The 56,177-nt window shown below is 58.8% G+C and carries 59 protein-coding genes (1 of these 59 running past the window's edge); 38 read left to right on the forward strand and 21 right to left on the reverse strand.

Annotated elements, in window-relative coordinates; genetic code table 11:
- Positions 1–60: 60 nt before the first annotated feature.
- The 3 genes from L3X40_RS02540 to L3X40_RS02550 all read right to left on the reverse strand — a co-directional run bounded on the left by L3X40_RS02540 (position 61) and on the right by L3X40_RS02550 (position 3,356).
- The gene (locus L3X40_RS02540) at positions 61–387 is read right to left on the reverse strand and encodes a hypothetical protein (protein ID WP_237364207.1); all 327 of its coding nucleotides are present in this window, start codon (positions 385–387) and stop codon (positions 61–63) included.
- Positions 388–672: 285 nt separating this feature from the next.
- A complete protein-coding gene (clpA, locus tag L3X40_RS02545; RefSeq protein WP_237364208.1) occupies positions 673–2,997 on the reverse strand; it encodes an ATP-dependent Clp protease ATP-binding subunit ClpA in 2,325 nt (774 codons plus the stop codon).
- Between the two features lie 161 nt (positions 2,998–3,158).
- On the reverse strand, positions 3,159–3,356 hold the full coding sequence (locus L3X40_RS02550; RefSeq protein ID WP_237364338.1) for a DUF1192 domain-containing protein: 198 nt from the start codon (positions 3,354–3,356) through the stop codon (positions 3,159–3,161).
- Between the two features lie 91 nt (positions 3,357–3,447).
- Here L3X40_RS02550 and L3X40_RS02555 point away from each other — a divergent pair, with 91 nt between their 5' ends.
- The 10 genes from L3X40_RS02555 to L3X40_RS02600 all read left to right on the forward strand — a co-directional run bounded on the left by L3X40_RS02555 (position 3,448) and on the right by L3X40_RS02600 (position 12,539).
- A complete protein-coding gene (locus L3X40_RS02555; protein ID WP_237364209.1) occupies positions 3,448–4,455 on the forward strand; it encodes an NAD(P)H-quinone oxidoreductase in 1,008 nt (335 codons plus the stop codon).
- Between the two features lie 58 nt (positions 4,456–4,513).
- Complete coding sequence (locus tag L3X40_RS02560) at positions 4,514–4,807, forward strand: GIY-YIG nuclease family protein (RefSeq protein WP_237364211.1); 294 nt, start codon at positions 4,514–4,516, stop codon at positions 4,805–4,807.
- Positions 4,808–4,953: 146 nt separating this feature from the next.
- Positions 4,954–5,829, forward strand: a complete 876-nt coding sequence (locus L3X40_RS02565; protein WP_237364213.1) for a UDP-2,3-diacylglucosamine diphosphatase — start codon at positions 4,954–4,956, stop codon at positions 5,827–5,829.
- Positions 5,826–6,854 (forward strand): glycosyltransferase family 4 protein, encoded by a 1,029-nt coding sequence (locus L3X40_RS02570; protein ID WP_237364215.1) that lies wholly within the window; start codon positions 5,826–5,828, stop codon positions 6,852–6,854. Before L3X40_RS02565 ends, L3X40_RS02570 begins: the two co-directional genes overlap by 4 nt.
- A gap of 150 nt (positions 6,855–7,004) precedes the next feature.
- Positions 7,005–7,682, forward strand: a complete 678-nt coding sequence (locus L3X40_RS02575; RefSeq protein ID WP_237364339.1) for a cell cycle transcriptional regulator TrcR — start codon at positions 7,005–7,007, stop codon at positions 7,680–7,682.
- Between the two features lie 59 nt (positions 7,683–7,741).
- Positions 7,742–9,421, forward strand: coding sequence for a long-chain-fatty-acid--CoA ligase (locus L3X40_RS02580; protein WP_237364217.1), 1,680 nt, complete (start codon positions 7,742–7,744; stop codon positions 9,419–9,421).
- A 66-nt stretch (positions 9,422–9,487) separates the two neighbouring features.
- Positions 9,488–10,021 carry a peptide-methionine (S)-S-oxide reductase MsrA gene (gene msrA, locus L3X40_RS02585; protein WP_237364218.1) on the forward strand — a complete coding sequence of 178 codons (534 nt, stop codon included), beginning with the start codon at positions 9,488–9,490 and terminating at the stop codon, positions 10,019–10,021.
- 54 nt (positions 10,022–10,075) lie between these two features.
- The gene (locus L3X40_RS02590) at positions 10,076–10,330 is read left to right on the forward strand and encodes a hypothetical protein (RefSeq protein WP_237364220.1); all 255 of its coding nucleotides are present in this window, start codon (positions 10,076–10,078) and stop codon (positions 10,328–10,330) included.
- Positions 10,331–10,411: 81 nt separating this feature from the next.
- Positions 10,412–11,758, forward strand: a complete 1,347-nt coding sequence (locus L3X40_RS02595; RefSeq protein WP_237364223.1) for a TldD/PmbA family protein — start codon at positions 10,412–10,414, stop codon at positions 11,756–11,758.
- Entirely contained in the window at positions 11,751–12,539 is a 789-nt protein-coding gene (locus L3X40_RS02600) for a 3'(2'),5'-bisphosphate nucleotidase CysQ (RefSeq protein ID WP_272907909.1), read from the forward strand. The genes L3X40_RS02595 and L3X40_RS02600 overlap by 8 nt, the downstream gene beginning before the upstream one ends.
- A gap of 5 nt (positions 12,540–12,544) precedes the next feature.
- On the opposite strand, the gene L3X40_RS02605 is transcribed toward L3X40_RS02600, so the two are convergent.
- From L3X40_RS02605 to crtY, 3 genes are read right to left on the reverse strand one after another with little or no spacing between them, the layout of a single operon-like run.
- Positions 12,545–13,459, reverse strand: a complete 915-nt coding sequence (locus L3X40_RS02605) for a phytoene/squalene synthase family protein (RefSeq protein ID WP_272907913.1) — start codon at positions 13,457–13,459, stop codon at positions 12,545–12,547.
- A 48-nt stretch (positions 13,460–13,507) separates the two neighbouring features.
- Positions 13,508–14,989 (reverse strand): phytoene desaturase, encoded by a 1,482-nt coding sequence (locus L3X40_RS02610; RefSeq protein ID WP_237364225.1) that lies wholly within the window; start codon positions 14,987–14,989, stop codon positions 13,508–13,510.
- Entirely contained in the window at positions 14,986–16,149 is a 1,164-nt protein-coding gene (gene crtY, locus L3X40_RS02615; protein ID WP_237364227.1) for a lycopene beta-cyclase CrtY, read from the reverse strand. The genes L3X40_RS02610 and crtY overlap by 4 nt, the downstream gene beginning before the upstream one ends.
- 123 nt (positions 16,150–16,272) lie before the next feature.
- Here crtY and L3X40_RS02620 point away from each other — a divergent pair, with 123 nt between their 5' ends.
- The 14 genes from L3X40_RS02620 to L3X40_RS02685 all read left to right on the forward strand — a co-directional run bounded on the left by L3X40_RS02620 (position 16,273) and on the right by L3X40_RS02685 (position 27,432).
- Positions 16,273–16,998, forward strand: coding sequence for a sterol desaturase family protein (locus tag L3X40_RS02620; protein ID WP_237364342.1), 726 nt, complete (start codon positions 16,273–16,275; stop codon positions 16,996–16,998).
- A gap of 32 nt (positions 16,999–17,030) precedes the next feature.
- On the forward strand, positions 17,031–17,435 hold the full coding sequence (locus L3X40_RS02625) for a DUF2141 domain-containing protein (RefSeq protein ID WP_237364229.1): 405 nt from the start codon (positions 17,031–17,033) through the stop codon (positions 17,433–17,435).
- 35 nt (positions 17,436–17,470) lie between these two features.
- The gene (locus L3X40_RS02630; RefSeq protein WP_237364230.1) at positions 17,471–18,331 is read left to right on the forward strand and encodes a MipA/OmpV family protein; all 861 of its coding nucleotides are present in this window, start codon (positions 17,471–17,473) and stop codon (positions 18,329–18,331) included.
- Positions 18,332–18,409: 78 nt separating this feature from the next.
- Positions 18,410–18,787, forward strand: coding sequence for a fluoride efflux transporter CrcB (gene crcB, locus L3X40_RS02635; protein WP_237364231.1), 378 nt, complete (start codon positions 18,410–18,412; stop codon positions 18,785–18,787).
- Positions 18,784–20,142: an RluA family pseudouridine synthase gene (locus tag L3X40_RS02640; RefSeq protein ID WP_237364232.1), complete on the forward strand. Its 1,359-nt coding sequence runs from the start codon at positions 18,784–18,786 to the stop codon at positions 20,140–20,142. Before crcB ends, L3X40_RS02640 begins: the two co-directional genes overlap by 4 nt.
- Positions 20,139–20,801 carry an HAD-IA family hydrolase gene (locus tag L3X40_RS02645; RefSeq protein ID WP_237364233.1) on the forward strand — a complete coding sequence of 221 codons (663 nt, stop codon included), beginning with the start codon at positions 20,139–20,141 and terminating at the stop codon, positions 20,799–20,801. The genes L3X40_RS02640 and L3X40_RS02645 overlap by 4 nt, the downstream gene beginning before the upstream one ends.
- Positions 20,794–21,039: a hypothetical protein gene (locus L3X40_RS02650; RefSeq protein ID WP_237364234.1), complete on the forward strand. Its 246-nt coding sequence runs from the start codon at positions 20,794–20,796 to the stop codon at positions 21,037–21,039. Before L3X40_RS02645 ends, L3X40_RS02650 begins: the two co-directional genes overlap by 8 nt.
- Positions 21,036–21,731: an ATP12 family chaperone protein gene (locus L3X40_RS02655; protein ID WP_237364235.1), complete on the forward strand. Its 696-nt coding sequence runs from the start codon at positions 21,036–21,038 to the stop codon at positions 21,729–21,731. The genes L3X40_RS02650 and L3X40_RS02655 overlap by 4 nt, the downstream gene beginning before the upstream one ends.
- 90 nt (positions 21,732–21,821) lie before the next feature.
- Positions 21,822–22,610 (forward strand): hypothetical protein, encoded by a 789-nt coding sequence (locus tag L3X40_RS02660; RefSeq protein WP_237364236.1) that lies wholly within the window; start codon positions 21,822–21,824, stop codon positions 22,608–22,610.
- A 184-nt stretch (positions 22,611–22,794) separates the two neighbouring features.
- On the forward strand, positions 22,795–23,859 hold the full coding sequence (locus tag L3X40_RS02665; RefSeq protein ID WP_237364237.1) for a Ppx/GppA phosphatase family protein: 1,065 nt from the start codon (positions 22,795–22,797) through the stop codon (positions 23,857–23,859).
- Between the two features lie 15 nt (positions 23,860–23,874).
- Positions 23,875–24,594, forward strand: a complete 720-nt coding sequence (locus L3X40_RS02670) for an RlmE family RNA methyltransferase (protein WP_237364238.1) — start codon at positions 23,875–23,877, stop codon at positions 24,592–24,594.
- A gap of 111 nt (positions 24,595–24,705) precedes the next feature.
- Complete coding sequence (locus L3X40_RS02675) at positions 24,706–25,896, forward strand: acyltransferase family protein (protein WP_237364239.1); 1,191 nt, start codon at positions 24,706–24,708, stop codon at positions 25,894–25,896.
- Between the two features lie 131 nt (positions 25,897–26,027).
- The gene (locus L3X40_RS02680; RefSeq protein ID WP_237364240.1) at positions 26,028–26,951 is read left to right on the forward strand and encodes a CHAD domain-containing protein; all 924 of its coding nucleotides are present in this window, start codon (positions 26,028–26,030) and stop codon (positions 26,949–26,951) included.
- A gap of 7 nt (positions 26,952–26,958) precedes the next feature.
- The gene (locus L3X40_RS02685; protein WP_237364241.1) at positions 26,959–27,432 is read left to right on the forward strand and encodes a CYTH domain-containing protein; all 474 of its coding nucleotides are present in this window, start codon (positions 26,959–26,961) and stop codon (positions 27,430–27,432) included.
- Here L3X40_RS02685 and L3X40_RS02690 read toward each other — a convergent pair.
- The 6 genes from L3X40_RS02690 to L3X40_RS02715 all read right to left on the reverse strand — a co-directional run bounded on the left by L3X40_RS02690 (position 27,384) and on the right by L3X40_RS02715 (position 32,487).
- The gene (locus tag L3X40_RS02690) at positions 27,384–28,622 is read right to left on the reverse strand and encodes a class I SAM-dependent methyltransferase (RefSeq protein ID WP_237364242.1); all 1,239 of its coding nucleotides are present in this window, start codon (positions 28,620–28,622) and stop codon (positions 27,384–27,386) included. The two genes, L3X40_RS02685 and L3X40_RS02690, sit on opposite strands and share 49 nt — an antisense overlap.
- A gap of 32 nt (positions 28,623–28,654) precedes the next feature.
- A complete protein-coding gene (locus L3X40_RS02695) occupies positions 28,655–29,416 on the reverse strand; it encodes a molybdopterin-dependent oxidoreductase (protein WP_237364243.1) in 762 nt (253 codons plus the stop codon).
- Complete coding sequence (locus tag L3X40_RS02700; RefSeq protein WP_237364244.1) at positions 29,413–30,147, reverse strand: cytochrome b/b6 domain-containing protein; 735 nt, start codon at positions 30,145–30,147, stop codon at positions 29,413–29,415. Before L3X40_RS02700 ends, L3X40_RS02695 begins: the two co-directional genes overlap by 4 nt.
- A 64-nt stretch (positions 30,148–30,211) precedes the next feature.
- On the reverse strand, positions 30,212–31,450 hold the full coding sequence (gene rlmN, locus L3X40_RS02705; protein ID WP_237364245.1) for a 23S rRNA (adenine(2503)-C(2))-methyltransferase RlmN: 1,239 nt from the start codon (positions 31,448–31,450) through the stop codon (positions 30,212–30,214).
- A 70-nt stretch (positions 31,451–31,520) separates the two neighbouring features.
- A complete protein-coding gene (locus L3X40_RS02710) occupies positions 31,521–31,991 on the reverse strand; it encodes a hypothetical protein (protein WP_237364246.1) in 471 nt (156 codons plus the stop codon).
- Complete coding sequence (locus tag L3X40_RS02715) at positions 31,981–32,487, reverse strand: hypothetical protein (RefSeq protein ID WP_237364247.1); 507 nt, start codon at positions 32,485–32,487, stop codon at positions 31,981–31,983. The genes L3X40_RS02710 and L3X40_RS02715 overlap by 11 nt, the downstream gene beginning before the upstream one ends.
- 168 nt (positions 32,488–32,655) lie before the next feature.
- Here L3X40_RS02715 and dnaN point away from each other — a divergent pair, with 168 nt between their 5' ends.
- The 6 genes from dnaN to lpdA all read left to right on the forward strand — a co-directional run bounded on the left by dnaN (position 32,656) and on the right by lpdA (position 41,737).
- Positions 32,656–33,768 (forward strand): DNA polymerase III subunit beta, encoded by a 1,113-nt coding sequence (gene dnaN, locus L3X40_RS02720; protein WP_237364248.1) that lies wholly within the window; start codon positions 32,656–32,658, stop codon positions 33,766–33,768.
- A gap of 222 nt (positions 33,769–33,990) precedes the next feature.
- Positions 33,991–34,953 carry a malate dehydrogenase gene (gene mdh / locus L3X40_RS02725; RefSeq protein WP_237364249.1) on the forward strand — a complete coding sequence of 321 codons (963 nt, stop codon included), beginning with the start codon at positions 33,991–33,993 and terminating at the stop codon, positions 34,951–34,953.
- 140 nt (positions 34,954–35,093) lie between these two features.
- On the forward strand, positions 35,094–35,987 hold the full coding sequence (gene sucD / locus L3X40_RS02730) for a succinate--CoA ligase subunit alpha (protein ID WP_237364250.1): 894 nt from the start codon (positions 35,094–35,096) through the stop codon (positions 35,985–35,987).
- A 169-nt stretch (positions 35,988–36,156) separates the two neighbouring features.
- Positions 36,157–39,072, forward strand: a complete 2,916-nt coding sequence (locus tag L3X40_RS02735) for a 2-oxoglutarate dehydrogenase E1 component (protein ID WP_237364251.1) — start codon at positions 36,157–36,159, stop codon at positions 39,070–39,072.
- Positions 39,073–39,081: 9 nt separating this feature from the next.
- Positions 39,082–40,311: a 2-oxoglutarate dehydrogenase complex dihydrolipoyllysine-residue succinyltransferase gene (odhB, locus tag L3X40_RS02740; protein WP_237364252.1), complete on the forward strand. Its 1,230-nt coding sequence runs from the start codon at positions 39,082–39,084 to the stop codon at positions 40,309–40,311.
- 31 nt (positions 40,312–40,342) lie between these two features.
- Positions 40,343–41,737, forward strand: a complete 1,395-nt coding sequence (lpdA, locus tag L3X40_RS02745; protein ID WP_237364253.1) for a dihydrolipoyl dehydrogenase — start codon at positions 40,343–40,345, stop codon at positions 41,735–41,737.
- Positions 41,738–41,809: 72 nt separating this feature from the next.
- Here the strand turns inward: lpdA and L3X40_RS02750 are convergent, their stop codons facing one another.
- Complete coding sequence (locus L3X40_RS02750) at positions 41,810–42,544, reverse strand: RcnB family protein (RefSeq protein ID WP_237364254.1); 735 nt, start codon at positions 42,542–42,544, stop codon at positions 41,810–41,812.
- A gap of 99 nt (positions 42,545–42,643) precedes the next feature.
- A complete protein-coding gene (locus L3X40_RS02755) occupies positions 42,644–43,189 on the reverse strand; it encodes a (2Fe-2S)-binding protein (protein ID WP_237364255.1) in 546 nt (181 codons plus the stop codon).
- Between the two features lie 308 nt (positions 43,190–43,497).
- On the opposite strand from L3X40_RS02755, the gene rpsU reads away from it, so the two are divergent.
- The 3 genes from rpsU (at position 43,498) to L3X40_RS02770 (ending at position 44,774) form a co-directional block, all read left to right on the forward strand.
- Positions 43,498–43,704 carry a 30S ribosomal protein S21 gene (gene rpsU / locus L3X40_RS02760; RefSeq protein WP_237364256.1) on the forward strand — a complete coding sequence of 69 codons (207 nt, stop codon included), beginning with the start codon at positions 43,498–43,500 and terminating at the stop codon, positions 43,702–43,704.
- A 44-nt stretch (positions 43,705–43,748) separates the two neighbouring features.
- Complete coding sequence (locus L3X40_RS02765; protein ID WP_237364257.1) at positions 43,749–44,321, forward strand: FKBP-type peptidyl-prolyl cis-trans isomerase; 573 nt, start codon at positions 43,749–43,751, stop codon at positions 44,319–44,321.
- 117 nt (positions 44,322–44,438) lie between these two features.
- Positions 44,439–44,774, forward strand: a complete 336-nt coding sequence (locus L3X40_RS02770) for a PilZ domain-containing protein (RefSeq protein ID WP_237364258.1) — start codon at positions 44,439–44,441, stop codon at positions 44,772–44,774.
- A gap of 382 nt (positions 44,775–45,156) precedes the next feature.
- Here L3X40_RS02770 and L3X40_RS02775 read toward each other — a convergent pair whose 3' ends face one another.
- Positions 45,157–46,020, reverse strand: coding sequence for a LysR family transcriptional regulator (locus L3X40_RS02775; RefSeq protein WP_237364259.1), 864 nt, complete (start codon positions 46,018–46,020; stop codon positions 45,157–45,159).
- A 101-nt stretch (positions 46,021–46,121) separates the two neighbouring features.
- Between L3X40_RS02775 and L3X40_RS02780 the strand changes: the two genes are divergently transcribed.
- Both L3X40_RS02780 and L3X40_RS02785 read left to right on the forward strand, forming a co-directional pair.
- Positions 46,122–47,267 (forward strand): isovaleryl-CoA dehydrogenase, encoded by a 1,146-nt coding sequence (locus L3X40_RS02780; RefSeq protein ID WP_272907914.1) that lies wholly within the window; start codon positions 46,122–46,124, stop codon positions 47,265–47,267.
- A complete protein-coding gene (locus L3X40_RS02785) occupies positions 47,264–48,865 on the forward strand; it encodes a carboxyl transferase domain-containing protein (RefSeq protein WP_237364261.1) in 1,602 nt (533 codons plus the stop codon). Before L3X40_RS02780 ends, L3X40_RS02785 begins: the two co-directional genes overlap by 4 nt.
- A 20-nt stretch (positions 48,866–48,885) precedes the next feature.
- On the opposite strand, the gene L3X40_RS02790 is transcribed toward L3X40_RS02785, so the two are convergent.
- Positions 48,886–49,323 (reverse strand): endonuclease domain-containing protein, encoded by a 438-nt coding sequence (locus L3X40_RS02790; RefSeq protein WP_338331121.1) that lies wholly within the window; start codon positions 49,321–49,323, stop codon positions 48,886–48,888.
- Between the two features lie 73 nt (positions 49,324–49,396).
- Here L3X40_RS02790 and L3X40_RS02795 point away from each other — a divergent pair, with 73 nt between their 5' ends.
- The 3 genes from L3X40_RS02795 to L3X40_RS02805 are packed head-to-tail and all read left to right on the forward strand — an operon-like array spanning position 49,397 to position 52,539.
- Entirely contained in the window at positions 49,397–51,241 is a 1,845-nt protein-coding gene (locus L3X40_RS02795) for an acetyl/propionyl/methylcrotonyl-CoA carboxylase subunit alpha (protein WP_237364262.1), read from the forward strand.
- Positions 51,242–51,694 carry a MaoC family dehydratase gene (locus tag L3X40_RS02800; RefSeq protein ID WP_237364263.1) on the forward strand — a complete coding sequence of 151 codons (453 nt, stop codon included), beginning with the start codon at positions 51,242–51,244 and terminating at the stop codon, positions 51,692–51,694.
- Entirely contained in the window at positions 51,691–52,539 is an 849-nt protein-coding gene (locus tag L3X40_RS02805) for an HpcH/HpaI aldolase/citrate lyase family protein (protein ID WP_237364264.1), read from the forward strand. Before L3X40_RS02800 ends, L3X40_RS02805 begins: the two co-directional genes overlap by 4 nt.
- On the opposite strand, the gene L3X40_RS02810 is transcribed toward L3X40_RS02805, so the two are convergent.
- The 5 genes in view from L3X40_RS02810 to pyrE are tightly spaced (at most 44 nt apart) and all read right to left on the reverse strand, a layout consistent with a single transcriptional unit that may run on beyond the window.
- A complete protein-coding gene (locus L3X40_RS02810) occupies positions 52,536–53,609 on the reverse strand; it encodes an AI-2E family transporter (protein ID WP_237364265.1) in 1,074 nt (357 codons plus the stop codon). The two genes, L3X40_RS02805 and L3X40_RS02810, sit on opposite strands and share 4 nt — an antisense overlap.
- Entirely contained in the window at positions 53,606–54,484 is an 879-nt protein-coding gene (gene lepB, locus L3X40_RS02815; protein WP_237364266.1) for a signal peptidase I, read from the reverse strand. The genes L3X40_RS02810 and lepB overlap by 4 nt, the downstream gene beginning before the upstream one ends.
- A 44-nt stretch (positions 54,485–54,528) precedes the next feature.
- On the reverse strand, positions 54,529–54,930 hold the full coding sequence (gene acpS / locus L3X40_RS02820) for a holo-ACP synthase (RefSeq protein WP_237364267.1): 402 nt from the start codon (positions 54,928–54,930) through the stop codon (positions 54,529–54,531).
- The gene (locus L3X40_RS02825; protein ID WP_237364268.1) at positions 54,927–55,658 is read right to left on the reverse strand and encodes a pyridoxine 5'-phosphate synthase; all 732 of its coding nucleotides are present in this window, start codon (positions 55,656–55,658) and stop codon (positions 54,927–54,929) included. The genes acpS and L3X40_RS02825 overlap by 4 nt, the downstream gene beginning before the upstream one ends.
- Before the next feature lie 5 nt (positions 55,659–55,663).
- Positions 55,664–56,177 carry the 3' portion of an orotate phosphoribosyltransferase gene (gene pyrE / locus L3X40_RS02830; protein ID WP_237364269.1) on the reverse strand. It continues 68 nt past the right edge of the window, so only the last 514 of its 582 coding nucleotides appear in the window; its start codon lies beyond the right edge, outside the window; the stop codon is at positions 55,664–55,666.

Raw genomic sequence — 56,177 nt, forward strand, 5'->3', positions numbered from 1 at the left:
GATCTGAGGCTTTTTGTTCAATCCAACTGGTACAGTTTTACACCGGAATCTTGCACAATTTTACCCCGACGTTGACAAATGGCAATGAGCGTATTGGTTTCGAATTTTCAGACAATGACGCATCGATCCAATTGCTTCGCCATAGTCATCGCCGAGCCCAACCTCTTTGTAGCGACGACGCATAAGATTATCAGCAATATCAATTCGCGCCGTTTCGCCCCTAATGCCAAACAAGGATTTGAAAGCAACATCGCGATCATCGCCAAGTGCAAACTGTAGTAGAAAGGCGATATCGAACTCCAGTTCGCCGTATCCACTCAGAATTCGTCCTAGAATTGCTGTTTCTTCTGGAAAATGACGCAAGTCAGTTGTGATTATTTTGGTCATGCTCCACCCTAGCTTCACAGCAACCACAAATCAGCCTTAATCTGGAGCGGCGGTAGAGGAAGACTGCGGCGCAAAAAACTGGTGGTCCGCTCCCCCCACTTCTCGGACATTGCCCTACCTCGCCGGTGATGGAAAGCGGACCGTCGGCTTTTAGGGGAATGCAAATCGTCGTCGAACGACCGCAAATGTTGCGCGAAGCTGACTGCTAATTTCCGTTCCACGAATGGCTGGCCTCCAGAAGGCAGCCATAGAAAAAGGGCGGTCCTTTCGAACCGCCCCTTCTTATTACTTCGCCTTGGCAGCGGCCGCTTTCTTTGTGCCGCCCTTTTTCGGGCGCTTGGGCGCGGCGGGCGTTATTTCGAAGACAAGGCCATTGTCCTTTAGCCGGACATGGACTTCGCCGCCGTGGACGAGTTTGCCGAACAGCAGTTCCTCTGCCAGCGGCTGCTTGATCTTCTCCTGAATGAGACGGCCCATCGGGCGCGCGCCATAGAGCTTGTCATAGCCGCGTTCGGTGAGCCATGCCTTCGCATCATCGTCCAGCGTGATATGCACGTCGCGGTCGGCCAACTGCAATTCCAGTTGCAGGATGAACTTTTCGACCACACGGGCCACCACTTCTGGCGGCAGGTAGCTGAAGGGCACGATGGCATCCAGACGGTTGCGGAATTCCGGCGTGAACAGCTTCTTGACCGCTTCCTCGCTGGCATCTTCCTTGCTGATGACATCGCCAAAGCCGATGCCTTCGCGCGCCATGTCGGATGCGCCCGCATTGGTCGTCATGATCAGGATGACATTGCGGAAATCCACCGTCTTGCCGTGATGATCGGTCAGCTTGCCATTATCCATCACCTGCAACAGGATGTTGAACAGGTCCGGGTGCGCCTTTTCGATTTCGTCGAGCAGCAGGACGCAATGCGGTTGCTGATCCACGGCATCGGTCAGCAGGCCGCCCTGGTCATAGCCGACATAGCCGGGAGGCGCGCCGATCAGACGGGATACGCTGTGGCGTTCCATATATTCCGACATGTCGAACCGCTGCAGCGGGATGCCGAGCAGGGTTGCAAGCTGACGGGCAACCTCTGTTTTGCCGACGCCTGTGGGGCCGGAGAACAGGTAGTTGCCAATCGGCTTGTCGGGATCGCGCAGGCCCGCACGGCTCAGCTTGATTGCGGAGCTGAGCAGCTCGATGGCCTGATTCTGCCCGAAGACGACGCGCTTCAGATCGGTGCTGAGCGTTTCCAGCGTTGCCTTGTCATCGCTCGACACCGATTTGGGCGGGATACGCGCCATGGTGGCGATGACCGCCTCGATCTCTTTCGAGGTGATGGTCTTGCGCCGCTTGGCAGGCGGCACCAGCATCTGCATCGCGCCGACCTCATCGATCACGTCGATGGCCTTGTCGGGCAGCTTGCGGTCATTGATGTAGCGGGCCGACAATTCGACCGCCGACTTGATCGCGTCGGGCGTGTATTTGACCTTGTGATGGCTTTCGAACGCACTGCGAAGCCCGGCGAGAATCTTGACCGTATCCTCGATGGTGGGTTCGTTGACGTCGATTTTCTGGAACCGGCGCAGCAGGGCGCGGTCCTTTTCGAAATGGTTGCGGAATTCCTTGTAGGTGGTCGAACCGATGCAACGGATCGTCCCGCCCGACAAAGCCGGTTTCAGCAGGTTCGAAGCATCCATCGCGCCGCCGCTCGTCGCGCCAGCACCGATTACCGTATGGATTTCGTCAATGAACAGGATGGCGTGGGGCAGCTTTTCCAGTTCGTTGACGACAGCTTTCAACCGTTCCTCAAAATCGCCGCGATAGCGCGTGCCGGCCAGCAGCGCGCCCATGTCGAGCGAATAGATGACGGCGGGCAGCAGCACTTCGGGCACATCGCCCTCAATGATCTTGCGTGCCAGACCCTCGGCGATGGCGGTTTTGCCAACGCCCGGATCGCCGACATAGAGCGGGTTGTTCTTTGACCGGCGGCACAGGATCTGGACGGTCCGATCCACCTCGGGACCGCGACCGATCAGCGGATCGACCTTTCCAACCTTGGCCTTTTCATTCAGGTTGACGGTGAACTGATCGAGCGCGCTTTCCTTCTTGCTCTTGGTTTCGGGCTTTTGCGCCTTTTCCTCTTCGGCGCCCTTCACTTCGTGCGTTTCGGGCGTAGAGAGGCCCTTGCCGACGCCGTGGCTGATATAGCTGACGGCATCCAGGCGGCTCATATCCTGCTGTTGCAGGAAATAGACGGCATAGCTTTCGCGTTCGGAAAAGAGTGCGACCAGCACGTTGGCGCCTGTCACTTCATCCTTGCCCGATGACTGGACATGCAGGATGGCCCGCTGGACCACGCGCTGAAAACCGCTGGTGGGCGAAGGATCGGTTGTCCCTTCGACTTTCAGTGAATCCAGCTCACTGTCCAGATAGACCGTTACAGCATCCTGAAGCTCGCCCAGCTCCACGCCGCATGCCTGCATCACCTTTGACGCATGTTCATCGTCGATCAGCGCGAGGAGCAGATGCTCCAGCGTCGCATATTCGTGACGACGTTCAGATGCGTGAGTGAGCGCATTGTGAAGCGTGGTTTCCAGCGCAGCAGCGAAAGACGGCATTTGACTTTACTCCTGTCGGGCCAAAGCGGCCCTGCCTGCCCCCGATATGAGGGCCTTGGACCTTATGTCGGGATTGTCGGCCCTGCTATCAAGAACGGCAGGACAGTCACCGGGTTGCGCTCTGGGTTTTGCCTCATGGGCGAAATCCGGCCCGCATAAGCTCATTTCCTGAATAACGCGTCGGCGCTTGCCTTATGGTTAACAGCATATTCTATTTTTTTCCGCGTTCGGGAAATCTCCGCTTCCAGTGCGGAAACCCTGTTCCGAAGTTCGTCAACGGAGAATGGATCAAGGTCCTGTCGCTGCAGGGCGGCAACAGGATCATCAGCCTTTCTGGGCAGGTTTTCGTCCATGTCCATACCCAAGAATGTTGACCGTCCATCGGCATCTGTCAATAAGGTCGCGTCGATTTGTGGGATCGGCGCCGTGGGATCTGGGAGAAATAACTTCATGCCGCAAAGATATTCCATTCCTGAACGCATGACGGCGGTCGGTTTCGATGCTCCCGGCCGGGCGGAAGTCTTGAAACCCGTTGATCGCACGGTGCCGCAACCGATGGAAAATGAAGTGCTGATCAAGGTCGCGGCTGCGGGTGTGAACCGGCCCGATATATTGCAAAGACGTGGCTTTTACGCGCCGCCGCCAGGGATTTCGGATATTCCGGGGCTGGAAGTGTCGGGTGAGGTCGTCGCGGTGGGTGCTGGTGTCGACGGTGCCATGATCGGGCAAAAGGTCTGCGCCCTGCTGGCGGGCGGCGGCTATGCCGAATATGCGGTTGCGCCGGTCGGACAATGCCTCGCCGTGCCCGCAGGATATGACATGGCAGAGGCTGCGGCGCTGCCCGAAACGCTGTTTACGGTATGGAGCAACCTGTTCGAGCGCGCTTATGTGGTCGAAGGCGATACGGTGCTGGTCCATGGCGGCACCAGCGGCATCGGCACCATGGCGATTTCGCTTTGCAGATTGTTTGGCATCAAGATCATCGTCACCTGCGGCAGCGACGACAAATGCGCGGCGGCGCTGAACCTTGGTGCGACCCATGCGATCAATTATGCGGCGAGTGATTTTGTCGAGGCCGTGCGCGATATTACGGATGGCAAGGGCGTGCAGGCGGTACTGGACATGGTCGGCGGCGATTATGTGCCGCGCAATCTGGCCTGCATGGCGGAGGATGGCCGCCATGTTTCCATTGCAACGCAGCGTGGCGTGAAGGCGGAAATATCGGTTCTCGATGTTATGCAAAGGCGGCTGACCCTGACGGGGTCGACATTGCGCCCCCGTCCGATTGTCTTCAAAACCTTGGTTGCAGAAGAATTGTCGCGGGTGGTGTGGCCATTTGTAACCGAAGGAAAATTGCGCCCGGTAATGGATCGCGCCTTTCCATTGGCAGAGGCCGCCGCCGCCCATGCCCGGATGGAGGCGGGAGAGCATGTGGGGAAGATCGTGTTGGTGACGTGATTCATTCCGTCGTCCCTGCCTTCGCAGGGACGACGGCATTAAAATGGTGATGAACTGAATGGATAAAGGCGGTTGGGTCTATATTCTTGCAAGCCGTTACCGGGGGACGCTTTATATCGGCGTTACGGCAAATCTGGCGCAGCGCATTTGGCAGCATCGCAATGGCATGGGTTCCGATCATGTGCGGAAATATGATGTGTTCAGGCTCGTCTATACCGAACCTCACACAATCATTCAGGAAGCCATCCAACGCGAAAAGCAGTTGAAGCGCTGGAAGCGGGATTGGAAGATCAGACTGGTTGAGGAACAGAATCCGGATTGGGTTGACCTGTTCGATCTCTTGAATGCGTGATCGGCCTTGGCGAAAAAGGCAGCGGGGTCCCTGCCTTCGCAGGGACGACGGGGATAATGATTCGTAAAACCGTCATGTTTCAAGTCAAATTGTAACATTGCGACGTTAAATGTCTGGTCCCGAGGCAAGAAGCTTTGGGGATTTTCATGGACGCGATTACGCGATTGTCATTTGTTGCTGACGCCGATGATTTCAGCAATAGCGCACCTCATCTCCCCGAGCCGGTGGGAAATGGACGCCGTTCATACCGGACGATCTGGATTTCCGACATCCATCTGGGCACACGGGGCTGCAATGCCGAAATGCTCATCGACTTTCTTGATAACGTCGATAGCCAGACCCTGTATCTGGTCGGGGACATCATTGATGGTTGGCGGTTGAAAAAGCGGTTTTACTGGCCTGCCACGCATAATGATATCGTCTGGCGGATATTGAAGCGTGCAAAACGCGGTACGCGGATCGTGTATATTCCGGGCAACCATGATGAGATGTTCCGCCAGTTCACCGGCCTCAACTTTGGCGGTGTCGAGATTCGGCGCAAGGCGCTGCATGAAACCGCCGATGGCCGCAAACTGCTGGTATTGCACGGCGATGAATTCGATACGGTGATGCTGGCGCACCGCTGGCTCGCGTTTATCGGCGATGCTGCCTATGAAACGCTGATGCGGCTCAATGTGCTGGTGAACGCTGTGCGTAGCCGCTTTGGACTGTCCTATTGGTCACTGTCCAAAATGGCCAAGCACAAGGTCAAGAACGCAGTCGAGTTCATTTCCAAGTTCGAGGAAGTGGTAGCGCATGAAGCCGGAATGCGCGGCGTCGACGGCGTGGTGTGCGGCCATATCCACACCGCCGAAATCCGCGATATTGCAGGCATCGAATATTATAACGACGGCGACTGGGTGGAAGGCTGTACGGCATTGGTTGAACATGATGACGGGCAGATGGAGGTGCTGCACTGGGCCGATGAGATTGCCGCTCGTAATGCTGACCCCGCCGAACCGCACACGCAGCTGGCCGCATGAGGATCGCGCTGGTCACGGACGCCTGGCTGCCGCAGGTGAACGGGGTTGTGCGGACGTTGCAGTCGGTACGCCGCGAACTGGAAGCGATGGGGCACAGGATCGAATTGATCTCGCCCGATCAATATGGGTCGTTGCCTTGCCCCACTTATCCCGAAATCCGGCTGGCGGTGGCGCGGGCGGCAACGGTGGGGCGGCGGATCGAGACGTTCCTGCCTGATGCGGTCCATCTGGCGACCGAAGGACCGCTATGCCTGTCCGCCCGGCGATGGTGTCTGCGTAACCATATTCCGTTCACGACCGCCTATCATACGCAATTCCCCGAATATGTGGCGAAACGGACTAGACTGCCTGCCAACTGGTTCTGGCGGTATATTCGCTGGTTTCACGGTCCGGCGCAGGCGGTGCTGGTTTCGACGCGGACGGTACGCGAAAATCTGCGCTCTCATGGTATAGCACAGGTGCGCCACTGGGGCCGGGGGGTTGACCTTTCCTGCTTCAATGCCGGTGCGCCCGCTCCAGATGGCTTTGCAGCCATGGCGCGACCGATTCAGCTATATGTCGGTCGGGTCGCCATTGAAAAGAATCTGGAGGCATTCCTCGCCAGTTCGCATCCCGGAACAAAAGTCGTTGTCGGCGATGGCCCAGCTCGGGCGGCATTGGAAAAGGCCTATCCGCAGGCGAAATTCCTGGGGTCAATGGCGGGACGCGCGCTGGCCGGTGCCTTTGCTCATGCCGATGTGTTCGTCTTTCCCAGCCGGACCGATACTTTCGGGCTGGTGATGATCGAAGCGCTGGCCTGTGGTACGCCGGTTGCTGCTTACCCCGTTACGGGGCCCGTCGATATATTGACGCCGCAAACTGGTGCGATGCGGGATGATCTGGATGATGCGATTGCCGCGGCATTGCGGCTCGATCGGACAGAGTGTGCCGCCTATGGGCGTCAGTTCACATGGGTTGCGAGTGCACGCCAGTTTGTCGATGGTCTTGCGCCGTTCGATCCCGAGCTGGTCGTCGACGCGGCTTAATAATGGTTCCGGGCGCGACAAAAGCAGTGTAGGATATGTTTGAACTTGCCGGGGTTGGCCATTTGCCCTAAATGGCTGTTACGCGATGGCCGTCCTGCAAGGGGCGGCCCTTATTATTTGTACTGGAGAGTAAACGTGGCCCAGCCGCTTATGCCCCATGCGACCGCCAGTTGGCTTGTCGATAATACCGCTCTGTCATTTGAGCAGATTGCCGAATTTTGCGGCCTTCACATATTGGAGGTGCAAGCCATTGCTGACGATACGGCCGCGACCAAATATACAGGTCGCGATCCGGTGCGCGCGCATGAATTGAGCATGGATGAAATCGAAAAGGGCCAGAAGGACCCCGATTACCGGCTGACGATGCTGAAAGGCCCGGATCAGGTTCGCCGTACCAAAGGGCCGCGCTATACGCCGGTTTCCAAGCGTCAGGACAAGCCCGATGGCATCGCCTGGATCCTGCGCAACCATCCGGAAGTGTCCGATGGCGCGATCAGCGGCCTGATCGGGACGACGCGCACGACGATCACCGCCATTCGGGATCGTTCGCATTGGAACATCGCCAACATCACGCCCAAAGACCCGGTGACTCTGGGTTTGTGTTCGCAGCGTGAATTGGACGCACTGGTGGCCAAGGCGGCGAAGAAGGCGGGGCTTGAAGCGCCCACCGATGTGCGGTTCGACGGTGATCGTGAAGCATTGATCGAGGAACTGCGCAAGGAACGCGACGATGCTGCTCGCCAGATAGAGGCCGCGCACCATGTTGAGGCGCAAGCTATCGAGCAGGTTGCGGAGTGGATCGATCCATTTAGAAAAAAGAACGATTGAGAGCTGGTTCCGCACCATAAATATTGCGTCCGGCCCGTCGTTCTCATAGCGTGATGGCAATGGCGAACGACGCAATAATCTGGAGAGAGAAGTACAACCATCCGGTGGCTTGGGATCAGCATTTCCCGCCGCTTTCCCTGCCCGAAATGTTCTACGCCAGCGCGGCCCGAAATCCTGATGCGATTGCGCTCGATTTTATGGGACGAAAATACAGCTATTCCGAATGCCGCGACGGCATGGAGCGGGTTGCCCATGGTTTGCAGGCGATGGGCGTCAAAAAGGGTGACCGGATCGGGCTGTTCCTGCCCAATGTGCCTCATTATATTGCGGCTTATTATGGCGCGATGGCCATTGGCGCGGTCGTGGTCAATTTCTCACCGCTCTATACGGCTGCGGAACTGGAGCATCAGGTGGAGGATTCGGGGACGAAAATCCTCTTCACCCTGTCTGCCAAGGCATTGTTGCCGACCGCGCTGGAGGTGTTGAACAACAGCAGTCTGGAACGGCTGGTGGTAGGTTCAGTGGCCGGCGTTCTGCCGACAACCAAATCGATCCTGTTCCGGCTTTTCAAGCGCAGCGAGACTGTCGCGCGCCCACATGATCCCCGCATCACAGCTTTTTCGGCGTTGATTGACAATGACGGCAGTCATGTGCCAGCCCCTATCGATCCGGAAAAGGATATTGCCCTGCTGCAATATACCGGCGGCACGACAGGGCGGCCCAAGGGGGCGATGCTGTCGCACCAGAATCTGACCGCCAATGCGCGTCAAGTGAACATGCTGGACCCCGGCAATGTCGAGGAAGACCGGATTATCGGCGTGCTGCCCTTTTTCCATGTTTTTGCAAATACGGTGGTGCTGAACCGGACGATATACAGCGGTGGAGAGATCGTCATGCTGCCGCGTTTCGACGCGGTGCAAACATTGGCGGCGGTGGAACGGACGCGGCCGACCGCCCTGCCGGGCGTGCCGACCATGTATCAGGCTTTGCTGGACAGTGCACGGCTGGGCGAAACCGATTTCTCCTCCATGCGCATGTGCATATCGGGCGGTGCGCCGCTGCCTGTCGAAGTGAAGCAAAAGTTTGAGGCCGCCACGGGCGCAACGGTGGTGGAGGGCTATGGCCTGACCGAAAGCAGTGGCGTCGTTACGGTCAATCCTTACAAGGGGTTGAACAAGACGGGCACTATCGGTCAACCCTTGCCCGGCACCATCGTCAAGCTGGTCGACAAGGAAGATCCGACACGTCCGCCGCCGGAGGGCGAACCGGGTGAGGTTGTATTTTCAGGGCCGCAAGTCATGCAGGGCTATTGGCAGCGTCCGGAAGCACATGCCGAGGTATTTGTTGGCGAATATATGCGGACTGGCGACGTTGGCCTGATCGACGAGGACGGCTATATCCGCATCGTCGATCGATTGAAGGACATGATTTCGGTCGGCGGGTTCAAGGTGTTTCCAAGCCAGGTCGAGGAAGTTCTGTACCACCATCCTGATGTTCGGGAAGCGCTGGTGATTGGTATTCCCGACCCCTATCGCGGCGAAAGCCCGAAGGCCTTCGTCACTTTGACGGAAGGGTCCGGTACGGACGGGGACGCACTCAAATCCTGGCTTAACCCCCAATTGGGCAAGCATGAACGGGTGGTTGCGGTGGAGGTCAGGGCGGCCCTGCCAAAGACGATGGTCGGTAAATTAAGCCGCAAGGAACTGGTGGCCGAGGAGAAGGCGAAGGCCGCGATATAGGAATGGGTCTGGAATAGCGCCGGCATTCATCTTACCTTGAACCCTTACCGTGGATGAAGGTGCAACATGGCTCAGGAAATCGCGACGTTGGCAGGCGGGTGCTTCTGGTGCACGGAGGCCGTGTTCAACGGCCTCAAAGGCGTGTCTTCCGTCGAAAGCGGCTATACAGGCGGACACGGGGCCAATCCCACTTATGAAGAGGTGTGCAGCGGCACGACCGGCCATGCCGAGGCGATACGCATTGCATTCGATCCTGACGCGATCAGTTATGGCGACCTGCTCGACGTATTTTTTGCAACGCACGATCCGACAACGCTCAATCGGCAGGGGAATGATGTCGGCACCCAATATCGTTCCGCCATCTTCCCCCACACACCCGCGCAGGCAGAAGAAGCGCGTGCCGCGATGGATCGGGCGGGCGCGGATTGGCCGGACCCGATCGTCACGACGATTGAACCGCTGTCGGACTGGTATCCGGCGGAGGATTATCACCAGACCTATTGGGAACGTGTGGGGGCACGTAATCCTTATTGTATGGCTGTTATTCCACCCAAATTACAGAAACTGAGACGAAAATTCGGTGAGCGGTTGAAAGTCTGATAGTCAGCCAGGTACGGCCTGAGGTTGATTGGCGCATGGTCTGGAGGATGCTATATGCGGTATTTGTTGTTGCTGTTGCCCATTTTGGCCAGCGGATGCATTGCCAGGACCGCGGCGAATGTCGTGACCATGCCGGTCAAGGCGGTTGGGCAGGGGGCTGACTGGGCCACGACCAGTCAGGATGAGGCCGATCGGAATTATGGTCGCCAGATGCGCAAGCAGGAAGCGCGTGAGGGTAAGGACGCGAAGCGGGCCGCCGCGCAACGCCGCAAGGACTGCGAAGATGCGGGCTATTCGAGTTGCAATTGACCTGCGGTTGAATGTTTGACCGGCGCGATAGGGCGCAACGGAGCCTTTGACCTTTAGCTGATTCCTCACTAGGGGCCATGCATGCTCAGCCTTGACGATGCCCAGAAGCGGGCGGAACAGCTTGTCGAAACGGCCCGCCGGATCGGTTCCGATGCCGCCGACGCGATTTATATATGTGACGCATCCACGCAGGTGCAAATGCGCCTGGGTCTGCTGGAGGATGTGGAGCGGTCGGAGGGCGAGGAAATCGGTCTTCGCGTCTTTGCGGGCAAAAGATCGGCGACGGTTTCTTCTTCCGATATGTCGGATGAGGCGCTGAACCGACTGGCTGAACGCGCGTTGGCCATGGCGCGGGAAGCGCCTGAGGACCAATATGCAGGGCTTGCGCCCGAAGAGTTGCTGCTCCGCAAGAAAGCACCCAATCTGGAACTCGCGGCCAAGGATGAACCCGATCCGCAGGCATTGAAGGAACGCGCACTCGTCGCGGAAGAGGCCGCGCGCGGCGTCATGGGCGTGACGAACAGCGAAGGGGCGGGCGCCAGCGCGGGACGCAGTCATATCGCCCTTGCCACCAGCCATGGATTCGCCGGAAGCTATGCCGCGACCTCGCATGGTTGCTATGCCAGCGTACTGGCGGGCGAAGGGTCTGGCATGCAACGCGATTATGCGAGCCACAGCGTCCGGCACCTGTCGGACCTTGAAGGGGCCGAAAGCATCGGACTGCGCGCGGGCCAGCGTGCGGTGGCGCGGCTCAATCCGGTCAAGATCGAAAGCGGGCAGATGCCGGTCATTTTCGATCCACGCATTGGGTCCAGCCTGATCGGGCATCTGATCGGCGGCATTGTGGGTTCCGCCATCACGCGCAAATCGAGTTTCCTGCTGGAATCGCTGGGCAAGTCGATTTTTCCTGAAGATATTACGATCATCGACGATCCGCATCGGTTGCGCGGCTTGCGCTCGCGCCCCTTTGACGGAGAAGGCCTGCCGACGCGCCGCAACGCATTGATTGAAGAGGGCGTTTTGACCGGCTGGTTGCTCGACAGCGCTTCGGCCCGCCAACTGGGATTGCAACCGACCGGCCATGCGGCGCGAGGGACTGGCGGTTCGCCGGGGGCAAGCGCGACCAACGTCCACATGGAACCGGGCAGCATGGCGCCGGGCGATCTGATGGCCGATGTGAAGCGCGGCATTTATGTAACCGAACTGATCGGCATGGGCGTCAATATGGTGACGGGCGATTACAGCCGGGGGGCATCGGGTTTCCTGATTGAAAACGGCGCAACGGGACCTGCGGTGGCCGAAATCACTATCGCGGGCAATCTGAAGGACATGTTTGCATCGCTTAGCGCTGCCAACGATCTGGAATTCCGTCACGGAATCAATGTTCCAACGCTGCGGGTGGACGGAATGACGGTCGCGAGTGGCTGAATCCTTGCTTGAACAGGTTGAGGCTGCGGTTCAGGAAGCCGCGGATATGGCGATGGCGCTCTGGCATGAGGGCGAATCCCGGGTGAAGACTTGGGAAAAGTCCCCCGGCCAGCCTGTGTGCGAGGTGGACATAGAGGCCGACCGGCTGTTGCGCGAACGATTGGGCGCGATTGATCCGGGTGCGGCATGGTTGTCGGAAGAGGCCGCGGACGATCTGGTGCGCCTGGGCCATGAGCGTATATGGGTCGTCGATCCGATCGACGGCACGCGCGATTATTTGCGTGGGCGACGCGGCTGGGCAGTTTCCGTGGCGCTGGTCGAACATGGCGAGCCCGTGTTGGGGTTGTTGGCTGCGCCGGCGCGGGACGAAATGTGGATCGCGCAGAAGGGCAAGGGCGTGTGGCGCAATGGCGTGCCACTGGCTGCGAGCCAACGTGCGATCTTTGCCGGTGCGCGTGTTCCCGCCGATCAACTTCCCAAAGCCGATCGGGACCTGACCCCGGTGCACAAGCCCAACAGCATTGCGCTGCGTATGGCGATGGTTGCTGCCGATGAGGCGGATCTGGTCGCCACGATCCGCTGGGGCAATGAATGGGACATAGCGGCTGCGATGCTGATTGCGGGGGAGGCAGGCGCGGCCGTCACTGATGCGCTGGGTCAGCCATTGCGTTTCAATCGCGAAAATCCAACCGCTTTTGGCGTATTGTGTTGCGCGCAGGGTATTCATGCGGCCGCCGTCGAACGATTGAGCGGACGGGTTAAGGATATACTTGGAAGCTGACGGCCCTAGCGGGGGCGCGTCCATAGTCCCTGACGAATTGCATCACCCTGTCCAAATCGCGCCCGCCGCCGGGACTGGATACCGGCTTTGATGATCCATCCGATTTTTGCCAATTTGCCCGTATGCACGCGCTGGTCCCAGGCATGCCCACCTTTTGCCGCTACTTTCCGGGCGATGTCGCCATAGATCCCCGCCGCCGCCAATACTGCCCAGGCTGATCGAAATGGGAGCGCAGGCGTGCCGTGACGGGCGCTGGCTTCGTAACGTGCGGCCATGACGGAGAGGCGCTTGCCAAGCACCGCAAGCCGTGCCCGATAGGCGGGTTGCAGCATGTTGTCGGTCGGGATGGTCATTTCCATGAGCCAGTCGGCGGGCAGATAACAGCGGCCAGCCGCATGGTCCTCCCCGACATCGCGGGCGATATTGGCAAGTTGAAAGGCAAGGCCCAGATCGCAGGCCCGGTCGAGAGTAGCATCGTCGGCGGGATCGACGCCCATGACCAGCGCCATCATGCATCCGACTGCACCGGCGACATGATAACAATAGCGCAGCAGATCGTCTTCGCTCTGCGGCTGCCAACCCTGTGCATCCAGTGCAAAGCCTTCGATCAGGTCGTGGATGAGGGATGCGGGAATATGACATTCGGCGGCAACGAGGGCCAGCCCGTCAAAAGCGGGATCGCCTGTTGTTTGTCCAGCCAAGGCTATGGCCGTCAGGGCGCGGATATGGGCGAGGCGGGCCTGCGGATCATCAACGCTCGCCATCGCGCCGCCATGATCCTGTCCATCGGCCAGATCGTCGCATTTGCGGCACCATGCATAGAGCAGCCATGCCCGCTCACGCGTTTGGCGGGCGAACAGGGTGGAGGCCATGGCGAAGCTTTTGGAGCCTTTGGCAATGCTGTCGCGGGCATGGGCGATCAGCGCCGCGCGACCTTTCTTCACAAATCCTCACGTTTCATGGTCGTGTCACAGCCGCAGATCTTCGATCATCAATCCAGCGGTGGCTTTTGCGCTGGCCACGACGCCGGGAATGCCCGCGCCCGGATGCGTGCCCGCGCCGACGAAATAGAGATTCTGGATCATATCGTCGCGGTTATGCGTGCGGAACCACGCGCTTTGGGTCAGCGTCGGTTCCAGCGAAAAAGCGCTGCCCATATGCGCATTCAGGTCGTGCGCGAAATCGGTCGGAGCATAATGGAAACTGGTGACGATGCGTGATCGAATGTCAGGAATCAGCCGCCGTTCGATTTCGTCGAGTATCCGTTCCTTGTAAACGGGGCCGACTTCGTCCCAGTCGATCGGCAGTTTGCCCAGATGCGGGACGGGAGCGAGTGCGTAGAAGGTGGAATGCCCCTCCGGCGCCATGCCGGGATCGGTGACGGTCGGATGGTGCAGGTATAGCGAGAAATCCCGGGCCAGCACTCCATGTTCGTATATGTCCTGCAACAGTCCTTTGTAACGCGGTCCGAACAGGATCATGTGGTGGGGGATGCCGGGCCATGTTCCCTTGATGCCGAAATGCACGACGAAGAGGCTGGGCGACCAGCGCTTTTGCGCCAATGCATCACCCTGGCGCTGGCCACGGATGTTGGAGGCGAGAAGGTCGCGATAGCTGTGCATGATGTCGGCATTGCTGGCGACGGCATCGAATTTCTCGATCCAGCCGCTGCGCGTCCGCACGCCGGTGGCGCGATTGCCCAGTGTTTCGATCTCCTCGACCGGATCGCCCAGACGCAGCGTGCCGCCCAGTCGTTCGAACTGCGCGACCATGCCGGAAACCAGCTTGTTGGTGCCGCCACGCGCAAACCAGACGCCACCGTCGCGTTCCAGCTTGTGGATCAGGGCGTAAATGCTGCTGGCCGTCATCGGATTGCCGCCGACGAGCAAGGTGTGAAAGCTAAGCGCCTCACGCAGTTTTTCGCTTTTTACGAAGCTGGACACCATGCTGTAGACGGATCGCCATGCCTGGTAACGGGCGAGTGCAGGCGCAGCGCGGATCATGGTGGAAAAATCAAGGAAGGGCGTGGCGCCCAGCTTTACATAGCCTTCTTCATAAACGCCCGACGCATATTCCAGAAAACGTTCATAACCCGTAATATCGGCGGGGTTGAGCTTGGCGATTTCCTTGCGCAAGGCGGCTTCGTCATTGCTGTAGTCGAATTGCGACCCGTCAGGCCAGTTGAGGCGGTAAAAGGGGCTGACAGGTTCAAGCGCGACATCCTCTGCCATATCATGGCCGGTCAGCCGCCACAGATCGGCAAGGCACGCCGGATCAGTGATGACCGTGGGGCCAGCGTCAAAGGTGAAGCCATCCTTTTCCCATACATAGGCTCGCCCGCCGGGACGATCGCGCGCTTCCACTACGGTGGTCGCGATGCCCGCCGATTGCAGGCGGATCGCCAGCGCCAACCCGCCAATGCCAGCCCCTATGATCGCGGCTGTCTTCACGCTGCCTGTTCCCCCAGCGCTGCGATAGCGCGGCCCAGCGGAACTGGCGGTTTACCGGTCAATATACGGAGCCTGTCCGCCATGGTGGATCGACCGGCATAGAAGCGTCCGATCAGTTTGGGATCAAGCCGATAGAATCGTTCCAGCACCTTGTAACGTTCCTCCGGTTTGGCAGCGCGCAGCATCATGCGGTCAAGCACATGGTAAAACTGCCCCTGATGCCAGCGCTTTCGCGCAAAGCCATAGCAGGCGTCGTGCAGGCTGACCGCTGAAAAATCCGTGAGTGTCGTGAGAAAGGCGGCCAGCCGGACCGCATCGGGCAGGGAATAGCCGGTAGTCGGGTGGAACAGGGCGGCACGCGTGCCCGCCTTTGGCATCTCCTTGCCGCCGCGATTCCAGTATGCGGTGAAATCGCCGCCCATCAAAATGGGCAATACGCCGCGTTCGCTGCGTTCGATCCGATCCACCTGCCATCCTTGCGCTTTTGCATAATCGGCAATGCGCGCGGCGAGCACTGGCTCGTCGAGGTCGGACTGGTTGCTGAAATATGTATCTTCGACAAACATCTGCGCGGGACCAAAAGGAAGGCAATAGACGAAGCGATAACCATCAAATTGTTGCACGGTTGCGTCCATGATGACAGGGCGTGTGCGCCAATGGGGTTCTTTCAGGGATAAAAGCTGACCCACGAATTTCTGATAGCCGACATCGAGCGGGGCCATGTCGCCCGCACCGCGTGCGTCGATGACCCCCTTTGCCTCTATGCGTAAACCATTGTCGAGCACGGCGGTCACGGGATTGGCGGCCAGCACCTTGCGGCCCGTGACAAGCGCAGTTGGCGGCAGCGCAGCGCGGATGACCTGATCGAAACGCTCGCTTTCTATGGAATAATAAATCGCGTCCAGTTGTCGGCTGTGGCCCGGGAAGGCGACGTCATATCCCTTCCACCCATGGGTGACGAGCGGTGCGATCAGCCAGCGATTCTGCGGGTCTATATCATCGGCGAAATAGGACCAGATATGATTGCCGCCAAGATTTTCACCTTCTTCGACCAGCAGGATCTTCAGCTCTGGCCGCGTTTTTGCAAGCGCCAGCGCGATCAATCCCCCCGCCAGGCCGCCACCCAATATGACGAGATCGCAGGAAACGCTTTTGGTCATGCGCACATGGCTTAACGGGTCAGTGCGATGGCGGAAAGAGGGCTTGGGAATTATGTTGTGGGCTTTTTTCAAAGCCATGCCGGATGACGGCTCGGCGAAACCAGTCTATGGGAGGGCATGTCCATTCTGACCGCGATGCTGCTTTCGGCTCTTGCAATGACGATGATCGTCGCAATCCGCTATGTACTGGCGAGCGGCGGCTTTGCTTTGGCTACGCGATTGCGGCATCGGGGACTTTACGTCGGACTGGGTGCCCAGATCAGACGGGAAATCGGCTGGTCGCTCGCCAGCGCGGTAATTTATGGCGTGCCTGCGGGAATTGTTGCCTGGGGCTGGCAGACCCATGGATGGACGCGCATCTATTGGGAGGTTGGTGACTGGCCGTTCTGGTATTGGCCGCTGTCGGTCCTCCTCTATCTATTCGCGCATGACACATGGTTTTACTGGACCCATCGCGCCATGCACGGACGGCATCTGTTCCGTATCGCCCATGCCGTCCATCATGCCAGCCGCCCGCCAACCGCCTGGGCCGCGATGAGCTTTCACCCCTGGGAGGCTATGACAGGCGCTGTGGTCATTCCGGCGCTGGTGTTCATCATCCCCATTCATGTCGGTGCGTTGGGAGCGGTGTTGGCGATCATGACGATCATGGGCGTCGCCAATCATATGGGATGGGAAATGTTTCCTCGCGCGTTGGTGCAGGGCCCTGCAGGAAAATATTTGATCACGGCCAGTCATCATCAGCGGCATCATCAGCAATATACTTGTAATTTTGGGCTTTATTTCCGTTTCTGGGACCATGTCTGTGGAACAGATCGCGGCCTTGGCCACTTTGAAGGGCGGGCGTAATGCGGAGAACGGGAATATGCTTGGCCGGAATAATGCTGCTGACCACCTTGCCCGGAGCCGTGCCGGTGCATGATCTGGAAGTGTCCATCGGCGGGCTTCGGTCGGACAAGGGCGTGTTGCAGCTTTGTCTGACGCGCGATTCCGCATTCTTTCCGGATTGCCGAAAGGATCCGGCCCGCCGCCACCTGACGGTTGCGGCCAGCCACCCTGATGGGATCGTTTTTCCGGCCTTGCCAGAGGACGTTTATGCCCTGTCGGTGTTGCACGATGAAAATGCCAATGATCGGCTTGATACCTTCTTGGGCATTCCAAAGGAGGGCATTGGATTTTCGCGTAATCCGCGACTGCATTTCGGCCCGCCCCGTTTCAGCGCCGTCGAACTTGACTCCGCTGATGGTGCGCGTTTGAGCCAGATCAAGATGAAATATTTCCTGTAGATAGTTCCGTCGCCCCACACCATGAAGGAATGCCCATGATTTCCCCTCGCATGCTTGCCTGGACTATCCCATCGTTGCTTTTGGCAATTCCGTCTGTTCATGCACAAGAATCGGCTGATCCAGCCGTCCCAGCCGTCGACCTGTATGGGGATACGCTGACTGTTGCAGTAGGTGGGGCCTACCTGCCCAGTTATGACGGGTCGGACGATTATGTCGCAACCCCGGGCGCTCTGGTGCGAGGACGGGTATCCAATATCGTCTTTTTCACGCGTGGCACGACGTTCTTCATCGATGCCCTTCCCGACAGGAATGACGACGGCTGGGATTTTGAAGTGGGTCCTGTCGCCAATCTGCGGCTCGACCGCAATAGTCAGATCAAGGATGTGCAGGTCAAAGCGCTGGGCAAGTTCGACAAGGCCTTTGAACTGGGCGGATGGATCGGGGTCGCCAAAACGGGTGTCATTACCAGTGCCTATGATAATTTATCGTTTCGGGTCAGTTATTTGCGTGACATGGGCAATGTGCATGACAGCTATATCATCACGCCCAGCATCGAATATGGCACTCCGCTCAGCACGACGGCTTACGTGGGGCTTTCCCTCTCGGCCGATTATGTGGGCAAAGGCTATGGAAGAACCTATTTCGGCGTAACGCCGGGTGGCGCGCTGGCCAGCGGATTGCCAGCCTATGCCGTTTCGGGCAGCGGGTTCAAGGCGGCACACCTGTCGGCTTTTGCAACCAAGAGCCTCACTGGTGATCTGACCCATGGCTTGAGCATCGGTGCGGGGCTGAGCTATGGGCGGATACTTGGCAAATATGCCGACAGCCCGATCGTCGCGCAGGCTGGCGATGCGGATCAGTGGCGCGGCGCATTGGGTCTTGCCTATACATTCTGACCGGTCAGACGTTCCGCTATGGCCGGGACCAGAAAAGCCCCATTTCCTTGGGCGCAAAAAGCCGGTAGGGGCTAACCCATGCAGAATACCCTTCTTGTCATGGCGGGCGGCGCGGTGGGCGCGGCCTGTCGCTACCAGCTTGGCCGGCTGATGACCCATATGATGGGTCCAGGCTATCCGTGGGGTACGCTGGCGGCCAATATGCTGGGCGGACTTCTCATGGGCCTGCTGGTCGGGATATTGGCGCGCTTCATTGATGGCGGCGAACAGATCCGGCTGTTGATCAGCGTCGGCGTGCTGGGCGGTTTCACGACCTTTTCGTCCTTCAGTCTGGAGGTCGTACTGATGTTGCAACGCGGGCAATTGGCCGCAGGGGTTACATATATAATGGCATCGGTAGCAGGTGCCGTCGGCATGCTCGCCGTTGGCCTGTGGGCGGTCAGGAGCATAGCATGAAGGTAACACGCGGGCCGGGACCCAAGGGCGGTAAAAAACCGGGAGGCAAGGGCACGGGCAAATCCGGACCACCAAAATTTGACGCCAAATCCGGTTCAAAGTCCTACGCGAAATCCGGGGCTAAATCCGGCTCCAAAAGTGCGCCGAAAAAGGCGGGGTGGGCGAGAAGTGCGCCCAAGGCCGCCGCTGCGCGCAAGACGACTGCCAAGCCGGCACCCAAGGTTTCTGTAAAGAAGATTGAAAAGACAGTCAGCACCATCAAGACCGGCGTGGTTCAGGATGTCCGGCAATTTCAGGTGCAGGCCGACGACGATGGTATCCGCCTTGATCGCTGGTTCAAACGGCATCTGCCCGACATCGCGTTTAACATCGTGTCGCGCTGGGCGCGGACCGGGCAACTTCGCATCGATGGCGCGCGCGCAACCCCCGGTGACCGGCTTCTGGAAGGACAGACCATCCGCGTGCCGCCCGAAGAAGCGAAGGCCGCCGCGCCGGTCAAGAAAATACGGGTGGTCGACCTAAGCGAAGATCAGATCGCCTATGCGCAGGACATGGTCATCCATCGCGATGCGCAGGTGATAGTGGTCAATAAGCCGCCCGGACTTGCCACGCAGGGCGGCACAAAGACATCCGAACATCTCGATGGCCTGCTCGATGCGCTGATTTTCGATGGGGAAAGCCGCCCCAAACTGGTGCACCGACTGGACAAGGATACATCGGGCGCGCTGGTTCTGGCGCGAACGACCCGCGCGGCTGCGGCCATGGCGAAGAGTTTTTCCAGCCGCACGGCCCGCAAGGTCTATTGGGCGCTGGTCATGGGCGTGCCGTCCATCAACGATGGCATGATTGAACTGGCCATTGCCAAGCAACCCGGCACCGGCGGCGAAAAGATGCACGTGGATGAGGCAGAGGGCCTGCCATCGCGCACCCGCTACCGTGTCATCGAACGCGCTGGAAATCGCGCCGCCTGGGTCGAACTGCAACCCTTTACCGGGCGCACGCACCAGCTTCGCGTGCATATGGCGGCGATCGGGCATCCGATTGTGGGTGACGGCAAATATGGCGGCAAGGAAGCGTTTCTGAGCGGCACCATCAGCCGCAAGATGCACCTGCACGCGCGCCGCATCCGTATCGATCATCCTGATGGCGGGAAAATCGACGTGACGGCGGAACTGCCCACCCATTTTGCCGAAAGCCTTGCCGATCTGGGCTTTGACATGATGTTGGGCGATCTGCCGCTGGATGATGGCAAGCCCGAACCCACGCGTGAGGATTTGAAGCAATTCGCCAAGCAGCACGCCAAGCAGGTGCGCAAGGAACGGCGGGGGGAACGGCGCACACGGGGGGCGAAGTGAGCAACCGTCTGGCGCTGTTCGATTGCGACGGGACGCTGGTGGACAGCCAGCACAACATCTGTACGGCCATGGACCGGGCATTCGAGGCGGTGAAGCTGGCGCCACCGGCACGGCATCAGACCGTGGCGGTTGTCGGGCTAAGCCTGCCCGAAGCGATGGCGGTGCTGCTGCCTGAAGCGGAAGCGGACTTCCACCTGCACATTGCCGAGCAATACAAGCTGGTCTTTCACGCGATGCGCGGACAGGGCATGGTGCATGAACCACTGTTTGCCGGGATTGCGGAACTGATCGAGCGGCTGGATTCGGCTGGCTGGATGCTGGGCGTGGCGACAGGCAAGTCGGATCGCGGCCTTAACCTGTGCCTTACCCATCATGGTTTGATCGAACGGTTCGTGACGTTGCAGACGGCCGACCGGCACCCGTCCAAACCGCATCCGTCGATGATCGAACAGGCCATGGCGGATGCGGGTGCGGTCCCCGAAACAACGGCGATGATCGGAGATACCAGTTTCGACATGGAAATGGCGGTCGCTGTCGATGCAAGGGCGTTGGGCGTCGGCTGGGGCTATCATCCGCCACAGGATCTGATCGCGGCGGGCGCGCAGAGCGTGGCGGTAGACGCAGATCAACTCTATCGCCATATAGGCGGCCATGACTGACGAACAAAAAGCACGGGAAGCCGCCGCCAGACAGCGCTTTTTCGCTATCGGCCTATTCCGTTTGAGCGGTGTTTTCATCCTGATGTTCGGATTTCTGATCATGTTGCAGAAATTCGACTTCGTATCGGGGGACAAGGCGAAAATCATGGGCGCGATCATTGCGACCGTGGGCATGTTCCAGACGATTATTGTACCGCGCCTTTTGGCCCGCGCCTGGCGGACACCACCTGGTCCATGAAGCGTTTTTACAAGGAAGCAAGCATTGTCGCCGACGAGGGCGGCCATGGAGTCAGACTGGATGGCCGGCCGATACGGACGCCGGGCCGTGCGCTGCTTGTGGTGCCAACGCTGGAACTGGCGGAACATATTGCGCGGGAATGGGCCGAGCAGGGCGAGGAGATCGATCCGGCGGCCATGCGCCTGACTGGTCTTGCCAATGCCGCGATTGATCTGGCCGCGCCCGACCCGGCATCATTTGCAACTGGCATTGCCGCTTATGGCGAAACTGATCTGCTGTGTTACCGCGCCAACGGACCGGACGCCCTGGTGGCGCGGCAGGCGGCGAGCTGGGACCCGCTGCTTGCATGGGCGGGCAGACGCTATGACATTACCTTCAACGTCGTTGCCGGGATCATGCATGTGCCGCAGCCGCAAGCGACGCTGGCACGCCTGCACGCGGCGGTATCGAGCCATTCGCCGTTCATTCTGGCCGGTTTGTCGCCTCTTGTTTCACTCACGGGATCACTCGTGGCATCTTTGGCTTTGATTGAAGGTGCTTTTGAGTCCTCAATGATATGGGACGCTTGCCAGCTTGACGAAACATGGCAGGCCGAAATGTGGGGTCAGGATGCGCTTGCGACGCAAATTCTCGGGCAAAAGCGCGCGGAATTTGACGATTGCGTCAACTTCTGTAGACTTGTCGGCAGGTAGCGGCCCCGTCGCGCCTGCTTTTTTGAGCTATTTTGTGAGTGGCCAGCGCCTTTCTGGCGACCGCGCCCATTAATGATGGAGAGACCAAAAGTGACGAGACCTGTTTTCGCTGCCGTGCTGTGCATTGGCGTTTCAGCTATGGCGGTGCCTGCTCTGGCCCAGACTGTCCCAGCGCCTGCCGAGCCCGTTCCGGCACCTGCCCAGTCTGCTCCGGCGCCTGCTGAGCCTGCCTCGGCACCGGCCGAAACGGCCACCGCCGCCGAAATGTCGCCAGAGCAAATCGCGGCCTTCAATCAGGCTGTCGCTGATTTCACCGCCGCGCAACAATTGCAGCAGGCCGGCAATAATGCGGGCGCGATTGCCAAATATGAAGGTGCGCTGCCTGCGATCCGCACGGCCGTGAAAATACAGCCAAATAATGCGGATTATACCAAGTTCCTCGCAAATGCGCTTTATGCGACGGCAGCGGCGCAAGCGAGCGTTCAGAATTTCGACGCCTTCATCAGCCTGTACAAGGAAGCGGTTCCCTTGTGGCGGGGTATTGTCGATGTCAATCCGACCGATGCCACCAGCCGTAATATATTGGCAGGCATGCTGGTCCAACTGGGCAACCAGGCGCTGAGCACGCAGGACAAGGCGGCAGCGGGCACCTATTATACAGAAGCGACGGCGCTTGCCCGCAAGTCCGTGGCGGCGGCGCCGGCCGATCCGGTCAACAAGAACCTGTTGCTGTCCGCACTTATCGGACTTAGCCAGACAAACACCGACAAGGCCGTGATGGATGAAGTCCTGGCGATGGGCAAGAAAATGCTGGCCGATGGGTCGATCGACGCCGTCAACAAGCCATCCATCGAGATCATGACCGGCGCAAAGGGCTGATCGCGGCTCCTAGCGCTATATATACAGGATATACAGGGCCGTTTGCTTTGGGCGAACGGTCCTGTTTCTTTATTTGTCATTCACCTTTTTCGCGCTGCAACTTGCAGTCGGGACGGCTTCCGCTTAACTTGGCTTCAAGTACCGGCGGTATTTCCGATCCGGAAAGCATAAGTGAGTTACGGCCATGGCATATTATGGTTCGCCATCGCCGCGAAGTTCCGGCGCCAATGGGGAAGGGGGCCGGGCCATGGCGGCACAATTGCCCCATTCGGCAGGGCGTTGGCCCCCTCGCAAAGCCTATGCGGCCATCGACCTGGGCACCAACAATTGCCGCCTTCTGATCGCAAAACCTTCTGCCGACGGTTTCGTTGTTGTCGATGCTTTTTCGCGCATCGTGCGTCTGGGCGAAGGGCTGGCGACAAGCGGGCAATTGAGCGATGCGGCCATTGACCGGGCGATTGCGGCGCTGTCGGTCTGTTCGGACAAACTGCGCCGCCGCCATGTCACGCTCGCTCGATCTGTTGCAACAGAGGCATGCCGTCGCGCAAGCAACGGCGCGGCCTTTATCGAGCGGGTTTACAAGGAAACAGGCATTGCCCTCGACATCATTTCGGCTGAGGAAGAGGCACGCCTTGCTGTACTGGGATGCCATATCCTGCTGGAGCCGGGTGATGGTCCGGCGCTGATTTTCGATATTGGCGGGGGATCGACCGAACTGGTGCTGGTCGACACCGAAGGGCCTGCGCCGCGCATTGTCGATTGGCAAAGCGCCCCATGGGGCGTGGTGTCGCTGACGGAAAGCGAGGCGTTCGATTCTGCTGATCCAGAGGCGCGGATTGCGGCCTATGCGCGGATGCGTGCACGTGTGACCGATGCATTTCAGACCTTTGCCGAACGGTTGCCCAAACGCCGCGACGGCGTGCGTCTGCTTGGCACCAGTGGAACCGTTACGACGCTGGCCAGCCTGCATCTGGAGTTGCCGCGCTATGACCGGCAGGCCATTGACGGGTTGATTGTGCCATCCGCTTCCATGCGGGATATTGCCATGCGCCTGTCCGCCATGTCGATAGATGAGCGGCAGGAATTGCCCTGTATCGGGCAGGAACGCGCCGATCTGGTGGTGGCGGGGTGCGCCATATTGGAATGCATTCTGGACATCTGGCCCGCCGAGCGGTTGGGGGTTGCCGACCGGGGTATTCGCGAGGGCATTTTGCGTGCGCTGATGGAACGCGACGGGCGCGCCGCATGACAAGGACACAGTATCATGGCTAGGGGCGGCGGCGCTGGTCGTGTGCGCGTGAAAACGGCGAAGGGACGGACGGCGCAATCCACCCGCTGGCTGGCACGGCAACTGAACGATCCTTACGTAAAAAAGGCAAAAGCCGAAGGCTATCGCAGCCGTGCGGCTTACAAGCTCATCGAACTTGACGAGAAATACAAGTTGATCCGGCAGGCGCGGCATGTCGTCGACCTTGGCGTCGCACCGGGTGGATGGGCGCAGGTCGTGAAGAAATTGAGCCCGAAGGCGCAAGTTGTCGGCATCGACCTGTTGCCGACCGACCCCATAGCCGAGGTCACATTGTTCCAGATGGATTTCATGGACGACAAGGCGCCGCAAGTGCTGTGCGAGGCACTGGGAGCCCAGCCTGATCTGGTCCTGTCCGACATGGCGTCCAATACGGTGGGCCATGCACAGACCGATCATTTGCGTACTATGGCGCTGGTCGAGGCTGCGATTCAGTTCGCAATCGAAAATCTGCAAAAGGGCGGAGCGTTTGTATCCAAGGTTTTTGCCGGGGGCACCGACCAGGAACTGCTCGTTGTTCTGAAAAAACATTTCAGCACGGTCAAACACGCAAAGCCGCCAGCCAGCCGCAAGGGCAGCAGCGAATGGTATGTGATCGCGCAGGGGTTCAAGGGTCGGACGCCGCAGAATGAGGTTACCCAAGGGACGGGCGGTGCAAATAACGTGCTGCCCGGTTAAGCCGCCGATGGTGAACATGGGAGGCTGTCTCTATCTGCTTTGTACGATGTTGAACATTAAGGAAGAGGATGCGCTATTGCCGCTTCATGGAATGAGCGTAGCCGGATTTTGTTGAAGGTTACCGACGTTCGAGCGCCCCATCTGGACAGTTCATCGCCTGCCCGTCTTTCGGCGGCGATAGCAGTTGCACGGGTTCTGTGCATCGTCGGGGTCATCTATGCGCATGCATGGACAGGCCTTGGCGGAGATCAGCTCGATGCGGCCAACGGAACGGCGCAGGGGACCCTGCGGTGGGTACTCACCGAACTGCTGGGTCGAAGCGCAGTGCCATTGCTTGGCATGATTTCGGGCTGGTTGGTCATGAGTTCCGCCTCGTCCCGATCCTATAACCGCTTCATCGCAGGCAAGGCGCGCACGATCCTGTTGCCGATGCTGGCATGGAATGCACTGGCGATGCTGATCATATCGGGAGGCGCGTATCTCGGTTTTCTGCTGGCGCCGGTGCCGGGATCGCTGTGGATCGCCATCGATCAGCTTTTTTGTCTGATCTCGCCCAATGAAACCAATGTGCAGATGGCCTTTCTGCGCGACTTGTTCATATGCATGGCGATGGCGCCGCTATTGGTGCGGTTACCGGGTCGCTGGCTGGTGCTGATCGCGGCGGGGGTGGCGCTCTGGTCTATTTCCGGGGTGAACGTCCCGGTCCTTTTGCGCCCGGCGATCCTGCTCTTTTTTATTGGTGGCATTCTGACCCGGCAAGCACGGCTGGAAACGCGAGTCATTGCTGTTCCGCTTGTCCTGGCGGCGCTTGCCTTCGGGGCGGTGGCGGCCGTGAAAATCTGGCTTTCCGCTCTGGCTGTGCCGCTTGGGACAGCCCATCCCTTGATGATGGCTTCGCTTGATCTGGTGCTGCGGTTTGCAGCCGCCCTGTTTTTCTGGCGGCTTTCATGGTTTCTGGCGGGACGGTCTGTGAGCGACCTGTTGTTGCGGATTGAACCCTATGTATTTCTTGTGTTCTGTGCACACCTGATCATGATGTGGTTGGGCGGGCCATTGATCGGGACGTTGACTGGCCCGCTCGGATCACCGCTTTATCCGCCTTTCCTGTTACTTCAGCCGCTGCTTGTCGTCGCGGCCGCTATTGGGTTGGGCCGGGTTCTGGGCGCGTATATGCCGTCCGCGGCCCGTTTGTTGAGCGGGGGAAGGCTGAAGGCAAGGAAGGATGCATCGGTGCGCCGACGCAGCCCTATCCCGCCCGGTTCAATATGGCCGCCCAGGCATAGCCCCGATGAAGCCGGATGAAATCGAGCGACAAGCCACGCTTGTAGATATTGGTAGCAAAGACATTGATCCGGCGGCGCTCGGCCAGGTTCCGCGATTCCCAATAGCGTCGGGTGTGCTATAACGTCGCTTGCTTGCGAGAGGGCGCGGGGATGAAGAGCAAGAGGACTGATCGGTCCTATCGTTTCAAGATTGACGACATCAGCGCCGGGGCGGCGGTCCGGCGTGTCGCCTTGAATCAGATCAATGCTGCCATCGCAGAAATCGACAGCGGCCTGCTCAGCCCGGAAGATATGGTTCACGATGTACGCAAACGATGCAAGAAAGTGCGCGCGCTGGTTGGTCTGGTCCGACCCGGCTTTGCGGACTATGCCGTCGAAAATGCCGCTTTTCGTGACATGGGTAGAATGCTTGCCGGCGTGCGTGATCATGATGTGTTGATTGAGACATGCGACCTTGTCAGCGCGCATTGCCACAAGGAGACGGATCGTGCGGTTTCTGCAGCGATCCGGTTGCAGTTCATGCAGGACAAGAAAGCCCTTGCCAGGAATGAAAATCTGCCGGAAAAACTCGATCAGGTCCGGCAGGCCTGTGACAAGGCGCGCAATCGGGTGCAGGATTGGTGCATTCAGGGCAAAGATTTTGACGCCTTTGCCGCAGGATTCCGTTTCACGCTGAAACGCGGGCGCAAGGCAATGGCGGCGGCGCGCAAGGAGCCTTCTGCCGATACCATGCATGAATGGCGCAAGCAGGTGAAATATCACTGGTATCACGCCCGGCTGTTACGCGACATATGGCCCGGTCCGATGGAGGCACATATCGAGGCTGCAAATGTTCTGGGAGAGCGTTTGGGCGATCATCATGATCTGGCGGTGCTGCGGCAGGCATTGCAGAAACAGCCCGGCCATTATGGCGATCGGGATGCGATCCGTCACGTCATGAAGCTGATTGCCAAACGTGAGCGGGACATGGCGAAGACGATATTCCGGCAAGGCGCCTTGCTGTTTGCGGAACGACCAAAGGCGCTTGCCTCGCGGTGGAGCGCCTATTGGACGTTGTGGCGCGAAGAAGGATAAAACTGCCATGACACAGGAAATAGAGCGCAAATATCTGGTCACCGGAAATGAATGGCAAGGTGAAACGGGGACGCGGATTGATATTGTCCAGGTTTATCTGGCCATTGAAGAAAGCGTGCAGATCAGGGTGCGGATCATCGATGGCGCAAGGGCGGCATTGACGGTCAAGGCTGGTGCGCCGGGATTGGTCCGGGATGAATATGAATATGCAATTCCGTTGGCTGATGCGCAGGCGATGTTGGCGCTGCGCAGGGGGAGCCTGATAGAAAAAACGCGCATGGTGATCCCGCGTGATGGCCTTGTTTGGGAAATCGACGCATTTCATGGTGTTCATGAGGGGCTTGTACTGGCGGAGGTTGAACTGAATGATGCCGCCCATGATGTACCGCTGCCGCCATGGGTCGGGCGGGAGGTGACGGACGATGCGCGCTATTATAATGCGGTTTTGGCGCGCAATCCGATTTCTGCGGATGACATATAGTCGCGGGTGACAGGCAGGGCGCGGCGATCGCGCAGATACTGGATCTGGAAATTGACCATGTTGCCATGTTCGAACGCAGTAGCAGAACCGGCCAGATAGAATTTCCACATCCGGTAGAAACGTTCGTCATACAGCTTGACGATCTCTTCCCTGTTCGCTTCGACACGGGCATACCATTGCCGCAGCGTCATCGCATAATGCAGGCGCAGCACCTCTACATCCGACACCATCAGCTTGTTGGGTTCGCTCGCTGCCGCGATTTCGCGGAGTGAGGGGCAATAGCCGCCGGGGAAAATATATTTGCGAGTCCAGGCGTCGGTCACGCCGGGTTCGTTCAATCGGCCAATGGTGTGCAGCAGCATCACCCCGTCTTCGGCCAGCAGATTGTGACAATGGCGGAAAAACTCGCTGTAATGCCATGCACCTACATGTTCGAACATGCCGACCGAAACGATCCGATCGAAACGACCGGAGACATCCCGATAATCAACAAGTTCAAATTTGACGTGATCGGCAACGCCTGCCGTCTCGGCGCGTTGCCGCGCCACCTTCAACTGTTCTTCAGACAAGGTGATGCCCAGCACGTCGACCCCGCATTTTTCATGCAGATACAGTGCCATGCCGCCCCAGCCGCAACCGATGTCTAGCACGCGCTGTCCCGGTTTCAGCGCCAGTTTGGCTGCAATATGGGCTTCCTTGTCCTCTTGCGCTTGCTCCAGGCTGTTGGTCGGATCAGTGAAATAGGCGCAGCTATATTGCTGGTCCTTGTCCAGAAAAAGCTCATAAAGCCGGCCGCTCAAGTCATAATGATGCGCGACATTGGCCTTGGCGCGGGCGCGCTGGTTGATGCGGTCGAGCTTGCCGATCAGGGCGCGGGCGCCTTTCTTGATGATGTTCGGCCGCTCCATCGCGCGGCCGCTTTCCCAGCGGGTATTGGCTTGCACCAGTTCGACCAGACCCATGATGTCGTCGCCATCGACTGAGAACCGGCCATTCATATAGCCTTCTCCGGCACCCAGAGCCGGGTTGCGCACGATTGCACCAGCGGCACCGCTGTCGTTCATGCGAATGGTGATATCGGGATAATCCGGCGCGGGGGTGCCGAAGCTTTGTGACTTTCCTTTGTGGTCGACGACGGTCAATCTGCCATTGAGGATGACGCGGCGAAGGAAAACGTCAAACAGGCTCATGGGCGCGCACTATCTCCATGTACAATGGTCGTTCAAATACCTGCATACCATTCATATCCGGCCCTGTCCTCCCAATAGCCGCCCTTGCCCAGACCGATGCCGGACAGGCTTTCGACCGCTTCGATTCCCATGACATATTTGGCATGTTTATAGCCAAGCTGGCGTTCGACACGAAGCCGGATCGGTGCGCCGTGCGCTATGTCCAACCGTTTATCATTCAGCGCAAATGCCATGATCGTCTGGGGATGGAAGGCATCGATCAGATCGATGCTTTCATAATAAGGCGTGCGCCCCATGAAATCGGCGCAGTGAAAAATCAGGTAGCGCGCCCTGTCCTTCATGCGGGCGGCGGTGAGTAGCAATTTCAAGGGCACTCCGGTCCATTTGCCGATCGCGCTCCATCCTTCAACGCAGTCATGGCGGGTGATTTGACTGCGCAGGGGCATTTGGCGGATTTGCGCAAGCGAGAGGGAGAGCGGACGACCGACAAGGCCCGTGATTTGCAGCCGATAGTGAGCGAATTTGTCTTGTGCCAGTGCGGCATATTCCCGCGTGCCGGGATTACGGGTGCCGTTGGATCGGAAATAAGGGGACATATCCTCAGGCGAAAATTCCCGCGCCAGCGCTTGCCGGTCCGTCAGTGCGCGCTGGGTCCATCGGTGCATGTTTTCGGCCGAAAACAAGGCATTCCGAAAAGCTTCGTTCTTTGCCAGCCGATCGCATCCGGTCAGCAGACCGCCCGCGCCGATGGCAAGGCCGGACACCAATTGGCGACGGGAAATGGGACCGCTCATGCGTCTGGTCCTTTTCGTTCGGGCGGCAGGCGATAGCGGCCAGTAATCATTGAACGGATTTCGTTATAGGGACCGGCGAGCAGCACCATCACGATGTGCACGGCAAAAAATCCGAGTAATAGAGCCGCGGCGATGAAATGAATGGACCGCGCCGACTGGCGCCCGCCGAACAGGTCGAGCAGCCACGGCCAGGCGGCATTCATTCCGGGTGACATCGTCAGCCCAGTCAGGATCATCGTCGGGATCAGGACAAAGATGACACCGATATAGCTGAGTTTTTGCAGGACATTATAGCGTAGCGCCGCCTGGCCTGTCGGAAAGCGCAGCCGGGCGTGATCCTTGATGTCCTGCCAGACATGGCCTGGCCGCACTTCGTCCCTGTTCAGCGTCAGATCGCGCTGGATATGGCGGTTGATGAGGCTCCAGAGCAGGAAGGCAAGCAGCGTAAAGGCAAAAATCAGCGCAAAGGCCAGATGCCAGCGCCGGGACATGGCAAGGCTGTAATGACATGGAATAGTCGCCCATTCGGGAAAACGATCCAGCACCAGCCATGCATGATCGAAATTCGCCCCATATTGTCCCCAATAGAGGCGCGGATGAGCATTGAAGATGCCAAGGCCGCTCATCAGCAGCACGGTCACGCAGATGAAGTTCGCCCAATGCCACAACCGCGTGGATAAGCGGTGGCGTTTTACCAATCCGGCTCGACTTGTCACATGCGGATCAGACAACACGCGGCCTCCTTGCCCGCTCTTGTTATCTTTTCACGTAGCGCTGTCAAAAGTTAAGGCCGCATTATCCCAGCGCTGCCTGTTTTTCCTCCGCCAGCCGGTCAAGCTCGGCGCGGCTTTTCTTCTCGCTTGCCGATTTCAACTGCCCGCAGGCGGCCATGATGTCGCGGCCGCGCGGCGTGCGGATGGGAGCGGAAATGCCCGCCTTGAAGATCAGATTACTGAATGCCCTGATTCGTTCCGGGCTTGAACATTCATAGAGCGCGCCGGGCCAGGGGTTGAAGGGGATCAGGTTCACCTTGGCCGGCAGCTTGTAATGTTTGATCAGGCGGACCAGTTCGCGCGCATCGGCGTCGCTGTCATTCTTGTCCTTCAACATGACATATTCGAACGTGATGCGGCGGGCGTTGCTGGCACGCGGATAGTCGGCGCAGGCCTGCAATAGTTCCTCAATGCCGTATTTGCGATTGATCGGGACGATTTCGTCGCGGATTTCCTTTGTCACCGCATGGAGCGAGACCGCCAGATTGACGCCGATTTCGTCTGCTGCGCGCGCCATCATCGGCACGACGCCGCTGGTGGAAAGGGTGATCCGGCGACGGGAAAGCGACAGGCCATCCCCGTCCATGACGATTTTCAATGCGTCGCGGACATGCTCGAAATTATAGAGCGGTTCGCCCATGCCCATCATGACGATGTTGGTGAGCATCCGCCCGTCCGCCTGATATTGCGGGGCGTCCTCGTCTTCCTCTTCATCATTGGATGCGGCCATATTTCCCTTTGGCCATTCGCCCAGCGCGTCGCGGGCCAGCATCACCTGACCCACGATTTCACCCGGCGTCAGGTTGCGGACTAGGCGCATCGTGCCAGTGTGGCAGAAACGGCAGTTGAGGGTGCAGCCGACCTGGCTGGACACACATAGCGTGCCCCGGTCGGCGTCGGGAATGAAGACCATTTCATAGTCCTGCCCATCATCCGATCGCAGCAACCATTTGCGTGTGCCGTCCGTCGAAACCTGCGCCTCCACGACCTGAGGACGGCCGACGACGAAGCGTTCGGCCATCCAGAGGCGCATCGGTTTGGCCAGATCGGTCATCACCAGGAAATCGGTTTCGCCGCGATGATAGAGCCAGTGGAACAACTGCTTGGAACGGAGCTTGGCCTGTTTGGCGTCCAGTCCCGCTTCGGCAAGGCAGTCGCGGATCTGTGCCTTGTTGAGGCCGAGAAGATCAATACGACCATCCTCGCGCGGGGTGACAGCGCGCGGCACGGGCACGGGATCGATATGTCCGGGAATCTGCATGGCGCGCCTATAGTGGGAATCGGGGATAAACGCCAGCGGGTGCAAAAATAGGAATTGCCCCTGTTGAAGTTTAACGATGCGAAGTTTGACGAAGCCCCCGCACGATGATTTCGGTCTTACACGGATGGCAGCGAAGTATCTCTGTTCGTCCTACTGCAAGCGTCTCAGGTTGCAAATAGGACTTCTTACCATTGTGAAAGCATGTGGGGCAAAGCCAGTGCGATGGCTCGCCATTTTCCATCCCGTGCTTAAGCTTATAAGCGAGTGATCCTTTACCAGTGTCGGCGGCCTCGTAGCGCTGCTTTTCTGCTGTCCAATCTTTCAAACGCAGGATTTCTTGCTCAAGTTCTTCTATGCGTTTGGCTACCGTCACTTGCTCTTGTTGTGCGGAAAACAATCCTTGTTGGGCATCGAGAATAAGACTCTGAAGTTGTATCTTTGTCTCGTTAATGGACGTTTCGGTCTTGAGAGCGTTCAAACCCTGCACAATGTCCTTCGCAGCCTTTAAGCTGCTCAAACCGGCACTAATCTCAGCGATCATATATTCCTCCTAGTTTTGCGCATCCCAAAGCCGCCGCGTCGATGGCGCTGGCCGCGCCGCGCAGGGCATAGACATCGGCGAAGGGAGCGCCGCTTTTGGAAACTGTCTGAACGCTCATGCTGTTGCCCGACCGAATGGCGGCGATGATGGCGGCATCGGTCCTTTTGTCCGGCGCCCAGGCATCGGCGCCTCCGGCGATGAGGGTAAAGCGTCTGACGCCGATGCTTAATGTGATTTGCGAATCCGGGGCCTTTTCGCGGCTGATACGGAAATGCACTTGCCCGCGCACGCCCTTTTCCGGCCAGAAGCCAATGGCGGCAAAGGGATGCCAGCGACCCTTGCGATTGCCGTTCACAGGTTGGGAAATGGCATAACAGCGTGGTATTTCGGCATCATGGAAAGCGCCCCAGCGTTCATAGACACCCAGCGATTCCCGCGCATGGGCCGGTACGGACACGGCAAGTGCCAAAGCAAGAAAAAGAACCGCGCATTTCATGTGCCTGTCACCAAGCGCAATTATTACGGCTTTGCAAGCATCTGTGCGCAAAAGCATGTCGTGCACGCTTGCCCCGTTCATCATAGCTGGTAATGAAGGAAGAGAATCCTTTCACCATACTGGCCGTCCATGTCGGCGGCCGGGTCAGATCAGAAGCGGGAACAGGGAATGAAGGCGACAATCGAACGCGCAACGCTGCTCAAAAGCTTGAGCCACGTGCAATCGGTGGTGGAACGGCGGAACACCATTCCCATTCTGTCCAATGTGTTGATCGAAGCGACATCGGATGGCGCGATCAAGCTGATGGCGACCGACCTTGACTTGCAGATCGTCGATACGGTGCAGGCCGCCGTCGATACGCCGGGTTCGACCACAGTATCAGCGCACACATTGTTCGACATTGTGCGCAAGATGCCGGAAGGAAGCCAGGTTTCCCTGAATGCCGCCGAAGGCAAGATGCAGATCAATGCAGGGCGCGCGCGCTTCAGTCTGCAGACTCTGCCGCGCGACGATTTCCCGGTAATTGCAGAGGGCGATCTGCCGGTCAGCTTTGAATTGCCGGCAGCGACGCTGATCCAGATCATCGACAAGACTCGTTTTGCGATCTCGACCGAGGAAACCCGCTATTATCTGAACGGCATTTTCTTCCATGTGTCGGACGAGGCGCAGCCGGTGCTGAAGGCCGCAGCGACTGATGGGCACCGCCTTGCCCGCGTCACCGTGCCGCGACCTGACGGCGCAGAGGGGATGCCCGACATCATCATACCGCGCAAATGCATTGCCGAATTGCGCAAGCTGCTCGATGAGGTCGATGGCGGCGTGCTGGTGGATTTGAGCGCGACCAAGATTCGTTTCGGCCTGGGCAACGCGATCCTGACCAGCAAGCTGATCGACGGAACCTTCCCCGATTACAGCCGCGTCATTCCGACCGGCAATGACAAGCTGCTCAAGATCGATCCGCGCAGCTTTGAAGAAGGCGTCGATCGCGTCGCCACCATCGCGACCGAAAAAACCCGCGCGGTCAAAATGGCACTCGACCGCGACAAGATTACCCTGTCCGTCACCAGCCCTGAAAACGGCACGGCGGCGGAAGAGGTGCCGGGCGACTATAATGCCGACAGCTTCGAAATTGGCTTCAATGCCCGTTACTTGCTCGACATATTGCAACAGATGCAGGGCGATACGATTGAGCTGCATCTGGCCGACGCGGCTGCGCCAACGCTATTACGGGAAAATGACAAGAGCATCGCGCTCTATGTGTTGATGCCGATGCGGGTGTGAGGTGGCGGGAGATGGATTCCCGCCTGCGCGGGAATGACGAACATTTTGATGATACTACCGGTGTGGAGGCCGTGTGAGCCTTCATCTATTGCACTTGCGAATGAGTTGCAAAGATAATCGGTAAATCACGCTTTTCCGCTGTTGTGCTCTACCTGATTTACGCCTAAGCGGGCGGGGCTTTTTTGCCGGTCCTTCGGCCGGCCCGCTTGGGAGGTTGAGTTTATGGCCCGTAAGAAGATCGCGCTCATTGGCGCGGGCAATATCGGTGGAACGCTGGCGCATCTCGCCGCAGCGAAGGAACTGGGCGATGTTGTCCTGTTCGACGTCGTTGAGGGCGTGCCTCAGGGCAAGGCGCTGGACCTGTCGCAGTGCGGCCCGGTTGAAGGCTTCGACTCGAAGATCACGGGTTCCAACGATTATGCCGACATTGCGGGTGCCGACGTCATCATCGTCACCGCAGGCGTTGCCCGCAAGCCGGGGATGAGCCGCGACGACTTGCTCGGCATCAACCTGAAGGTCATGAAGGCCGTGGGTGAGGGCATCAAGAACAATGCCCCCAACGCATTCGTCATCTGCATCACCAATCCGCTCGACGCGATGGTGTGGGCGTTGCGTGAATTTTCCGGCCTGCCGCACCATATGGTCGTCGGCATGGCGGGCGTGCTCGATAGTGCGCGTTTCAGCCACTTTCTTGCCGACGAGTTCAAGGTTTCGGTCAAGGACGTCACCTCGTTCGTGCTCGGCGGTCATGGCGATACGATGGTTCCGGTCATCGAATATTCGACCGTTTCCGGCATCCCCATTCCCGACCTCATCGAAATGGGCTTTTCAACGCAGGAGCGCATTGATGCGATCGTCCAGCGCACCCGTTCGGGCGGCGGTGAGATCGTCGGCCTGCTCAAGACGGGCTCTGCCTTCTATGCGCCCGCGACCAGCGGCATCGCGATGGCTGAGGCTTATCTGAAGGACAAGAAGCGTGTTCTGCCTTGTGCCGCCTACGTGGACGGCCAGTATGGCGTCGATGGTTTGTATGTTGGTGTGCCGGTGGTGATCGGCGCAGGCGGCGTGGAGAAGATCATCGAAATCAAGCTGGGCGACGAGGCCAAGGCGAATCTGGGCGTGTCGATCGACGCGGTGAAGGAATTGCTGGTTGCCTGCAAGGGTATCGATAACTCGCTTGCCTGATTGATAGTGCCCCGGCGAAGGCCGGGGTCCCTGGAAAATTCGTGTGGTTGAAGCAATGAATCCAAACTGGGACGATTTGTATTTATCGCTGGTATAGCTGGACCCCGGTCTTCGCCGGGGTACTGAAAGGACGAACATAGATGTCAATTCTCGTAAACAAGAACACCAAGGTCATTACGCAGGGCATGACCGGCGCGACCGGAACATTTCATACCGAGCAGGCGCTGGCCTATGGTACGCAGATGGTCGGCGGTGTGACGCCGGGCAAGGGCGGCACGACCCATATCGGCCTGCCGAACTTTGACACGGTGCTGGAGGCCAAGCAGGCCACCGGCGCGGATGCAAGCGTCATCTATGTTCCGCCTCCCTTTGCGGCCGATTCGATCCTGGAAGCGATCGACGCGGAAATACCGCTGATCGTGTGCATTACCGAAGGTATTCCTGTGCTGGACATGGTGCGCGTGAAGCGAGCGCTGACTGGCAGCAAGTCACGTCTGATCGGTCCGAACTGCCCCGGCGTCCTGACCCCCAATGAATGCAAGATCGGCATCATGCCGGGCAGCATCTTCCTGAAGGGCAGCGTTGGTGTCGTGTCGCGTTCGGGTACGCTGACATATGAGGCGGTGCACCAGACGACGGCGGTTGGCCTGGGCCAGACGACGGCGGTCGGCATTGGCGGCGATCCCGTCAACGGCACCAACTTCATCGATGTGCTGGAATTGTTCATGGCCGACGATGCGACCGAATCGATCATCATGATCGGTGAAATCGGCGGTAGCGCCGAGGAAGAAGCAGCGCAGTTCATTGCCGACGAAGCCAGGCGGGGACGCAAGAAGCCGATGGTCGGCTTCATCGCGGGTCGCACGGCGCCTCCGGGTCGCCGCATGGGCCATGCAGGTGCGATTGTATCGGGCGGCCAGGGCGGTGCGGATGACAAGATCGCTGCCATGGAAGCCGCAGGCATTCGTGTCAGCCCAAGTCCTTCCGAACTTGGCACCACGCTTGCTGAGTTGCTGAAGGGTGTTCCGGCTTAAATCCTTTCCTTTGGTTCGGGTCTGTCGAGAACTATGGCCGCGCCCCGGTTCTCGACTTCTCTCACAGGTCCAAAGTGCGATGGCCGAGCCAAGGGAATATCTGCAAGCTAAGGATTAGACTTCCCGAACCGTTCTGTTTCGGCACAGCAGTCTACTAAGGACAAAATGCATGGGTTTCGAGGGTCAGGATTTCGATGACATCGAGGGAGTTAGTCCCTCTTTCGTCGAATCACTCTATCGGCAGTTCACCGCTAACCCAAACAGTGTCGCCCCGGAATGGCAGCGTTGGTTTGGCGGGCTGGAGGGTAGTGTTGCCGGACCGAGCTGGCAGCGGAAAAACTGGCCGGTTGCAGCAACCGATAGTTTGACTGCCGCACTTGACCCGACGCAGATGTCTTCCACGGCGACGCCGCCTGCTGGAAAGCCGGGTAAGGCGGGCATCTCCGCCGCCGATATCGAATCTGCCGCTGGTGACAGCATTCGGGCGATGATATTGATCCGCACCTATCGTGTGCGTGGGCATTTGGCGGCGAATCTTGATCCGCTGGGCATTTTGAAGCGTGAACTTCCTGCCGACTTAACCCCGGAATATCATGGTTTCACCGGCGCCGCCCTTGACAAGCCGATCTATCTCGGCGGGACGTTGGGCCTTGAAACGGCGACCGTGCGCGAACTGGTGGACATATTGCGCGCCAATTATTGCAGCAATGTCGGCCTGGAATACATGCATATCTCCGACGTGGAGGAACGCCGCTTTCTGCAAGAGCGGATGGAAGGCCGCGACAAGGCCATCGAATTCACGCCGGAGGGCAAGAAGGCCATTCTGTCCAAGGTGATCCACGCCGAACAATATGAGAAATTTCTCGGCAAAAAATATGTCGGAACCAAGCGCTTTGGTCTCGATGGTGGCGAATCGATGATCCCTGCGCTGGAAAGCGTCATCAAATATGGCAGCCAGTTCGGCGTGCGCGAAATTGTGTATGGCATGGCGCATCGCGGTCGTTTGAACGTCCTCGCCAATGTGATGGCGAAGGGCTTTCGCGTCATATTCCACGAATTTTCTGGGGGCACGGCGAACCCGGAAGATGTCGGCGGTTCGGGCGACGTGAAATATCATCTCGGCACCTCTACTGACCGGGAATTCGATGGCATCAACGTCCATATGTCGCTGGTCCCCAACCCTTCGCATCTGGAAACAGTCGATCCGATCGTGTTGGGCAAGGTTCGTGCGCAGCAGGTGATCCGCGATGACCTTTCTCAGCACAAGGAAGTGCTGCCGGTCCTTATCCATGGCGATGCGGCTTTTGCGGGGCAGGGGATTGTCTGGGAATGCCTCGGCTTTTCCGGCATCCGCGGATATAATACCGGCGGCTGCATCCACTTCATCGTCAATAATCAGGTGGGTTTCACCACCTCGCCGCAATTCGCCCGCTCCTCACCCTATCCCAGCGACGTGGCAAAGGGCGTGCAGGCACCGATTTTCCATGTGAACGGCGATGATCCCGAAGCCGTGACCTTCGCCTGTAAGATGGCGATCGAATTCCGTCAGACCTTTCATCGCGACATCGTGATCGACATGTGGTGCTATCGCCGCTTTGGTCACAATGAAGGCGATGAGCCAAGCTTCACCCAACCGCTGATGTACAAGGAAATCCGCCAGCATCCGCCGGTCAGTGCCGTTTATGCGACGCGGTTGGAGCAGGAAGGCGTGATCGATGAAGGTTTTGCCGCAGCTGCCACCCATGAATTCACCCAGCATCTGGAGGAAGAATTCGAAGCTGCAAAAAGCTACAAGCCCAACAAAGCGGATTGGTTTGCCGGCCGCTGGTCGGGTCTGCACCAGCCGGCCGACATAGAAACCGCGCGACAGAACGTTGAAACAGCCATTGAAAAGAAGTTGCTCGACAGCCTTGGCCGCACGCTGACCAAGGTCCCCGCGGACGTGAACGTCCATAAGACGCTGCGCCGCATATTGGAACAGAAAGCCGCGATGTTCAGCAGCGGCGAGGGCTTCGATTGGGCAACGGGCGAAGCGCTGGCGTTCGGCAGCCTCATCTCCGAAGGCTATAATGTCCGTCTGTCCGGTCAGGATTCCGGTCGTGGCACGTTCAGTCAGCGCCACAGCGTCTGGGTCGATCAGGACACCGAAGCCAAATATATTCCGTTGACGACTGTGCCGCATGGCAAATTCGAAGTGCTCGACAGTCCGCTTTCGGAATATGGCGTGCTGGGTTTTGAATATGGCTATGCCATGGCCGATCCCAAAACGCTGGTCCTGTGGGAAGCGCAGTTCGGTGATTTTGCCAATGGCGCGCAGATCGTCATCGATCAGTATATCGCCTCATCCGAGTCCAAGTGGCTGCGCGCCAACGGCCTGGTCCTGCTGTTGCCGCATGGGTATGAGGGGCAGGGGCCGGAACATAGTTCCGCGCGTCTGGAGCGTTTTCTGCAACTCTGCGCGGAGGGCAATATACAGGTCGCCAACTGCACCACCCCCGCCAATTATTTTCACATCCTGCGCCGCCAGATGCTGCGGTCCTTCCGCAAGCCCCTGATCATCATGACGCCCAAGTCGCTGCTCCGGCACAAGATGGCGGTGTCGAAGGCGGAAGACTTCATTGGCGACAAGCACTTCATGCGTATCCTGTCGGACATCAATGCGCCGAAGGATGAGGATACCAAGCGGCTGGTGCTTTGTACTGGCAAGGTCGCCTATGACCTGATCGAGGCGCGCGATGCGGCAGGCGACAAGAACACACAGATCGTCCGCATCGAGCAACTCTATCCTTTTCCAGCCGAACCGTTGATCGTGCGCCTCAAGCGCATGGTCAATCTGGAGGAAGTCGTCTGGGCGCAGGAAGAACCGAAAAATAACGGTGCCTGGTTCTTTGTTGACTCCTATATCGAACATTGCCTTGTGGAGGCAGGTGTCGGCCCAATCCGTGCCCGTTATGCCGGTCGCAAGGCATCGGCATCCCCCGCCACCGGTCTCGCCAAGCGCCACATTGCCGAACAGGGCGCATTGGTTGCCGATGCGTTGGGCCACAGCGTCCGTGAAGAAATCAAACGCCAGCAGAAGGGTTAATCCAAGACCATGGCCACCGAAATCAAAGTGCCAGTCCTCGGCGAGTCCATTACCGAAGCGACCGTTGGTCAATGGCTGAAAAAGCCCGGCGAAGCGGTTGCCGCCGACGAGCCGGTAGCGAGCCTTGAAACCGACAAGGTGGCCATTGATGTGCCATCCCCGGTCGCCGGCGTGATGGGCGATCTGTTGGTGGCAGAGGGTGATACGGTGCAGGTTGGCACAATTATCGGCTATGTCGAAGCAGGCAGCGGTGCCCCGGCGAAGAAGGAAGCGCCTGCGCCTTCCGCTCCCGCAGCAGCACCGACGCCAACGCCAACGCCAACGCCAACGCCAACGCATGAAGAAAGCGCATCCGCCGCACTGACCCTGTCGCCCGCCGTACGTCGACTCGTGCTGGAGCATGGCCTGGACCCCACCGCTATCAAGGGCACGGGCAAGGATGGCCGATTGACAAAGGACGACGTCATGGGCGCCGTTCAAGCTGGCAGTGCCCCGGCCGATGCACCTGCCGCTGCGGTCTCGGCGCCTGCCGCTTCGGGTCGCAATGAAGAACGTGTGCGTATGACACGCCTGCGCCAGACCATCGCCAAGCGATTGAAAAGCGCACAGGAAAATGCCGCTCTGCTCACAACTTTCAACGATGTCGATATGACCGCTGTTATGGAGGCGCGCGCCAAGTACAAGGACTTGTTCGAAAAGAAACATGGCGTGCGGTTGGGCTTCATGGGCTTTTTCGTGAAGGCTGCCTGTATGGCGCTGAAAGATGTGCCGTCAGTCAACGCCTTTATCGAGGGCGATGAGATCGTCTATCACGACTATGCCGATGTATCGGTCGCGGTCAGCGCGCCCAATGGTCTGGTCGTCCCGGTCATCCGCGATGCGCAGACCATGAGTGTTGCCGACGTAGAGCGCACCATCGGTGATTTTGGCAAGCGGGCCAAGGATGGCACGCTCACCATGGAAGAAATGAAGGGCGGTACTTTCACGATATCAAACGGCGGCGTCTTCGGCTCGCTGATGTCCACACCGATCATCAATCCGCCGCAGAGCGCGGTTCTGGGCCTGCACCGCATTGAAGAGCGTCCGGTCGTCCGTGACGGGCAGATCGTGGCGCGGCCGATGATGTATCTGGCGCTTTCCTATGACCACCGGATTATCGATGGACGCGAGGCAGTGACGTTCCTTGTGGCGCTCAAGAATGCAATTGAAGACCCGACGCGGCTTTTGATTGACCTTTAAGCGTTAACTTTCCCCCTTTCTGGAGTTTGGAATGGCTGAGTTCGACTATGACGTCCTGGTAATCGGCGCTGGTCCCGGCGGTTATGTCGCGGCCATCCGCGCGGCGCAGTTGGGCCTGAAGACCGCCTGCGTCGAAGGGCGGGAGACGCTGGGCGGAACCTGTCTCAATGTCGGCTGCATTCCGTCGAAGGCGTTGCTGCACGCCTCCGAACTCTATGAAGAGGCGGCATCGGGCGCTCTGGAGAAGTTTGGTGTAAAGATGAGCGGCGTGAAGCTCGACATCGACCAGATGCTTGCTGAAAAAACCAAGGCGGTTGGCGAACTGACCGGCGGCATCGAATATCTGTTCAAGAAGAACAAGGTTGATTGGCTGAAAGGCTATGCCGCGTTCAAGGACGCCCACAGCGTTGAGGTCGCAGGCAAAAACTATAGCGCGAAGAATGTCGTCATTGCGACCGGCTCATCGGTCACGCCGTTGCCGGGCGTGGAGATTGACGGCAAGGTTATCGTCGACAGCACCGGCGCGCTGGCATTGCCCAAGGTGCCAAAGCATATGGTCGTCATTGGCGGCGGTGTGATCGGGCTGGAGCTTGGATCGGTCTGGCGGCGTCTGGGTGCGCAGGTGACGGTCGTTGAATTCCTGGACCAGATCTTGCCCGGCATGGATGGTGAAATTCGCAAGGAAGCGGCCAAGATATTCAAGAAGCAAGGTTTCGATATCAAGCTGGGCACAAAAGTTACAGGCGCGACCGTCAAGGGCGGAAGGGCGACGCTGACTGTCGAACCGGCCAAGGGTGGCGAGGCGGAAACGATCGAGGCCGACTGCGTGCTCGTCGCCATTGGCCGCAAGCCCAATACGGACGGCCTTGCACTCGACAAGGCGGGCCTTGCCGTCAATGCGCGTGGCCAGATCGATACGGGCCATGATTTCGCGACAACCGTCGAAGGTGTCTGGGCTATAGGCGATGTCATTCCTGGCCCCATGCTGGCCCATAAGGCGGAAGATGAAGGAATTGCGGTTGCCGAAAATATCGCGGGCCTGACCGGAATCGTAAACCATGACGTGATCCCGGCGGTCGTTTATACCTATCCCGAAATCGCCAGCGTCGGTCTGACCGAAGAACAGGCGAAAGAAAAGGGCGCGATCAGGGTCGGCAAATTCCCGATGATGGCGAACAGCCGCGCCAAGACCAATCGCGACACCGACGGCTTCGTCAAGGTGATTGCCGATGCGGAGACCGACAGAGTGCTGGGCGTCCACATCATTGCATCGCTTGCCGGTACGATGATTGCGCAAGCGGCGCAAGCGATGGAATTCGGCGCATCATCGGAAGATATCGCCTATACTTGCCACGCGCATCCCACGCATAATGAAGCGGTCAAGGAAGCGGCGATGGCGGTGCTAGGCAAGCCCATCCATATTTGATCGACTCGAAAAAGCCGGGGTGGAAAACCACCCCGGCCAATCGTCTTTCTGATGGTCAGATCAGGTGTGTGCTTAATCGAAAAAGTTGTAGATCACATCAACGACATAACCATCCCGAATGTCTATCAGTAGCGCGTCGTCATAGTAGCGAATCCAGCGCATCGATCCGTAAGCGGGCGGCAGGCGGTAATACCAGGGATCATCGATCCAGTAGTTGCGGCTATAGAGCGGCCCGCCCAAATAGATGCCAACGGAAAAGCGGCTATAACCATGGTTCCATCCGCGCGGCGCATAATAGCGGCCCGACCGATAGATGTGCCTGTGTGTCTGGCGATAGTTGCGCCAGTCATAGCGGCGGTCATTGCGCCAGTTATGGCTCCAACGGCGTTGATCGGACCAGCGGTTTGCAACCCGGTTTCGGTGATCGTCCCGACGATTCTCACGCCAATCGCGCCGATTTTCATGCCGGTCATCGCGTCTTACGATGCGGGGGTTGTGCCGATCATCGCGACGATCCCGGCGTGCATCATGGCGATTCTCATGCCGTGTTTCGCGCCAGTTACGCTGATTGTCGCGGCGGTCAACGCGGCGTTCCGAACGGTCGCCGCGTCGATCATTGCGATCCGCAATGCGCGTGGTGGCGCGCCGGTTATTGTCTGACCTAGTGTGGTCGCGTTGATTCGCCTTATCTTGATTAGCCTTGTCCCGCCGCTCTATCTGATAATTGGGCAGTTGGGCGGCCATGGCCGTCGCAATGGGTGTAAAGGCCGTGGCGGCCATCAGTCCCGCCAAAATGAAATGTCTCATCTCAAATCCTCCAAAGGGGCTTCCGGCCCACTGTGGATACAGGGTTACTCCCCTGTAAATGAGTCATTGCTGAATTGCTTAGTCAGCAAAGAGCAATAATCATTCGCCGTCAGGCGTCGATAGCGCCGGCACCACTCTGGCCGCGTCCTGGGGTGTGATGCCGGATGGCGGGGCGGCGGCAATGCTTTCTTCCCGCCGCATGATCCGGCCCGCACGCTTTACCGCTTCCCGAATGCGGGGATAGGTGCCGCAGCGGCATATATTCGTGATCGCCGCGTCAATGTCCTCGTCGTTGGGATTGGGATTTTTCTTTAGCAATACAGATGCGGCCATGATCATGCCGGGTTGGCAGAAGCCGCATTGCGGCACATTTTCGGCCGCCCACGCCTGTTGCACCGGATGACTGCGATCAGGGGAGAGTGCCTCGATCGTCGTGACGAAGCGACCTTCGGCCGCAGCGATGCTGACAAGGCAACTGCGGACCGCCTCCCCATCTATGTCGACCGTGCATGCGCCGCAATCGCCAGTTCCGCAGCCATATTTTGTGCCCGTCAGGTTGGATGCGTCGCGCAGCGCCCAAAGCAGCGGGGTGTCAGGGTCCATGCGATATTGAATGGGCCGGTCATTGACGGTGAATTTGGTCATGTGATTGCGTAAACCATCTGCTTGCGGAATGGGAGGGGGAAGCATACCCGCTCCAGATCCTTTGAAGCCTGACACCCGATCTGTTCTGTTTGCGCCACTATCGGCCAGAAAACGCCATCTGTCGAGTTTATGCGGCGTGTTTTGGATGGCTTTTGACTTGATATTCTCCGACTCCGCTGATAGGGCGCCCGACATACGGCGCAGTCCTTGCCTGCGACGAACCCTGTTTATGTGCTTTCGGTTTGCCCGTTGGCGGCGCACTATGCGGCTGGCGGATGATATCGTTTCGGTTGGAGATTGACTGGCTTATGCAAATTATCGTTCGCGACAACAATGTTGACCAGGCGCTGCGGGCGCTGAAGAAGAAGCTGCAGCGTGAAGGCGTGTATCGCGAAATGAAATTGCGCCGCCATTATGAGAAGCCATCGGAAAAGCGCGCCCGTGAAAAGGCTGCTGCTATTCGTCGCGCTCGCAAGCTGGAACGCAAGCGGGTCGAACGCGACGGTGCCCGTTAAGACCTTACTTACGCGTTTCTCTCTTTCATAAGGGCTGCTCCGGCATGTCGGAAATCACCGCCGTTCCCCTTCGTCCCATTGCCAAGGGATCGCTGGTCAAATTGTGGCTGGGTATCGCTGTTGCGTTGCTGGTTGCGGCGGGTTTGGCCTATGTGGGAACGCGAGGCGTCGTCGATAAATCGCCGGCGGGCTTCATGGCCGCCAATGCGCGGGACGAAGGCGTGGTCACGACGAAAAGCGGTTTGCAATACAAGATACTGGAAGCGGGCAAGGGCGACAGCCCGACCACGGACGACGTCGCTTTGATAAACTATACCGGCATGTTGATCGACGGCAAGGTGTTCGACCAGAATGAACGTGCGCCGCTGGAAGTTGCTGGCGTCGTACCGGGCTTTTCCGAAGGGCTGCAACTGATGCAGCGCGGCGGCAAATATCGGCTCTGGATCCCACCACAACTCGGCTATGGTTCGGACGTGCCGGCTGGTGGTCCGATTCCCAAGGACAGCATTCTTGTGTTTGATGTCGAACTGCTCGACTATATCTCCAGAGCACAGTTGATGCAGATGCAGCAAATGCAACAGATGCAGCAGCAGGCCCCGGCCCCCGCAGGACAATAGTCCTTAACAACCTCTGTTGTTTTTCTGGTCCGGTGTACGATTTTTCGTGGAACCTTAACCTCCTGCTTACCTTGATGTGCGAAATAGAAGCCAGAGATTCGACCCGAATGGGGCAATATGGCTGCGCATAACCAAGCTTTCACTGACCAACCGGAACGATTGAACGATCGGCACAACCTGCTGATCAGCGTCAAGCTGCGCCGATCGGGTGAAAACTGGTTCAATGCACGACTTGCCAATCTGTCACCGACAGGGTTCCGCGTTCAAAGCTTTGCCAAGCTGGAAATGGATTCCCTTATCTGGGTGATGCTGCCGGGTTTCGATGCGCGGCGGGCCAAGGTGATCTGGACGCGCGATCATGAGAGCGGATGCCAGTTTGAGCGACCGCTTCACCCGGCAATCTTCGACCATATTCTGCGCATGAACCGGATGCGCGCGCGTCAGGAATCATGAACGCCTAGAATGGTGGAATTGAAGTTCGCGACATTGGAAGGCCGTCACCCTGAAACAAGTTGGCAATTGTGCCCTTGAAACATGTAGCCAATCTCCCTCTCCCCTGTGGGGATCGTTGCATAATTTCATTTTACCGTCATCCCCGCGAAGGCGGGGATCCATCTCCTGACCTGACCGCTTGATTTTACGTCGGGAGATGGGTTCCCGCCTTCGCGGGAACGACGAAAATCAGGAAATGTACGAATTATGCAATAGTCCCTTCAGGGGAGGGCTATGATGGCGAGCCCAGCCTACTTGTCGCAACGGTATGATTCCCAAACAAGTTCAGCATGATGATTCTTATGTGACGAACGGAAGTGGAGTAACCTAAACTCATCACGCTTTAAACCATCTGCCGAATGGCTGCGATGATGGGCGATGGGTTTTCGTACAGTGTTTCAGCATGGCTTGCATACAGAATGCCGATGCTGCGCGTCAGGGTGAAACCGGCAAGCGGCACCAGCACGATCCCCGCCCCCGCGTGGCTTTCGGGCATGAGCGTAATACCAAGTCCGGCACGAACGAATGCGCTCACGCGCTCGTCATTGGTGGTGCGATAGGCGAAAAAGGGCCGTATTCCGCGTTCGGTGAAATAACGACTGGTGTCGGCCAGTACCTCGCAGTTGCGACGGACGATCATCACGTCATTGGCGAGACTTTCGGGCTGAAGTATCTTTTGTCGCGCCAGAGGATGATCGAGTGGAAGCGCCATCGCATAACCTTCGGTTTTCAGGACCTCGCCCAGAAAACGGTTATCGTCCGCCCGGACGATACTGAGCGCTATGTCAATACGGCCACGCATGAGTTGCTGGTTGAGTTCGCGTTCGTTGCCATCGATGATTTCTATCTGATCATGAACATTGTCGTGCCGTAGTGCCTCTACCACTTGGGTCATGGTGGTTGTGTTGATAGTGGACAGCAGGCCAACCCGCGTAATCCGGGCGCTTTCATGTCCGGTCATTGCGGCGGCCGCCTGATTGAATTCGGCCTCTATGCGCCGGGCATAGGGCACAAGCTTCGCACCTGCTTCGGTCAAATGCACACGCTGGCTGGATCGGAAAAAGAGAGTGGTGCCCAACTCCGTTTCCAGCTTTGCAATTCCCACGGAAAGTGTTGGTTGCGTCACATTGCTATGGGATGCAGCACGAGAAAATGTGCCGCAATCGACGACGGCCAGAAAATAACGAAGCAGATACCGATCTATCATAGATACTATCTATACTGTGCACGACTATATTTCAATTTTTCCAATAGTGAGCCCCGTGATAGATATGCGCTAATCGAGTAACGGATGAGGATCGAAAGATGCTGGACGCGCTGGATTTCGCGCTGGGCGACAATGCCGATATGATTCGGGAGAGCACTGCGCGTTTTGCTGTCGACAGAATTGCTCCGCTGGCGGCCAGGATTGATGCAGATGACTGGTTTCCACGCGAACTTTGGCCTGCGATGGGCGAACTGGGCCTGCATGGGATTACGGTCGAGGAAGAATGGGGCGGTCTGGGCCTTGGATATCTGGAGCATGTAGTCGCGGTTGAGGAAGTGTCCCGCGCATCGGCGTCCATCGGTCTTTCCTATGGCGCGCACAGCAATCTGTGCGTCAATCAGATCCGCCGTTGGGGCAATGACGCGCAAAAGGCCAGGTATCTGCCCAAGCTAATCTCTGGTGAACATGTCGGTTCCCTTGCCATGTCGGAAGCGAATGCCGGGTCGGACGTGGTCGGCATGAAGCTGAAAGCCGACAGGAAGGGCGACCGCTATATTCTCAACGGCACGAAATTCTGGATCACCAATGCGCCTTATGCCGACACGCTGGTCGTCTATGCCAGAACTGGCGAAGGATCGCGTGGGATAACCGCATTCCTTATTGAAAAAGACATGCCCGGCTTTTCCATCGGGCAAAAGATCGACAAGATGGGCATGCGCGGATCGCCCACCGCCGAACTGGTGTTCGACGATTGTGAAGTGCCGGCGGACAATGTCATGGGACCGGAAAATGGCGGAGTCGCCGTGTTGATGTCGGGCCTTGATTATGAGCGCGCGGTGCTGTCGGGCATTCAGTTGGGCATCATGCAGGCCTGCCTTGACGTGGTGCTGCCCTATGTTCGGGAACGCAAACAATTTGGCAAACCCCTTGGCAGCTTTCAACTGATGCAGGCGAAAATTGCCGATATGTACGTCGCCCTGAATTCAGCGCGTGCCTACGTCTATATCGTGGCGCGCAATTGCGATGCGGGAAACACAACCCGCTTCGATGCGGCAGGTGCGATCCTGCTGGCGAGCGAGAATGCCGTGAAGGTCAGCCTTGAAGCAATTCAGGCGTTGGGCGGCGCGGGTTATACGAAGGATTGGCCGGTCGAACGCTTCATGCGCGATGCCAAGCTGCTCGACATCGGTGCAGGCACCAACGAGATTCGCCGGATGCTGATCGGGCGGGAGTTGATCGGGGCATGAGCGCGCCTGTGCTGGACACGCGCATCGCTACCGACAGCGAAAGTTTTCGCGCCAATGCCGAACATAATCGAGCGCTGCGTGACGAGCTTTATGCGCGGGTGAGCCAGGCAGCCTCAGGCGGTTCGGAAAAACATCGGGAGCGCCATGCTGCGCGTGGCAAGCTGTTGCCGCGGGAACGGGTGGAGCGCCTGCTTGATACCGGTTCGGCTTTTCTGGAGATCGGCCAGCTTGCCGCGGGCGACATGTATCATGGTGAAGTTCCCGGCGCGGGCCTGATCACGGGGATCGGTCGCGTGTCGGGGCGGCAGGTGATGATCGTGTGTAATGATGCGACGGTGAAGGGGGGGACCTATTACCCCATCACCGTTAAAAAGCATCTGCGTGCGCAGGAAATAGCGGCGGAGAACCGCTTGCCGTGCATCTATCTGGTCGATTCGGGCGGTGCGAACCTGCCGCATCAGGCAGAGGTTTTTCCCGACCGGGAGCATTTCGGGCGCATCTTTTTCAATCAGGCGCAGATGTCGGCCAAGGGCATCCCCCAGATTGCGTGCGTCATGGGCAGTTGCACGGCGGGCGGGGCGTATGTGCCTGCCATGTCGGATGAAACTGTGATCGTGCGCAATCAAGGAACGATATTTTTGGCCGGACCGCCATTGGTGAAGGCCGCGACTGGTGAAGAAATCAGCGCCGAGGAACTGGGTGGCGCGGAAACCCATGGGCGCCGGTCGGGTGTTGTCGACCATGTTGCGGAAAACGACGAACATGCGTTGTCGATCGTGCGCGACATCATTTCCACGCTGCCCGAAGATCGCGTGCCCGATGTGGCGATGAAAGACCCGCGTCCGCCGAAATACGCGCCGGAGGAACTTTACGGCATCATCCCCGACGATGTCCGCGCACCTTATGATGTCCACGAAGTCATTGCCCGCATCGTCGATGGCAGCGAATTTCATGAATTCAAGGCGCTTTACGGCAGTTCGCTGGTCTGCGGTTTTGCCCATATCTGGGGCATGCCGGTGGCGATTCTCGCCAACAACGGGGTGCTGTTTTCCGAAAGTGCGCAGAAAGGGGCGCATTTCATTGAATTGGCCTGCCAGCGACGGATACCCCTGTTGTTCCTTCAGAACATCTCCGGTTTCATGGTCGGTGGCAAATATGAAGCAGAGGGGATCGCCAAGCATGGGGCGAAACTCGTCACCGCCGTTGCGACCGCCAGCGTGCCCAAGGTGACGGTCCTGATCGGCGGCAGCTTCGGCGCGGGCAATTACGGCATGTGCGGGCGGGCTTATTCGCCACGCTTCCTGTTTACCTGGCCCAACAGCCGGATCAGCGTGATGGGCGGCGAACAGGCGGCGAGCGTGCTCGCCACCGTCCACCGCGACGCCAATAAATGGGATGAACGGGAGGCCGAAGCCTTCAAGGCCCCGATACGCAAGAAATATGAGGATGAAGGCAATCCATGGCATGCGACGGCACGGCTGTGGGACGATGGCGTGATTGACCCGGTGCAGACAAGGGATGTGCTGGGGCTGGCGCTTGCAGCGGCGCTAAATGCGCCGGTGCCGGAACGGGCGCAATTTGGCGTGTTCAGGATGTGATGGCGAGAGGACAGCGTCATTCATTCCTCCCCGAGCTTGTCTCGGGGAGGAGGACCGCCCGGCGCAGCCGGGTGGTGGAGGGGCAGCCGCGTCTGAGCCGCCGCCGTAATCCCGCGCACAACCGCCTCCAGATCATCCAGCACATCGCGGGCCGCTATGCGCAACGTCACAATCCCGGCTGTCGCAAACCATGCATCCCGCGCTGCGTCATGCTGAGGCCGCGCGCCGCTTTCGTGGCTTCGTCCGTCGATCTCGATCGCCAGTCGTGCGTCGCTGCAGTAAAAATCCAGAATATATGGTCCGGTCGGGTGCTGGCGGCGAAATTTCAAACCAGCAGGGCGTCCGCGCAAGACCTGCCAGACAAGCACCTCTGGCAGCGTCATTGCCCGGCGCAAGCCCGGGCCTTGCGGGTTACGCCGTGTCCCGCCTTGGGCGCCGTATTTTTCAACATCGTGCAATCACCCCTCCACCATGCTTTGCATGGTCCCCCTCCCCAAGACAAGCTTGGGGAGGAATGATCGGAGCCGTCCCATGATCACCTCCCTCCTTATCGCCAATCGGGGCGAAATTGCTTGCCGCATCATCCGCACCGCGCGCGCCATGGGCATTCGCACAATCGCGGTTTATTCCGATGCGGATGCGCAGGCGATGCATGTCGCCCATGCCGATGAAGCCGTGCATATCGGACCATCGCCGGCACGCGAAAGCTATCTGGTTGGTGAAAAGATCATAGCGGCCGCCAAGGCAACGGGCGCAGAGGCAATTCATCCCGGCTATGGTTTTCTTTCCGAGAACGCGGCCTTCGCGCAGGCGGTGATTGATGCTGGCCTGATCTGGGTCGGGCCAGGGCCGGACAGCATTACCGCCATGGGGTTGAAAGACGCGGCCAAGCAATTGATGCAGGACGCGGGCGTCCCCACCACGCCGGGCTATCTGGGGGACGACCAGTCCCTTGAGCGTCTTGCAAAGGAAGCGGATGCGATTGGTTATCCCGTTCTGATCAAGGCGGTCGCCGGCGGCGGCGGCAAGGGGATGCGCAAGGTCGATGCAGCGGGCGATTTTGCCGATGCGCTTGTATCGTGCCGGCGGGAGGCGGCGTCGTCCTTTGGCAATGATCATGTGCTGCTGGAAAAATGGGTTACGAACCCGCGCCATATCGAGGTGCAGGTGTTTGGCGATACGCACGGCAATGTCGTTCATCTGTTCGAACGCGATTGCTCGCTCCAGCGCCGCCACCAGAAAGTAATCGAGGAAGCGCCCGCGCCCGGTATGGATGCGGATACGCGTCAAGCGATCTGCGCGGCGGCGGTGCGGGCGGCCAAGGCTGTCAATTATGTCGGCGCGGGAACGATTGAGTTCATCGCTGACGGGTCGGAAGGGCTGCGCGCCGATCGCATCTGGTTCATGGAAATGAATACAAGGCTGCAGGTCGAACATCCGGTGACTGAGGAAATTACCGGCGTGGACCTGGTCGAATGGCAGTTGCGCGTTGCCAGTGGCGAGGCTCTGCCAAAGCGGCAGGAGGAACTGTCTATCAACGGTTGGGCGATGGAAGCGCGCCTCTATGCCGAAGATCCGGCCAAGGGCTTTCTGCCCAGCATCGGTCGCCTTGAAACCTTCGATCTGGGCGATGCGTACCGGATCGATACCGGGGTGGAGCAGGGTGCCGAAATATCGCCCTTTTATGATCCCATGATTGCAAAGGTCACTGCCTGGGGAGCGGATCGTGACGCCGCCCGCCTGTCGCTGGCCGAAACATTGGCGGGTAGCGCGGTGTGGCCCGTTCGGACCAATGCGGGATTTCTCGTCAAGGCGCTGGAACATCCCGCCTTTGTCGCAGCCACGATCGACACCGGCCTGATCGGGCGTGAAGGCGATGCGCTGCTTGCCGCTCAGCGACCGTCGGATGATGCGCTGGCCGACGGGGCGGCGGCGCTGGTGCATGGCGGCGACCTGAACGGTTTCCGGCTGAATGCGCCGCACAAGCGAGATGGCCATTTCCTGCTGGATGGCGAACCCGTGACAGTGCGAATTGGCGATACGACCAAAGATGGAGAGGGAGCCGATTCCATCCTGATCGCGGAAGGCGGTCAGACCTGGGAACTGACGCCCTGGCGCGCAGCGGGCGTGGAGGGGGCGGGGGCCGGTGACGGTGCGATTCTTTCACCCATGCCCGGTCGCATCATCGCCGTATCGGTTGGCCTGGGCGAACAGGTGACGAAAGGACAAAAGCTCGTCACACTGGAAGCCATGAAGATGGAACACAGTCTGATCGCACCCTTTGACGGCACGGTCGCGGAATTGAGCGCCGTTGATGGTGCTCAGATATCCGAAGGCGCGCTGCTGGCGCGGATCGAAACAGGGGATGAGAGCTAGATGGCTGGTAAATATTTCGACCAATGGGTGCTGGGCGAGACATTATCGCATGAAATCAGGCGAACCGTCACCGAGACGGACAATCTGCTGTTTTCGACGATGACCCACAATCCACAACCGCTGCATATCGACGCAGAAGCGGCAAAAGCATCGGAATTTGGCCAGATCCTCGTCAACGGCACCTTTACCTTTGCGCTGATGGTGGGATTGTCGGTCGGCGATACCACGCTGGGCACGCTGGTCGCCAATCTGGGCTATGACAAGCTGGTCATGCCAAAGCCGGTGTTTATCGGCGACACATTGCGTTGCGAGAGTGAGGTGACAGCGCTACGGAGCAGCAAGTCGCGCCCCGATGCGGGAATTGTGACCTTCACCCATCGCCTGTTAAACCAGCGGGATGAGATTGTTTGCCAGTGCTTGCGTATGGCGTTGATCCAGAAGGCCCCCTCATGAAATTGCGCTCCCTTCTCTTCGTTCCCGGTGACCGGCCTGAACGGTTCGACAAGGCGGCGGCAAGCGGCGCGGATGCGGTCATACTGGATCTGGAAGACAGCGTCGCATCGGCGAACAAGGGCAAGGCACGCGATGCCGTGGCGTGCTGGGTCGGGGAAAATGCGGGGCTAACCACCCGGATCATCCGCGTCAATCCGATCGATAGCGGCCTGCTAGATGCCGATCTGGACGCCATATTGGGCGCAGGGGCGGACGCTTTGATGCTGCCCAAGGCGGAAGGTGCGGCATCGGTTCGGGCGCTTTGCGACATGATGCAGGGCTCTGCCATTCCGATTTTGCCTATCGCTTCGGAAACGCCCGCCGCGGTGTTCCAGCTGGGCAGCTATGCCGAGGTCGCCGACAGGCTCTGCGGCCTGACATGGGGCGCGGAAGACCTGCCCGCCGCCATTGGCGCGGCCACATCACGGGAGGCTGACGGACGCTATACGCCGCCTTATGAAGTGGTGCGGTCGCTGACCTTGTTCGGTGCCCATGCAGCGGGCGTCCCGGCGATCGAAACGGTATTTCCAGCCATAGACGACACAGACGGGCTGGCGACTTATGCGGCGCGCGGACGGCGGGACGGTTATGTAGGCATGATGGCCATCCATCCGGTGCAGGTGCCCACGATCAATGCGGCCTTTACCCCGGATGAAGCGGAAATCGCACATGCCCGCGCTGTTATTGCGGCGTTTGAGGCCAATCCGGACGCAGGCGTGTTGCAGCTTGATGGCAAGATGATCGACAGGCCGCACATCAAGCAGGCGGAGCGGGTATTGGCGCTGGCCGGAGTGACAGCCGATTAGTCCTGCGCGGGTGCCCCGTTCTGCCGGGACCGTTCTTCCAGAAATACCTTGATCATTGCGACAATGGGATCGGCCAGGAACAGCCCCAATATGCCGAACAGTGCGCCGAACAGGATCTGCGCGCCGAGCACCAATGCAGGGGCCAGGTCAACAGCGCGTTTCGCCACGATGGGCACGATCAGATAGCCATCGATAATCTGCACCGCAAGGTAAACGCCAACGGCGTACAAGCCAGTATCCACGCCCGCCGAAAAGCCTACAAGTATGATGAGAATGCCCGAAATAATGGCGCCGATATTGGGCAGGAAGGCCAATATGCCGGTAAGGACGCCCAGCAAGGCCGCCATAGGCACGCCGCCAAGCAGCAGCAATATCCAGGTGCCAAACCCTTCCACCGCCATGCCGACCATCCGGCCCGCCATCAACCGGCGCAGTGTCCAGGCCATTTTGTCGGCGGTGGTGTAAAAGGCAGCGCGCCGCCCCATGGGCAGCATCCAGGCAATGCCCCGCTCATAGAGGCGCGGTTCGACCGCGATGAAGATGGCGAGTACGAGCATCATCACCAGACTGGTCACGGCGCCTACCACCGTGCTGACCGCTGCCGTCACTTTGCCGAGCGACCCCAATATCTGATTGCCCAATGATTTGAGGTCGGTTGGGGTCGCAGTAAGACCTTGATCGCTGGCAAAGGCACTGATCCTGCCGATTTGGGTTTCGATGATCTGTTGCATCGCGGCGGCCTGCGCGGAAAGTTGTGATCCGGTCAGCCAGACTGTCCAGGTCAGAAAGCCGAACAAGGCAAGGATGATGATGCCAAGCCGCCAACCCCGGCCAATGGGCAATATCCGTTCAAGAAGGCGCGTGCCGCCGTCCAGCATGGATGTGATGACCAATGCGCCCAGGATGACGAGAATGGGCTGGGCAAGCAGGACGACCAGCCCGATGCCGATGGCGACGCCAAACCAGATTGCCGCTTTCTGAAATTCCCGGCGGACCAGCGGGTCGTGCAATTCGGCGGGGCCGGGCGCTTCGATATAGGCTTCATCCCTGGGGCCGCGCTGACCGTTCATTGATTATCCTTTGTGGCTATTGTGCGGGCGGGATGCAGGCTGAAACCTGCGCGGCCGCTCCGCAACGACGAAAACCAGCTTAGCGGATTCCAGCCCGTCGAACCGTCCAGTGAGAACGTGATGAATTCGGCACGGCCCCCGATGCTTTCAAAGGGTACGGGTCCGCCTAAACCGTCCTCATCCAGGCTCACACGACTGTCGGCGGATCGGTCGCGATTGTCGCCCATCAGGAACAGATGGTCAGCCGGTATCTTGATGGGGCCGTACCAATCCAGACCTCGATCGCCCAGATCTACAATGTCGTAATACCGGCCATTAGGCAGGGTTTCGCGCTTGATCGGCAGATCGCAATAGCGGGTGCCGTCGGGGCCGGTGCGCTGACGGTTCGGGAACTGGTCCGGCGCGCACGGCGCATTGGCGTCGATGGGTAAATGCATATCGGGGCGCGTTTCCAGCCGTGTCGGAACGCCATTCAGGATGACCTGTCCATCGCGCAGTTCCAGCGTGTCGCCGGGCAGGCCGATGACACGCTTGATATAATCGCTGTTCTTGCCGCGCGGAGTGACGATGACGATATCGCCGCGCTCGGGCAGTTGCCCCAGCAGACGTCCCTTGATGGGCGGCAGAATATGGAAGGACGGCGACACATAGGACCAGCCATAGGGATATTTGCTGACCACCAGACGATCCCCGACCAGCAGGCGCGGCATCATCGATTCGGACGGGATGTAAAAAGGCTTGGCGATCAGGCTGTGAAAGGCCAGTACGGCCAGAATTAGAAGGAATATACTGCGCGCTTCGGCGATCCAGTCGGTGGTCTGCGTTTTCTTGTCATCTGATGGCGCGTGCTGGTCCGTTTGCCCCGGTTCGGTCATATCGGCTTCCATCGCTTCTGACCCTTCCCGGGCTTGATCCGGCTTCAAACTGGCACTGCCTCTATTATTACAAACGCCTGTGCCCATGGATGATCGTCGGTGAGCGTCAGGTGAACAAGCGGCTTATAGCCGCTGGGAACAAGGGATTCCAGCCGGACAAGCGCGCCGCCGGTCAAGTGCAGTGTCGGCGCGCCGGATGGACCATTGACCACGCCGATATCCCGCATGAACACGCCTGTTTTGAACCCGGTGCCGACCGCCTTTGAAAAGGCTTCCTTGGCGGCAAAGCGCTTGGCGTAGGTGCCGGCGCGGGTATGCGGGCGGCGGGCCGCCTTTGCCCGTTCGACCTCGGTGAAGACCCGGGTTTCGAATCGCGCGCCGAAACGGTCGAGGGAGTTCTGGATACGCTCGATATTGCAGAGATCGGAGCCAAGCCCAATGATCACCGGACCAGATCCATCTGCCTGCGCATTTCGCTGATAGAATCTTTCAGACCACAAAAAATCGCCTCGCCAATCAGGAAATGACCGATATTGAGTTCGGCAAGCTGCGGAATGGCGGCAATTGGTCCGACATTATCGAATGTGAGTCCATGGCCCGCATGGGGTTCAATGCCATTCTTGGCCGCCAGCGCCGCACCATCCGATATGCGGCGCAGTTCGGTGCTGCGCGCCGTGCCATCCAGATGCGCATATAGCCCGGTGTGGAATTCGACCACCGGAGCCTTCAGGCGAATCGCGGCGTCGATCTGAACAGGATCGGGTTCGATGAACAGGCTGACGCGGACCCCCGCATCGGACAGCGCCGCGACGATGGGGACCAGTTGATCGAATTGCCCGGCAGCATCGAGGCCGCCCTCGGTCGTCCGTTCTTCCCTTTTTTCGGGAACGATGCAGGCGGCATGCGGTTTGTGGCGAATCGCAATGTGCAACATTTCCTGCGTTGCGGCCATTTCCAGGTTGAGCGGGATGGTCAGCGCCGCCAACAATGCGGAAATATCCTCATCGCGAATATGCCGACGGTCCTCGCGCAGATGGGCAGTAATTCCATCTGCGCCTGCTGACGCTGCCATCAATGCAGCCTTCACCGGATCAGGATGGTCGCCGCCCCGCGCGTTGCGGATGGTGGCGACATGATCGATGTTAACGCCAAGGCGGAGAGGGCGGGGCGCCATGGAGTTCAGCTTTTCCGGCTGCCCGGCTTGATCGCCTCTAGCGCAGCCAGTTCTGGCGGCAGGTCGTCAGGATCGTAAACCGGAAAATTCAGGGACACGAGCGGGAAGAAAGGGACGCCCAGATCTGCTTCGCCCGCCGACCGATCGACCAATGCGGCCTCTGCGATCACTTCGCCGCCCGCCGCCCTGATGGCTTCTATGGCCTGACGCGAGGAAAGGCCGGTGGTGACGACATCTTCCACCATCAACACCTTCTGTCCCTCGGTCAGTGCAAAACCGCGCCGCAGTTCGAACGTGCCATCGGGACGTTCGAGAAACATGGCCTCGACACCCAACGCACGACCCATTTCATGGCCGATTATAAGGCCGCCCATGGCTGGAGAAACCACGATTTCGATTTCCGCACGTACCTCGCGAGGTATTTTCTGCACCAGCGCGCGGGCAAGGCGGCCAGCGCGTTCCGCATCCATCAATACGCGCGCACATTGCAGATAATTGGCGCTGCGTTTGCCGGAAGAG

The sequence above is a fragment of the Rhizorhapis sp. SPR117 genome (genome assembly GCF_021742065.1).

What these genes read in the sequence shown, in the direction of transcription:
- L3X40_RS02770 (WP_237364258.1), top strand. Translation starts at nt 44,439, where the DNA reads ATGGCTGCGCATAACCAAGCTTTCACTGACCAACCGGAACGATTGAAC.
- lpdA (WP_237364253.1), top strand. Translation starts at nt 40,343, where the DNA reads ATGGCTGAGTTCGACTATGACGTCCTGGTAATCGGCGCTGGTCCCGGC.
- msrA (WP_237364218.1), top strand. Translation starts at nt 9,488, where the DNA reads ATGGCTCAGGAAATCGCGACGTTGGCAGGCGGGTGCTTCTGGTGCACG.
- L3X40_RS02785 (WP_237364261.1), top strand. Translation starts at nt 47,264, where the DNA reads ATGAGCGCGCCTGTGCTGGACACGCGCATCGCTACCGACAGCGAAAGT.
- crtY (WP_237364227.1), bottom strand. Translation starts at nt 16,149, where the DNA reads ATGACCAAAAGCGTTTCCTGCGATCTCGTCATATTGGGTGGCGGCCTG.
- L3X40_RS02765 (WP_237364257.1), top strand. Translation starts at nt 43,749, where the DNA reads ATGTCGGAAATCACCGCCGTTCCCCTTCGTCCCATTGCCAAGGGATCG.
- L3X40_RS02580 (WP_237364217.1), top strand. Translation starts at nt 7,742, where the DNA reads ATGGCGAACGACGCAATAATCTGGAGAGAGAAGTACAACCATCCGGTG.
- L3X40_RS02685 (WP_237364241.1), top strand. Translation starts at nt 26,959, where the DNA reads ATGACACAGGAAATAGAGCGCAAATATCTGGTCACCGGAAATGAATGG.
- odhB (WP_237364252.1), top strand. Translation starts at nt 39,082, where the DNA reads ATGGCCACCGAAATCAAAGTGCCAGTCCTCGGCGAGTCCATTACCGAA.
- L3X40_RS02800 (WP_237364263.1), top strand. Translation starts at nt 51,242, where the DNA reads ATGGCTGGTAAATATTTCGACCAATGGGTGCTGGGCGAGACATTATCG.
- L3X40_RS02555 (WP_237364209.1), top strand. Translation starts at nt 3,448, where the DNA reads ATGCCGCAAAGATATTCCATTCCTGAACGCATGACGGCGGTCGGTTTC.
- L3X40_RS02565 (WP_237364213.1), top strand. Translation starts at nt 4,954, where the DNA reads ATGGACGCGATTACGCGATTGTCATTTGTTGCTGACGCCGATGATTTC.
- L3X40_RS02665 (WP_237364237.1), top strand. Translation starts at nt 22,795, where the DNA reads ATGGCATATTATGGTTCGCCATCGCCGCGAAGTTCCGGCGCCAATGGG.
- L3X40_RS02775 (WP_237364259.1), bottom strand. Translation starts at nt 46,020, where the DNA reads ATGATAGATCGGTATCTGCTTCGTTATTTTCTGGCCGTCGTCGATTGC.
- rpsU (WP_237364256.1), top strand. Translation starts at nt 43,498, where the DNA reads ATGCAAATTATCGTTCGCGACAACAATGTTGACCAGGCGCTGCGGGCG.
- L3X40_RS02710 (WP_237364246.1), bottom strand. Translation starts at nt 31,991, where the DNA reads ATGATCGCTGAGATTAGTGCCGGTTTGAGCAGCTTAAAGGCTGCGAAG.
- L3X40_RS02655 (WP_237364235.1), top strand. Translation starts at nt 21,036, where the DNA reads ATGAAGCGTTTTTACAAGGAAGCAAGCATTGTCGCCGACGAGGGCGGC.
- sucD (WP_237364250.1), top strand. Translation starts at nt 35,094, where the DNA reads ATGTCAATTCTCGTAAACAAGAACACCAAGGTCATTACGCAGGGCATG.
- L3X40_RS02810 (WP_237364265.1), bottom strand. Translation starts at nt 53,609, where the DNA reads ATGAACGGTCAGCGCGGCCCCAGGGATGAAGCCTATATCGAAGCGCCC.
- L3X40_RS02735 (WP_237364251.1), top strand. Translation starts at nt 36,157, where the DNA reads ATGGGTTTCGAGGGTCAGGATTTCGATGACATCGAGGGAGTTAGTCCC.
- L3X40_RS02755 (WP_237364255.1), bottom strand. Translation starts at nt 43,189, where the DNA reads ATGACCAAATTCACCGTCAATGACCGGCCCATTCAATATCGCATGGAC.
- L3X40_RS02590 (WP_237364220.1), top strand. Translation starts at nt 10,076, where the DNA reads ATGCGGTATTTGTTGTTGCTGTTGCCCATTTTGGCCAGCGGATGCATT.
- L3X40_RS02715 (WP_237364247.1), bottom strand. Translation starts at nt 32,487, where the DNA reads ATGAAATGCGCGGTTCTTTTTCTTGCTTTGGCACTTGCCGTGTCCGTA.
- dnaN (WP_237364248.1), top strand. Translation starts at nt 32,656, where the DNA reads ATGAAGGCGACAATCGAACGCGCAACGCTGCTCAAAAGCTTGAGCCAC.
- L3X40_RS02695 (WP_237364243.1), bottom strand. Translation starts at nt 29,416, where the DNA reads ATGAGCGGTCCCATTTCCCGTCGCCAATTGGTGTCCGGCCTTGCCATC.
- clpA (WP_237364208.1), bottom strand. Translation starts at nt 2,997, where the DNA reads ATGCCGTCTTTCGCTGCTGCGCTGGAAACCACGCTTCACAATGCGCTC.
- L3X40_RS02690 (WP_237364242.1), bottom strand. Translation starts at nt 28,622, where the DNA reads ATGAGCCTGTTTGACGTTTTCCTTCGCCGCGTCATCCTCAATGGCAGA.
- L3X40_RS02640 (WP_237364232.1), top strand. Translation starts at nt 18,784, where the DNA reads ATGAAGGTAACACGCGGGCCGGGACCCAAGGGCGGTAAAAAACCGGGA.
- L3X40_RS02680 (WP_237364240.1), top strand. Translation starts at nt 26,028, where the DNA reads ATGAAGAGCAAGAGGACTGATCGGTCCTATCGTTTCAAGATTGACGAC.
- L3X40_RS02570 (WP_237364215.1), top strand. Translation starts at nt 5,826, where the DNA reads ATGAGGATCGCGCTGGTCACGGACGCCTGGCTGCCGCAGGTGAACGGG.
- L3X40_RS02575 (WP_237364339.1), top strand. Translation starts at nt 7,005, where the DNA reads ATGCCCCATGCGACCGCCAGTTGGCTTGTCGATAATACCGCTCTGTCA.
- L3X40_RS02595 (WP_237364223.1), top strand. Translation starts at nt 10,412, where the DNA reads ATGCTCAGCCTTGACGATGCCCAGAAGCGGGCGGAACAGCTTGTCGAA.
- L3X40_RS02795 (WP_237364262.1), top strand. Translation starts at nt 49,397, where the DNA reads ATGATCACCTCCCTCCTTATCGCCAATCGGGGCGAAATTGCTTGCCGC.
- L3X40_RS02550 (WP_237364338.1), bottom strand. Translation starts at nt 3,356, where the DNA reads ATGGACATGGACGAAAACCTGCCCAGAAAGGCTGATGATCCTGTTGCC.
- L3X40_RS02650 (WP_237364234.1), top strand. Translation starts at nt 20,794, where the DNA reads ATGACTGACGAACAAAAAGCACGGGAAGCCGCCGCCAGACAGCGCTTT.
- mdh (WP_237364249.1), top strand. Translation starts at nt 33,991, where the DNA reads ATGGCCCGTAAGAAGATCGCGCTCATTGGCGCGGGCAATATCGGTGGA.
- L3X40_RS02825 (WP_237364268.1), bottom strand. Translation starts at nt 55,658, where the DNA reads ATGGCGCCCCGCCCTCTCCGCCTTGGCGTTAACATCGATCATGTCGCC.
- L3X40_RS02805 (WP_237364264.1), top strand. Translation starts at nt 51,691, where the DNA reads ATGAAATTGCGCTCCCTTCTCTTCGTTCCCGGTGACCGGCCTGAACGG.
- L3X40_RS02540 (WP_237364207.1), bottom strand. Translation starts at nt 387, where the DNA reads ATGACCAAAATAATCACAACTGACTTGCGTCATTTTCCAGAAGAAACA.
- L3X40_RS02750 (WP_237364254.1), bottom strand. Translation starts at nt 42,544, where the DNA reads ATGAGACATTTCATTTTGGCGGGACTGATGGCCGCCACGGCCTTTACA.
- rlmN (WP_237364245.1), bottom strand. Translation starts at nt 31,450, where the DNA reads ATGCAGATTCCCGGACATATCGATCCCGTGCCCGTGCCGCGCGCTGTC.
- L3X40_RS02560 (WP_237364211.1), top strand. Translation starts at nt 4,514, where the DNA reads ATGGATAAAGGCGGTTGGGTCTATATTCTTGCAAGCCGTTACCGGGGG.
- lepB (WP_237364266.1), bottom strand. Translation starts at nt 54,484, where the DNA reads ATGACCGAACCGGGGCAAACGGACCAGCACGCGCCATCAGATGACAAG.
- L3X40_RS02670 (WP_237364238.1), top strand. Translation starts at nt 23,875, where the DNA reads ATGGCTAGGGGCGGCGGCGCTGGTCGTGTGCGCGTGAAAACGGCGAAG.
- L3X40_RS02625 (WP_237364229.1), top strand. Translation starts at nt 17,031, where the DNA reads ATGCTGCTGACCACCTTGCCCGGAGCCGTGCCGGTGCATGATCTGGAA.
- L3X40_RS02630 (WP_237364230.1), top strand. Translation starts at nt 17,471, where the DNA reads ATGATTTCCCCTCGCATGCTTGCCTGGACTATCCCATCGTTGCTTTTG.
- crcB (WP_237364231.1), top strand. Translation starts at nt 18,410, where the DNA reads ATGCAGAATACCCTTCTTGTCATGGCGGGCGGCGCGGTGGGCGCGGCC.